At 62.8% G+C, this 48405-nt stretch carries 37 protein-coding genes; 18 read left to right on the forward strand and 19 right to left on the reverse strand.

The genetic code is table 11. The features are described from left to right. On the reverse strand, positions 1 to 1609 hold a 1609-nt coding region (locus tag VFV96_18700; protein ID HEU5072436.1), incomplete at its 3' end, for a glycosyl hydrolase. A 161-nt stretch (positions 1610 to 1770) separates the two neighbouring features. On the opposite strand from VFV96_18700, the gene VFV96_18705 reads away from it, so the two are divergent. Next, complete coding sequence (locus tag VFV96_18705) at positions 1771 to 2364, forward strand: TMEM175 family protein (GenBank protein HEU5072437.1); 594 nt, start codon at positions 1771 to 1773, stop codon at positions 2362 to 2364. Between the two features lie 173 nt (positions 2365 to 2537). Beyond that, positions 2538 to 4088 carry a choice-of-anchor Q domain-containing protein gene (locus VFV96_18710; protein ID HEU5072438.1) on the forward strand — a complete coding sequence of 517 codons (1551 nt, stop codon included), beginning with the start codon at positions 2538 to 2540 and terminating at the stop codon, positions 4086 to 4088. 100 nt (positions 4089 to 4188) lie between these two features. Here the strand turns inward: VFV96_18710 and VFV96_18715 are convergent, their stop codons facing one another. The 4 genes from VFV96_18715 to VFV96_18730 form a co-directional block, all read right to left on the reverse strand. Beyond that, positions 4189 to 5289: an LOG family protein gene (locus VFV96_18715; protein HEU5072439.1), complete on the reverse strand. Its 1101-nt coding sequence runs from the start codon at positions 5287 to 5289 to the stop codon at positions 4189 to 4191. A 170-nt stretch (positions 5290 to 5459) separates the two neighbouring features. Beyond that, complete coding sequence (locus VFV96_18720; protein ID HEU5072440.1) at positions 5460 to 6542, reverse strand: sugar kinase; 1083 nt, start codon at positions 6540 to 6542, stop codon at positions 5460 to 5462. Between the two features lie 172 nt (positions 6543 to 6714). After that, positions 6715 to 8955, reverse strand: a complete 2241-nt coding sequence (locus tag VFV96_18725) for a hypothetical protein (protein HEU5072441.1) — start codon at positions 8953 to 8955, stop codon at positions 6715 to 6717. Positions 8956 to 8971: 16 nt separating this feature from the next. Continuing rightward, on the reverse strand, positions 8972 to 10267 hold the full coding sequence (locus tag VFV96_18730) for a DUF3142 domain-containing protein (protein ID HEU5072442.1): 1296 nt from the start codon (positions 10265 to 10267) through the stop codon (positions 8972 to 8974). An 84-nt stretch (positions 10268 to 10351) separates the two neighbouring features. On the opposite strand from VFV96_18730, the gene VFV96_18735 reads away from it, so the two are divergent. Further along, positions 10352 to 10696, forward strand: a complete 345-nt coding sequence (locus VFV96_18735) for a DUF167 domain-containing protein (protein HEU5072443.1) — start codon at positions 10352 to 10354, stop codon at positions 10694 to 10696. Positions 10697 to 10769: 73 nt separating this feature from the next. After that, the gene (locus VFV96_18740; GenBank protein HEU5072444.1) at positions 10770 to 11786 is read left to right on the forward strand and encodes a sodium:calcium symporter; all 1017 of its coding nucleotides are present in this window, start codon (positions 10770 to 10772) and stop codon (positions 11784 to 11786) included. Between the two features lie 11 nt (positions 11787 to 11797). Here VFV96_18740 and VFV96_18745 read toward each other — a convergent pair whose 3' ends face one another. Beyond that, positions 11798 to 12919 carry an endo-1,4-beta-xylanase gene (locus VFV96_18745; protein HEU5072445.1) on the reverse strand — a complete coding sequence of 374 codons (1122 nt, stop codon included), beginning with the start codon at positions 12917 to 12919 and terminating at the stop codon, positions 11798 to 11800. Positions 12920 to 13089: 170 nt separating this feature from the next. Here VFV96_18745 and VFV96_18750 point away from each other — a divergent pair, with 170 nt between their 5' ends. Beyond that, on the forward strand, positions 13090 to 13815 hold the full coding sequence (locus VFV96_18750) for an exopolysaccharide biosynthesis protein (protein ID HEU5072446.1): 726 nt from the start codon (positions 13090 to 13092) through the stop codon (positions 13813 to 13815). Positions 13816 to 13829: 14 nt separating this feature from the next. Here VFV96_18750 and VFV96_18755 read toward each other — a convergent pair whose 3' ends face one another. Next, positions 13830 to 17267, reverse strand: coding sequence for a hypothetical protein (locus VFV96_18755; protein HEU5072447.1), 3438 nt, complete (start codon positions 17265 to 17267; stop codon positions 13830 to 13832). 341 nt (positions 17268 to 17608) lie between these two features. Here VFV96_18755 and VFV96_18760 point away from each other — a divergent pair, with 341 nt between their 5' ends. After that, positions 17609 to 17929: a hypothetical protein gene (locus tag VFV96_18760; protein HEU5072448.1), complete on the forward strand. Its 321-nt coding sequence runs from the start codon at positions 17609 to 17611 to the stop codon at positions 17927 to 17929. 37 nt (positions 17930 to 17966) lie between these two features. Then, positions 17967 to 19085, forward strand: coding sequence for a hypothetical protein (locus VFV96_18765; GenBank protein ID HEU5072449.1), 1119 nt, complete (start codon positions 17967 to 17969; stop codon positions 19083 to 19085). A 17-nt stretch (positions 19086 to 19102) separates the two neighbouring features. Here the strand turns inward: VFV96_18765 and VFV96_18770 are convergent, their stop codons facing one another. Both VFV96_18770 and VFV96_18775 read right to left on the reverse strand, forming a co-directional pair. Then, positions 19103 to 21721, reverse strand: a complete 2619-nt coding sequence (locus VFV96_18770) for a DUF2309 domain-containing protein (GenBank protein HEU5072450.1) — start codon at positions 21719 to 21721, stop codon at positions 19103 to 19105. Positions 21722 to 21725: 4 nt separating this feature from the next. Then, positions 21726 to 23342, reverse strand: a complete 1617-nt coding sequence (locus VFV96_18775) for a proton-conducting transporter membrane subunit (protein ID HEU5072451.1) — start codon at positions 23340 to 23342, stop codon at positions 21726 to 21728. Between the two features lie 98 nt (positions 23343 to 23440). Here VFV96_18775 and VFV96_18780 point away from each other — a divergent pair, with 98 nt between their 5' ends. Continuing rightward, positions 23441 to 24328, forward strand: a complete 888-nt coding sequence (locus VFV96_18780) for a LysR family transcriptional regulator (GenBank protein HEU5072452.1) — start codon at positions 23441 to 23443, stop codon at positions 24326 to 24328. Here the strand turns inward: VFV96_18780 and purE are convergent. From purE to VFV96_18800, 4 genes are all read right to left on the reverse strand, one after another. After that, complete coding sequence (purE, locus tag VFV96_18785) at positions 24325 to 24837, reverse strand: 5-(carboxyamino)imidazole ribonucleotide mutase (GenBank protein ID HEU5072453.1); 513 nt, start codon at positions 24835 to 24837, stop codon at positions 24325 to 24327. The genes VFV96_18780 and purE overlap by 4 nt on opposite strands. After that, entirely contained in the window at positions 24834 to 26027 is a 1194-nt protein-coding gene (locus tag VFV96_18790) for a 5-(carboxyamino)imidazole ribonucleotide synthase (GenBank protein ID HEU5072454.1), read from the reverse strand. Before VFV96_18790 ends, purE begins: the two co-directional genes overlap by 4 nt. A gap of 190 nt (positions 26028 to 26217) precedes the next feature. Next, positions 26218 to 26865, reverse strand: a complete 648-nt coding sequence (locus tag VFV96_18795; GenBank protein HEU5072455.1) for an acyloxyacyl hydrolase — start codon at positions 26863 to 26865, stop codon at positions 26218 to 26220. Between the two features lie 237 nt (positions 26866 to 27102). Further along, the gene (locus VFV96_18800) at positions 27103 to 27957 is read right to left on the reverse strand and encodes a serine/threonine-protein kinase (GenBank protein ID HEU5072456.1); all 855 of its coding nucleotides are present in this window, start codon (positions 27955 to 27957) and stop codon (positions 27103 to 27105) included. A gap of 106 nt (positions 27958 to 28063) precedes the next feature. On the opposite strand from VFV96_18800, the gene VFV96_18805 reads away from it, so the two are divergent. Further along, on the forward strand, positions 28064 to 28807 hold the full coding sequence (locus VFV96_18805; GenBank protein ID HEU5072457.1) for a ComF family protein: 744 nt from the start codon (positions 28064 to 28066) through the stop codon (positions 28805 to 28807). Positions 28808 to 28890: 83 nt separating this feature from the next. Further along, positions 28891 to 29841 (forward strand): acetyl-CoA carboxylase, carboxyltransferase subunit beta, encoded by a 951-nt coding sequence (gene accD / locus VFV96_18810; GenBank protein ID HEU5072458.1) that lies wholly within the window; start codon positions 28891 to 28893, stop codon positions 29839 to 29841. 54 nt (positions 29842 to 29895) lie between these two features. Here accD and VFV96_18815 read toward each other — a convergent pair whose 3' ends face one another. Next, a complete protein-coding gene (locus tag VFV96_18815; GenBank protein HEU5072459.1) occupies positions 29896 to 30825 on the reverse strand; it encodes a metalloregulator ArsR/SmtB family transcription factor in 930 nt (309 codons plus the stop codon). 218 nt (positions 30826 to 31043) lie between these two features. Here VFV96_18815 and metK point away from each other — a divergent pair, with 218 nt between their 5' ends. After that, positions 31044 to 32255, forward strand: a complete 1212-nt coding sequence (gene metK / locus VFV96_18820; GenBank protein ID HEU5072460.1) for a methionine adenosyltransferase — start codon at positions 31044 to 31046, stop codon at positions 32253 to 32255. A 45-nt stretch (positions 32256 to 32300) separates the two neighbouring features. Next, on the forward strand, positions 32301 to 33776 hold the full coding sequence (ahcY, locus tag VFV96_18825) for an adenosylhomocysteinase (protein ID HEU5072461.1): 1476 nt from the start codon (positions 32301 to 32303) through the stop codon (positions 33774 to 33776). Between the two features lie 6 nt (positions 33777 to 33782). Here the strand turns inward: ahcY and VFV96_18830 are convergent, their stop codons facing one another. Next, positions 33783 to 34295 carry a hypothetical protein gene (locus VFV96_18830; protein ID HEU5072462.1) on the reverse strand — a complete coding sequence of 171 codons (513 nt, stop codon included), beginning with the start codon at positions 34293 to 34295 and terminating at the stop codon, positions 33783 to 33785. 121 nt (positions 34296 to 34416) lie between these two features. Here VFV96_18830 and VFV96_18835 point away from each other — a divergent pair, with 121 nt between their 5' ends. Further along, positions 34417 to 34716 (forward strand): hypothetical protein, encoded by a 300-nt coding sequence (locus tag VFV96_18835; protein HEU5072463.1) that lies wholly within the window; start codon positions 34417 to 34419, stop codon positions 34714 to 34716. Positions 34717 to 34756: 40 nt separating this feature from the next. Here VFV96_18835 and hrpA read toward each other — a convergent pair whose 3' ends face one another. Next, complete coding sequence (hrpA, locus tag VFV96_18840; protein HEU5072464.1) at positions 34757 to 38920, reverse strand: ATP-dependent RNA helicase HrpA; 4164 nt, start codon at positions 38918 to 38920, stop codon at positions 34757 to 34759. 110 nt (positions 38921 to 39030) lie between these two features. Next, a complete protein-coding gene (locus VFV96_18845) occupies positions 39031 to 40047 on the reverse strand; it encodes a PAS domain S-box protein (GenBank protein ID HEU5072465.1) in 1017 nt (338 codons plus the stop codon). A gap of 228 nt (positions 40048 to 40275) precedes the next feature. Between VFV96_18845 and VFV96_18850 the strand changes: the two genes are divergently transcribed. From VFV96_18850 to VFV96_18870, 5 genes are all read left to right on the forward strand, one after another. Beyond that, positions 40276 to 41343 carry a glycoside hydrolase family 43 protein gene (locus VFV96_18850; GenBank protein ID HEU5072466.1) on the forward strand — a complete coding sequence of 356 codons (1068 nt, stop codon included), beginning with the start codon at positions 40276 to 40278 and terminating at the stop codon, positions 41341 to 41343. 61 nt (positions 41344 to 41404) lie between these two features. Next, a complete protein-coding gene (locus VFV96_18855; GenBank protein HEU5072467.1) occupies positions 41405 to 41875 on the forward strand; it encodes a hypothetical protein in 471 nt (156 codons plus the stop codon). 197 nt (positions 41876 to 42072) lie between these two features. Next, entirely contained in the window at positions 42073 to 43272 is a 1200-nt protein-coding gene (locus tag VFV96_18860) for an efflux RND transporter periplasmic adaptor subunit (GenBank protein HEU5072468.1), read from the forward strand. Positions 43273 to 43286: 14 nt separating this feature from the next. Continuing rightward, entirely contained in the window at positions 43287 to 44015 is a 729-nt protein-coding gene (locus VFV96_18865; GenBank protein HEU5072469.1) for an ABC transporter ATP-binding protein, read from the forward strand. Next, the gene (locus VFV96_18870; GenBank protein HEU5072470.1) at positions 44012 to 45358 is read left to right on the forward strand and encodes an ABC transporter permease; all 1347 of its coding nucleotides are present in this window, start codon (positions 44012 to 44014) and stop codon (positions 45356 to 45358) included. Before VFV96_18865 ends, VFV96_18870 begins: the two co-directional genes overlap by 4 nt. Before the next feature lie 94 nt (positions 45359 to 45452). On the opposite strand, the gene VFV96_18875 is transcribed toward VFV96_18870, so the two are convergent. Both VFV96_18875 and VFV96_18880 read right to left on the reverse strand, forming a co-directional pair. Beyond that, positions 45453 to 47765: a glycoside hydrolase family 2 TIM barrel-domain containing protein gene (locus VFV96_18875; protein ID HEU5072471.1), complete on the reverse strand. Its 2313-nt coding sequence runs from the start codon at positions 47763 to 47765 to the stop codon at positions 45453 to 45455. A gap of 10 nt (positions 47766 to 47775) precedes the next feature. Beyond that, positions 47776 to 48405, reverse strand: a 630-nt coding sequence (locus VFV96_18880) for a discoidin domain-containing protein (GenBank protein HEU5072472.1), incomplete at its 5' end; no start/stop codon positions are given.

The raw sequence follows: 48405 nt of genomic DNA on the forward strand, positions 1-48405 counted from the left end.
GCACCTGATGGGTTCCGTGACCGGACACCGGCATGCCGCTCAACTGCCGGTCGGAGATGTAATCGAATTGATACCCGGCGCCCCAGAGTTGCTGGGCGGTTTTTCCGATGGGCTGCTCCTCAAACCAGTCGCGCGCGTGGACGGTCAGGTTGCGCACCGTTCCCTGCGGATCACTCCAGAAATCATGAAGCGGCCAGTAGAGCAGAATGTCGTTGTCGGGCCGGCCGCGCTGGAGCACGGCCTGGCACCGCGCGGCGTAGGCGTTGAGCGCGGGCACATCGCGCCAGATCGAGTTGCGCGGATTCATTTCGAAGCTGGCGTAAAAATGCCAGCCCGGCCAGCCGGCCTCGTCCGGCGAATAACACGTGCCGTGGTAGAACACGTGGTTCACCCCGCTCAGAAACATGTCGTCCAACAGGAATTTCATTTCGCCGAGGGTCTCGGTGAAATGTTCGTCCAGCCACGTGCCCGTTTCCGCGCTGACCAGCGGCTTGCCGGCGACGTGCGCCGCGGACGAAGCGAACTTCGAGATGAGCCTGTTCCGGTCGCGGTAGAACATTTCCGTCTCGGGAATGTCCGCGTCCGCGTAGAGATCGAGCCAGTTGCCGGGCGAACCGTGCGCTTCATTGCGGGTGATGAAGCCGTGGGCATGCGACCATTCCACCCATTGAGGAATGGTTTCCTCCGCCATGATGTCGGAAACCGTCTCGCGATAATCGCACTTCACCCGGGCGGCACGGTCGGCCGGCCGGCCGGTCAAAAAAACGTCGAGCTCATCCTGCAAGCGATAGCCGCGGCGCTTTTCAAATTCGGCGAAAAACACCGGCGACCAGTCCATCTTGTATTCGTAGGAATCGTGGTATTGCGCCCGCGGCTTCGGCCCCTCGTAGTGCGCGAACGCCGCGTCAAACCAGCGCAGGTAATTGGTCATCGCCTCGGGATGGTCCAGGTTCAGCATCCACCCCTCTCCGCCGGGCGCCGCGCGCTTCACCTTTTGTCCGGACGGTTTTTGTGAGATGGCGTAAACGGTCCAGCTTCCCGTCGGCGCGCGCCAATTGACCGAGCCGTCGGCTTGCATCGCACCGGTCAAATCAACCTTCTGGCCGTCCGGTCCGAACGCCATCAACGCCTGGATCAGGGTTGGATCGAACGACGCCGGCAATTTGCCTCCCGCTGCCACGTTGAACTTGCGGCTGACCATGATCGCGTTGGCCTCTTCATCCGTGACGTGCGGTCCGCCAAAACACCAGCCTGTTCCCGTGGTCATGTCCACGTCCATCCCCAGCCGCCGCGCCTCGCTCACGGTGAAGCTGAGCATCGCCATCCATTTGGGGCTGAGGTATTCGATGTAATTCGACTCCCAGCCTTTCGCGCCGTAAATCGGAATGATGTGGACGCCGCCCAGCCCCGCGGCGTGGTAACGGGCGAGTTCGCGGGCGATGTTGTTCGTGTCCACCGCGCTGCCCATCCACCACCAATACGTGTGCGGCCGGGCTTGCGTTTTGATTTCCGGCCATGCGAAAGGGTTTTCCGCCGCGCCAGCCGGACAACCACCCGCCACCAATGCTGCCAGCAAAAGGACGGCCGCCGTCTTCACCCAGGAGTTCATGGCCGACATTCTGGAAGCAAACCCGCAGCCAGACAACCCTGCCCTGCGCATGGCCCTGTCGCCAAAAATGGGGACCGCTGCCGGCTGCCGTGCCGTCTTTCGCCGCCGGGCGTTGACCACAAGATTGCGGCGCGAACGTCGGCCGCGCTATCATGCGCGTCATGGAAAAGAACCGGCTCGAAGCCTTCAGCGACGGCGTGCTGGCCATCATCATCACCATCATGGTGCTGGAGTTGAAGATGCCGGAGGGAGCGGACTGGGCCGCACTGAAACCCCGGCTGCCGGTGTTCCTGACCTACGTGCTGAGTTTCATCTATGTCGGCATTTATTGGAACAACCACCATCACCTCATCAAGGCGGTGCGCAAGGTCAACGCGGCGATGATGTGGGCCAACCTGCATCTGCTCTTCTGGCTTTCGCTGTTTCCCTTCGTGACCGGCTGGATGGGGGCCAACCATCTGGCGCCCATCCCCACGGCGCTTTACGGCGCCGTCATGTTGCAGGCGGCCATCGCCTATTACATTCTGCAGAACACCATCGTGGCGGAACTGGGACGCGACTCGAAACTGGCTGTCGCAATGGGCCGCGACTTCAAAGGGAAATTGTCGCCCATCCTTTACGCCCTCGCTGTCGGGCTTGCCTTTGTTAACCCGATCCTTTCGGCGATCATCTACATCCTGGTTGCGCTGATATGGTTCATCCCGGATCGCCGCATCGAGCGGGTCGTTCACGAGGACGAACATTCGCAAGTTTGAACGTTGTGCCAGGCGTGGCGCGGCCGTCATTCATCGCCCACCGTTGAATCGTTGCTCAAATCCGGCCCCCGGCGGCCCGGTTTTGCATTTGTGCCGTGGCACGGTTCGCGCTTTCTCGAAACTTCGACAGCCCAAGCGATTGCATGTGGCCGTCAGTGGACAAATCAACTCGCATGAAAACAATCCGCCTGAACCATTCCCTGCTTGTGCTTGCCGTTTGCGCGGCCCAAACCGTCTCAGCCAGCAACCTCGTCGTCACCAGCCCCGCGGATGATGGCAGCCCCGGCACGCTGCGCGCCACCCTCGCGGCCGCGGCCGATGGCGACACCATCGATCTGACCGGCATCACCGGCACCATCGCCCTCGACGGTGAACAACTGGAGGTGGACAGCAGCGTGACCCTTCTGGGCCCGGGACCAGGCCAGTTGATTATCGACGCGCAACAGGCCAGCCGCGTGTTCTACATTGCCCCGGCCACCACCGTAACGATTTCCGGTCTGACCATCGCGAACGGATACGATTCCGTGTTCAGTGATGCGGCCGGCGGCGGAATCCTGAATGAGCTGGCCAGCTTGACGCTGACCAACTGTGTGTTGCTCGACAACTCGGCGGAACTGGGCGCTGGCATTTTCAACGATGCCGGCCTGTTGCTCTTCGGCCAGCCGGGCGCCGCAACCCTCACGCTGATCGACTGCACGTTGGACGGGAACATCTCCGAGAACGGCGCGGGCGGCGCGATTCTGAACGCCAGCCTCTATACCGCCCCCGCGTCACTCGTCGTCCAGCGTTGCACCTTGAGCGGCAACTCGGCCGCGCATGGCGGCGGCATTTTCAACATGGGCAACGCCACGGCGCAGATCGTGAACTCCACATTGAGCGGCAACCTTGCCACCAGCCAGGCCGGCGGCGGCATCGACAACAGTCAAGGTGGTGTCGTGCGCCTCGACGGTTGCACCTTGAGCGGCAACAACGCCGTCAACGGCCAGGGCGGCGGCATTGCCGTGCAACAGGCCACGCTGCAAATCCGGAACACCCTGTTGAGCGCCGGAACCGCCGGAGCCAATTTGTGGGTGGATCCCGCTGTCGCCAGCACCATTCAATCCTTCGGCTACAACCTCAGCAGCGATGACGGCTCCGGCTGGCTCGCGGCAACAGGTGACCGTGTCAACACCGATCCGCTGCTCGGCCCGTTGCAGGACAATGGCGGCCCGACGGCCACGCACGCCCTGCTGCCCGGCAGCCCGGCCATCGACACCGGTGCAGCCACGGACATCGCCGGCTCTCCAATTGCAACCGACCAGCGTGGCCTCGCGCGACCGCAGGGCATCGCCGTCGATGTGGGCGCGTTCGAAGTGGAACAGGCGCCCGCGCAACAGCACCAATATTCCTGGTCCGGCGTTCTGCAACCGCTCAACAGCGACGGCTCCTCGGTCGTCAAGGCGGGCAGCACCGTGCCGGTGAAGTTCATGCTCACCGGCGAGGATGCCGGCATCACGGATTTGACGGCCACCTTGAGCTTCGCCAACGTCAGCGGCAGCGGCGTGGGGGACCTCAATGCCGCAAACACCAAAGTTTACGGTGGCGGCAGTCAGTTCCGGTTCGACCCGGCCTCGGGGCAATACCTCTTCAACTGGAGCACGAAGGGCCTGGCCGCCGGAAGCTATCGGCTCTTCATCGACCTGGGCGACGGCGTGGAGCGCAGCGTTGACGTCACGTTGCGCTAGTTCGCAACCGGTCATCTTGCAACACGGGCGTGGCTCCGGCTGGCGGACCACGCCCGTGACGTTTTTTCGGAGGATTTGTCCGGCCCGCGCTGAGGCGAGGTCAATTGGCCGCCGCAACGGGCTGGTCACCGGAATTCCTGACCGTTCGCCGCTTCAATCCGCGCCGGATCGCCGGCAAGATGTCCTCAAGCTCATTCGCGACGGTGAACTCGTCAGGCGCACAAAACCCGCTAAGCAAATTAATCAAGGGATCCCAAAACCGCAGCCCCGCAGTATCCCGCCGGTTGAAGATGACGACCGGCTTGCCGTCCATCAGCGGATTTTTCTGCCGCTTGAAAATCATCAAGGCCAGCAATTCCTGCACGGTGCCGGCGCCGCCCGGAAAAATAACGAAGGCACCCGAGTTCTCGATCATCACCTCCATGCGGGTATAAATGTCAGGCCGGAGCCAGAAGTGCGCGAGACCGTCGGGCAGCCCTTCCAACTGGATGATGTGCGGCACGTTTGAACCGCCTGCCCAGCCGCCTGCTTCGACGGCGCCTTTCACCACCGCCCCCATGATGCCCGACCGGCCGGCTCCCGACACGCAGCCAATCCGGTTTTCGGCCAGCGTCCGCCCGATGGCTTCGCCGTCAGCAAGGTAATGCGGGTCTTCCAGGCTCGCGGAGCAAAACACACATGCGCTGCCATGGTAATCATCCGGCAAGGGGCGTTCCGCCACCGGCATTTCGGTTGTGCCCGCGTGGTGGCGCCCGGTTTCGGCCGGGCGCTGTGTTTTGGCCCGTTCCAGCGTGGTCAGCACTTCCTCCGGTGATTCCACCGTGAGAAGCACCTGTTCAAAGTCCTGCCGGATGGTGCCCAGCCGGCGCAGATGCGCGAGCACCGAAAAGAAAGGCGTCCATGAAGCGTCTTCGTTCAGGATGAGGGTCGGCTTGCCAATCAGGTGGCGGTCCAGGGTTTGAAAGCCTACGAAAATCGAAATGGCCTTGAACATGTCCTCCAACGTCGCGCCCGGAGTAAACACGAAGGCGTCCGACTCGACGATTTTGCGCTCGATGTTGGACAGCGTAATCCGCTGGTCACCGTTCGAATTGTAAATATCCCATCCGTTCGCGAAGAGCAGATAGAGCAACCGCGCCCGGGATGCGCGGTGCGGGTCGTGCGGTCCAACGACCGTTCCAGACAGTCTGATTTTTGCCATTGAAATCCTTGCCGTCCGCCCACCTTGCAACAGCCGGCGAGAAAAATCCAGCCCCACACCGGACGCCACCGACGCGGACAAGACCGGAACGCCGTCACCAAAGCGTTGCCGGCAAAAAAGGCGCCAGGGCATCAACCCTGGCGCCCGTGGGAAGGATTTCGACGTGGAGGCTAACGTTGGATGCGGGCCGACCCGCCTTTGGCAAACGCTTTCACCTGCTCCACCGTCGCCATCGTTGTGTCGCCCGGGAACGTGGTCAGCAACGCGCCGTGCGACCAGCCGAGGTTGACCGCTTCCTGTTCCGAAGCACCGGTCAACAGGCCGTAGAAAAACCCCGCCGCGTAACCGTCGCCGCCGCCGACGCGGTCCACCACGTCCAGCTCACAGGTGGGCGATTGAAAGGTGTTGCCGTTCACCCACGCCACCGCGCCCCAGGTGTGGCGGTTCGTCGAATGCACCTCGCGCAGCGTGGTCGCCACGGCCTTCACATTCGGGAATTTTTTCACGGCCTTCTCGATGACCGCGTAGAACGCCGAAGGATCGAGCTTGGACTTGGCTTCGACGTCCTGACCTTCGATGCCAAGGCCCTTCTGCAAATCCTCCTCGTTGCCGACGAGCACGTCCACGTGCTGCACGATGCGACCCAGCACGTCGAGCGCCTTGGCCTGGCCACCCCAGATGTCCCAGAGCTTCTGGCGGTAGTTGAGATCAAACGACGTCACGGCGCCATGCGCCTTGGCCGTTTTCATCGCTTCGACGATGAGTTCACCGGTCGTCTCCGACAACGCGGCAAAAATCCCGCCGCTGTGGAACCAGCGGACGCCCGCGCCAAAAATTTCCGGCCAGTTGAAATCCCCCGGCTTGAGCTGGCCGGCCGCTTCGTTGCTGCGGTTGTAAAACACCACCGGGGCGCGCACGCCCTGGCCGCGGTCGGAATACACCGTTGCCATGTTCGGGCCGCGCACGCCGTCGTGCTTGAACTTCCGATAAAACGGCTTCACGCCCATGGCCCGCACGCGTTCGGCGATGAGGTCGCCGATGGGATAATCCACCATCGCGGTCGTGATGCCGGTGTTCAGGCGGAAACAATCGGCCAGGTTCGCGGCCACGTTGAATTCGCCGCCGCTGACGTGGATGTCGCAGTGGTTCGCCTTGCGAAACGGGATGATGCCGGGATCCAGACGATGAACGAGCGCGCCGAGGGAGAGAAAATCCAGCGCGCCGTTCGAGGGAATGTTCAAGCCAATGCTCATTTGTATGACGATTATTTTGGTTGCCGCCGGCGGGCTGACGAATGGCACAAGCGCTTTGCCCGGGCCATCAACGCATCCGGCGAACGCAGGAATTGTTATCAGAACGGGCGGCTTTGTCTTTCCTAATTCGTGCACCACATCCCCGGTTTTGTGCACGCCAGCCGGCCGGGCTTCAGTTGGCCTTCGCAGCGGCCACAGGCGGACCGGCACGCGGCTTGAACGGCTCAATGTTTCCTGCCTCGTCCAGCCACGGGAACCAGCGCCGCTGGTCCGCGGCTGCACCCAGTGCCGTCTGCGGACAACGGCGCACCAAGGCCTTGTAGAAAACATCGGCGGCCGGCGGAGCGGCGTATTTTATCCACGTGCCCGCCTGCCACAACACCCGCGCCGTAGCGTCCGTGTTGTCGGGCATCAACTGCGCCGCCTCCCACGCAAGGCGCGTTGCGATGAAACGCCGATACCAGCTCCGGTCCGGATACGCCGCGGAAGCGGCGACGCGTTCCCGCTCGTCGGCGCTCGTGGGCAGAGTGACCTGTCCCGCCGGCTGCAACCGGGCCGGCGGCGTGTCCGCGTAGGTAAACAACCCGCTGCAAATGCTCCAATCGGTTTCCGCTGGCGCCGCAAAAAAGTCGCCCTCATTCGTGAAAGCGATTTGCGCGGCCGTCCACAATGCGGCCGCGCGTTGCGCTTTTGAATTCGCTGGATTGTGGCCGACCGCGAGGCTGGCCAGATAAGCATCCAAATTCGTCCGGGTGGCGGATGCGAAGTAGGCTCGCGCCGCCGCCAGTTGCCCGGCGCGCACCAGGCGCGTGGCGAGCACGTGCCGGATTTCCGCGCCGAGGGTGGCGGCATCGTCTTCGGTGAAACCGTGAGCAGCATCAGCCGCGGCGCCCGCCGACGGCTCGGGCCAGTTGGCATCCACGTAACGTTTGAGTTCGTCGAGCGTCAACACCCGGCCTGCAACATACAAGGCATCCTCCACGTAACTGGAACGCAGCAGTGCGTCGAGCGCTTCGGTGTATTCACGCCGCGCCAGATGCAGCGCCCCCCATTCGCCCAGCAACTGGGTGCTCGCCGGGATCAAGCGAAAGCTGGAATGTTCCACCATCAACCGCTCCGGAAGCGCGGCGGCATGCGTCAACGGAACCACTTCGGATTCGCCCGGCGGAAACTGCCGCACGAGGCCGGCCAGCAGCGCGGCCGCCGGTTCCACCTTGCCGTCACGCAGCAGCAACTTCGCCTTGAGCCACTGGGCCGTCGGTGATTCGGGGGCGCGATCGATCCACCGTTGCGCGACCGCCCACTCGCCCGATTGATAGGCCGCCAGGGCCAGTTTCTCCGCCGAAGCCACGTCCCGCACATTCGCGGCCTCAACCGCTTGCAGCCACAGGACCGCGGGCGATTCGACGTGATGCCATCCGCCCGCCGGTGCGACAAGGAAGCTCTGCCGCGCGAGTTGCCGGACCACCGGCTCCCAAAGCCGTCCGTCCACATCAACCGCCGGCTGCCGCCAGCCGCCGGACGTGAGGTAGGTGGTAATCACCCGCTGCGTGAGCGGATTCTTCGCGAGCGGCGTCAGCCGGGTTGCCTGCTGCCGCAACGCCAAGGACGCGGTATAGCGCAAGGATTCGAACGCCGAAGAGTCGCCCGTCGCGGCTTGTTGGAGATAGAGCTCGATGGCGCGGTTAAAATCCTCGCGCCGCACCGCGAGCTGCGCCTCCCAACCCAGACTCGCCGCCGCCAGACCAAATCCATCCGCGAAGCCCGCCGCCGCCAGGGTCCGAGTCTCCTGAAAATACGCCACCGCCCGATCCGGTTGTGATTCACGACAGGCTTTGCCGAGCATGAACGCGGCCCACGTGGAACGATAATGGCGCTCGGCCGGCGGACGTTTCAGCAGCGCCTGCCATGCGGCCATCGCGCCGTTGGTGTCGCCACCGGCCCAGGCCATCGCGCCGCGGAAGTAATCCGCAAATTCTCCGGGCAGACCGGCAGGAATCTGCACCTGGCCCGGCAAGAGTTGTGGCGGCGGATTGGTAAGGCTCGGCGCGTTCGTTGGCACCCAGGGAAGCTGCGTGCGTTCCCAGGCTCTACGTTGCTCGGCGAACTGCTGCAACGCGCGACGCTGGGTTTCATACTGGCGAAGCAATTGCAAGGCGCTTGCCAGCGGCAGGTCGCTCGCAGCCAGAGCCTGTTCCAACTCGGCCAAGTCAGCCCGCACCGTTGCGGCAGCCGGATCGTTGGTGGTGATCACCGCCCGGCCGATGGGCGCAGCCCGTTCCAGCGCGATGATTTCCCGTGTGAACATCGTTTCCGGCGCCACCAGCAGGCCGGCGCCGCCGCCGGGCAGGAGCCGGTTGGGAAAATCCGGCCCGCAGGCAAGCGCCCGCGCAACGCCGAGCAACAACGCCACGGCAGCGGCAAGCGGCCTAATTCCTTTGCAGTTCAAGTTGCACCTCGCCATCGTGCGCCAGACGCAGCCAGCCAATGGTTCGCGTCTCGCCGGCCCGCAACGGAGTCACGGGCAAATCTTGTTGGAAACGAATCTGGGAAGGCTCCTCGTCGAGGAGGGAAAAACCTTGAACGGCATCGCCGGCAATCAAGCGTCCCCCATCCGCGCGGGACCAATGCACTTCCACAGCGAGCCGGGAGGAAATGTCGAGGTCACCATCGTTGATCAGGCTGATTTCCACCAACCCGGCCTCGACCCGGCGCGATTCGGCCCGCACATGGTCACGGAACGAACGCGACGCCACTATGGCGGCGAGCGTGGGCCAGCGCCAGTTCAAGTTATCCACCACGACCGGCAAGCGATACCAAATCACGCCGCGCAAGGCCGCCGGACGGTCCGCCCTCCAACCCCGCACCAGGTCCGCCATCGCCACGGGATCGGCCCGCACTTCGCGCACTTGCGCCCCAGACGGCCACGTTCGGGCCGGACCGTCCGCCGCCAGGCCGATGAGTTTGCCAGCCGGATCGAAGGCGAGTTCATAACCATACGTGGGCAGCGCGACGCGAAAGGGAATGCCGATTCGGCCCGCCCGCTCCACCGCGCGCCGGGCCACCGGCGGATCGCACAAGGCAAATGGCGCATTCACCCCCCGCGGACGGGCGAGCGAATGCACTTGCAGCACGTAGTTCGTGGCGTGCGCGGCGAGGCGCCGGAAGGCCGCACGATCCAGCCAGCTGGGCAGCGCCGTAATGGTGACCGGCACCGGGGCGACGCGCTTTTGAATGGCCCCGAGCCACACGGCGTAGCCGTCCAGCCTGGCTTCGGCACAGTCGAAATCAATTTGCAGTTCAGCCGGTGCAACCGCATTCGTCCGGGCGGCGTCGAGCACGCTGCCGGCCAGATTGGAGAGGAACTGCGCGGTGACATCGTTTTCCGCGAAGGGGCCGGTGAAGGGTCCAATCCGCAGCACCAAGCCCAAGCGCACACCGGCTTGCCGGAGCGCAGTGTAATCGGGAACGACGCGGGCGACCGTTGGTTGGCCATTCTGCCATGCCACCTCGGCGGCCAGCACCGCCACTTCAGCGAAATTGGTTCCGTGCTCGCGGACGGCATCGACGACCGGCTCATTCCAGACGCGTTGCCACACGTAAACATCATGCGGGAGCGGCCCGGCAACCCGCGGCGCCCGGGGACGCAGCCACAGCGCGCCAGCCAGCGCCAACAGCCCGAGCAGGCCAGCCACAAAACCCGCCTTGGTGGGAAAACGCGGCATGCGATTTCAGGCTGAAGCGCGGCGCCCGTTTACGGAAAGAAAGAGATTCATTTTTGCGCGGCATTCTGGGCAAGCTCCCGGGAAATGCACGGCCAGAGTCATTCGTGCGACCGCCAGGCCTCCCAACCGGCCGGTTTGCCGCCCTTTCTCACGGCGCTGGCCGATGGCGTCCTGCTCGCGGTGAAAGTGCAGCCGCGCGCCGCCAGGAGCGAAATCGCCGGCGTGCTCGGTGCCGAGTTGCGCATCAAGGTGACGGCCCCGCCCGTGGATGCCGCCGCCAACGAGGCCCTGCTGCGTTTGCTTGGCGAAACCCTGGACTGCCCGCGCAACCGCATCGAACTGCTGCGCGGCCACACGTCACGGCACAAGGTGCTCAAATTGCATGGCGCCGACGCCCGCGTCGTCGCGGCCCGCCTGACGGCCGGCTGAACACGCGCCACGCTTCGCAAATTTTCCGCGGAAGCTTGGCGGCCGTCACCCGTCCTGCTTAACTCTGCGCCCATTGAAATCGTTGGTTGCACAATTCATTGCCGGCATTGAACGCACCGGAGCCTGGGCGCCGTGGTTGTTTTTGCTCATGTTCGTGGCCGCCTCGATCCTGATGATCTGGCGGCTGGAGGCCATGAGCGACGACGGCTTTGAGGGCACGGTGCTGGGCACGCTGGTGATGCCGTATTGCTCCGGCATCGGCAATCTCCTGTTCGCCGTTCTGCTCGGCCTCAATCACGGTTCGGGCTCGGGCGCCGCCGTCGTCGAGAACTGCTTCGTCAACAACGTCACAAACATGACGCTGCTCATCGGCCTGCCGGCCATCATCTGGAGCCTGAACGTGACGGGCAAACCCGCCGGGAAAAAAAGCGGCGGCAAATCCGCCGGCGGCCGGAAGGCACAGGAATTGAACCGGCTCTCCCTGTTGCTGACACTGACCGCGGGGCTCTTTTTCACCGGCGCCACCTGGGCGCTGGCGCGTGACGGCCGGCTGGATTTTGGCGACGGCCTGGTGCTGGTCGGGCTGTTCCTGTTCTGGCAATGTTTCCATGTCTTCGAAGTGTTGAAGACCAATGTCCGCCAAGGCCGCTCGTTCAGCTGGATGCTGCCCGTGGACCTCGCCCTGCTCGCGGTCGGCGCAGCGGGAATTTATGTGAGCACGGACTGGCTGGTGAAGTGGTCCGGCCACAGCCCGTTTGTGAGCCAGCACCTCGGCTGGTTGAGCGGCTGGTTGATGGTGCTGCCCAACGCGCTGCTGGCCTTTTACTACGGCTGGCGCGGCAAGCCGGAAGTCATTTACAGCTCCCAAGTCGGCGACGGCCACATCTGCATTCCGCTCTGCCTCGGTGTGTTTGCCCTTTGCCAAACGCTCCAGGTGCCGCCGATTTTTCAGATGGGGGTGCTGATTCTGACCGGCGCCACCGTGCTGCACCTGGTGTTTGTCGCCCTCTTCGGCACGCTGCCGCGCATGGTTGGCTTCGCCCTGGTCGGCGCTTACCTGGTCTTCCTGGTCAAGGGTTTCAAGGGGTAACCCCCAGATGCTCAGTGCTTCATTCCGACCCCGGTCACGCTGCGAATGTATTCCACTTCGCCCGGGACCAGCGGCGTTCCGTCCGGCCGGTAGATGTCGTGAAAGAGAACGGGCGGCTCGCCAGTATATTGTTTGCGCCAGGAATCCCACGGATAAATCGTCTGCGTTTTGCCCGCGACAAATCCCCAGTTGTAAGCGCCGACGCGCTCGTGTTTGAACCATCCGAGAATGGGATCGAACGTGCTGCCGGCCGGGCGGGCCATGTATTCGGTGCAAATCACCGGACGATGGTAGCGGCGCAGGTTCGCGACGCATTGCTGAACGTCCTCCAGCTTGCTGTAATTGTGGAAGGTGATGATGTCGGACTGGCCCAGTTGAACCCGCTCCATCGGCGACAGTTTGCCTTCGTCACCCCAGTTCCCCAGCCAGACGCCCGAGGACAGCGGCTGCGAGGGATTCATCTCTCGCGCCCAAGCGAACGTCTTCTCCAGCAGCAGCCGCGCGGAATCCCGCTTGTTGGCCGGCTCCTCACGGACATAGGCCGGGTCGTTCACATTGTCCGGTTCATTGTAAACGTCCCAGAAATGAATGCGCGCATCGTCCCGAAAATGCCCCACCACGCCTTGCACGTAAGGCTTCAATTCATCCAGCCGCTCCGGATGCGCGAGGTAGTCGTAACCCGGCGATTGCACCCAGCCGGAGTTGTGAACGTGCAGGCGCGGCGCCCGCTGCGGTCCCAGCTTCGGAAACGGATCCCAGCAGGAATCGAACAGGACAAACATCACGCCGAGGTGATGCTTTTGCGCCAGCGACAAAAACTGGTCCATCCGCTTCAGCAAGCCTGCGGAATCCTGCTGCCAAAGCAGGTTGTGCAGGAACACCCGCACGCTCGTGAAACCAAGGCCCTCGGCGAGCCCCAGTTCGCGATCAATCGTGGCCGGGTCCCAGGAGTCCGCCTGCCACATCTCCAACTGGTTGATGGCCGTGCTTGGTCCAAAATTACAGCCCGCCAGCCATGGCTGCCGGGCATACCAGGCATTGGCCTGTTGCGGCGTCCACTGGTCGCGCCCCGGCACGTTCAGCGCCGCAAGCGTGACGGAAAGAACCACGAGCAAAAATCCCTGGCGTATCATAAAGTAGTATGGGTTCGCCGCCGAACGACCGTCGCTTGGCGGAAATGTTCCCCGGTTTATCGGGTTTGCAGGAAACAGGCAATACACACGAACATGCGACAGCCCCGGCCATAATGTCGTTGACACCGAACGGCGTGCGGCTAAGCAGCAAGTGGCCGGGCGAATCACCCATGAACGCGGCTTCCAACAACGAACAAAACGTGGCGCAAACTCCGCCTGGAGAAGCGTGGAATGACCCGCCGCGCCCTGAACGGCAGCCGCGCCTCTCGGAGGAACTCGCCTTTCTCATCGGCGAGTTCAAGGGCGGCCCGGTGCGGTTGAGCGAGGTCATCGCCGTGTTGCATGGACGGGCGTGGATCATGTTGTTGTTGCTGCTGTCGCTCCCCTTTTGCACGCCCATTCCCCTGCCCGGCTTTTCCACGCCGTTCGGTTTTGTGATCGCCTTGGTGGGCTTCCGGCTCGCGCTGCGGCGAAAACCCTGGCTGCCGGACTGGTTGTTTCACCGGCCGTTGCCGGCGCAATTCTTCCCGCGCCTGCTGGCGGCGGCCCGGCGCGTGGTGAAGCTGCTGGAGTTCTTCCTCCGTCCGCGCCTGACGTGGCTGCTGGACGTGGGCGTGCTGCACCACCTTTACGGCGCGATGATTCTGGCCGCCGGGCTGTTTTTGCTGCTGCCGCTGCCGGTTCCCTTGTCCAACACCCTGCCGGCATTGACCGTCGTGTTGCTCGCAGGCGCGATGCTGGAACGGGATGGCTGGGCGGTTTTGGCGGGCACCGCGATGTTCCTCGTCACGCTCATTTTCTTCGCCACCCTCGCCTTCGGCGGCGCCGGCGCGCTTCACTGGCTGACGCATGGCATGGGCGATTTGTTTCCAGCTGATCCCGATCCGGCTCCGTAAGCCAGCGGTCGGCTTCAGGGCGAGGCCGGCGTGCGGGACGCCCCGCTTGAAGCAGTTGTTGCCAGGCGCTGCACGCCGATGGTGCCGACCAGTGTCCGGGCGTAGTCGGCGCCGGAAACGCGGGCGAGTGTCTGCCGCGCCTCCTGCAACCGGCCGGCAATGCCCAGACGCGCCGCCTCGTCAGCGTAGTTCGTCTTGCTCAGGAATGATTCGAGGTAATGCACGTGACGCCGCCAGAGCTGCACATCGCCTTCCTGCCGGGCTTTGAGCCGGTCGGCATACCAGTCGCTTTCCATCAAGGCCGCGCGGGTGAAGAGCCCGCGGATGCCCGGATGCTCCACGCCTTTGCCCTCGAATTGGCCGTCGCGCATGATGTGCAAGAGGGCGCGCAACGGCGGGCACGCCATGTCAATCGAGCCGTCGGCAAAATAGCTTTGTGCCACGCGACGATGCGTTTCGATGATGTTGTTCATGCCGTCAACGAACACGTCCATGCCCTGCAATTCCGGCTGGAGCATCTCCCTGGGGAAAACCAGATGTGGGCCGTTGAACAGGCGGCCAAAGTATTCGCCGGCAAACGCCGCCGTCATGCGGTAACCGAGACGGCTGGCCATGACGGTCTTGCCCTGATGCTCAAAATCGGCACAGCGCTCGAAGTAGCCGTTCTGGATGAGATAGGCCGGGTCGCGTTCGCTGGGCAGCAGCCGGCACCACAATTCGGGCACCAGCAGGCTGATGTCGTGATCCACCCGATACTTCGGCCCGACGTAGCCGGCGGCGGAAAGGAACACGGGATATTCCGTGAGCAGATACGAAACCAGCGCGGCGTTCAGGTCAATGATCGGCGGCAGCGCATTGAACGGCCCCTTGGTCAGGGCGCCTTCCGAGCCGGCGCCCGTCGTCGAGGGCGACTTGCCGGTCATGCTGGAGATGAACTCCATGAACGCCTCGGGCAGTTCGAGGTAGTGCAGCGGATTGAAGACTGCCAGCGAACGCACGCCGGCTTCCGGCGGATTGTTGCGACGGCCGGGCACCACGGCGTTCACCGGTGTGTAGAGCTTCTCGCTTGCTGGAATGCGCCGCACCAGCCGCGTGCACAGTTCGGCCAGATACACCTCCCGCGGCATTTTCAAATCCGGCCGCACCTGGAGATAACGCGGATTCTTGGTCGGTTTGCCGTCCACGATGCGCGGGTGCGCCGAGGAGACGAAATACGCCGGCCGGCCGCCCGCCGCGGCGGAGCGAATCAGCTTCTGCATCGGCTCCGTGAACTGCGAGAAGCCGATCGAGTCTTCCACCAGTTCCTGCGCCTCGAGCCAGGTCAGCGGCGCGAAGTTGGAGATGAAATTGTCCGGCCCGGCAAGGTCCGCCTCGGCCTGCTTGTCATAGCCGCGATGAATGGCGTCGTCGGGCCGTTGGAACAGCCGCGCCTCGGCGTTGCCGACGAACTTGACCGAGGGATGTGGATCCACGGGATTCAGATTCCGCAATTGATCTGCCGGCACCACCACGGAAGCCGAGATGTCGTCCTCCGTTTGAATCTTGAAGGAAGGATGGAAATCCTTGCGCAGGCCGAACACGCGCCAGGAGCCATCGCCCGGCTCAAAGCCGACCCGCAGGTAGTTGGACACCAGCACGCGCCCGTCCATTTTAAGTTCGTTGCCGGGCAGGCCGTCACGGATGTCCACGCTGAAATGGTCACGCCAGTTGCCGTTCCACGCCGGTTCGTAGAAGCGTTTCACCACGAAGACCAGCTCCTTGATGTGCTGCGGAATGGATTGCAGCCACGCATTGTATTCAGGCGTGTAGTTGGTGTCCGAAGGGGACAACAGTTTGATGACCGAGCCCAGTGAGCGCTCCGCGCACAGGATGGAGCGCTTGTCCTCGCCGCACCGGGCCGGGTCCTTGAACCGGTCGGAGTAATCGTGGTCGAGCAGTTCGGCCACGCGGTCAAAGTCCGCCTTGAAGTCCGCCACGAAGACCGGCCCCTGGATGATGGCATCCGCGATGGGCTTGGAGATTTCCGATTTGCCGCCGCCCGACACGGTGCAGGGTTTGTGGCAGAGCGTTCCTTCCGCGGCCGTGCCCACCAGCCGCCAGGCCCGCTTGCCCGGCGGCTTTTCCATCACCACGCGGTAACCCGAAGGCCGGATGTAAATCTTGTCCGGCAGCAGTTTCAGAAACTGCTCCCGGCCGTCGCGCTGCCATTGCACCCGCTGCACCCGCAGATCAAATTTCGCATCTTCCGGCACCAGGAAAATTTCCGGATACCGCCGGTCCACGGCATAGCCTTCGGGCTTCACATCGAAGTCGGCCCCGCACAGCGTCGCGGCCTCCTCAAACGTGTGTCCGCGCGCCCGCACGTGAGACGTGCCGTCGTAGGCCTCGCCCAGATCAAACCGCGGATACACCAGTGCGCCGCCGGCGTGTTCCTCCTCCGCCAGCCCAAACAGATTCGCCGCAAAGCTGATCTGCGTTTTGACCTCCTTTTTGCAATAGCCGAAATAGTTGTCGGCAATGAGCGTCACGATGACGCCCGCCGCGTCGCGCGCGGTCAGCTTGAAGGCCGAACCGTTGTTGTAACGCTCGTCCGGCGACTTCCAGCACATGCCGTCGCGGCGCTGCCGTTCGGTGGCCTGATCCCAATGCGGGAGGCCCAGGTCCTGCTTGGTGAGCTGCGTCAGGTGCGGCGCCAGCACCACGCAGCCGGTGTGCCCGCTCCAGCCCTCCACATCGAGCGCCGCATCGTTCTCGGGCAGGAACGGATCACCACCGTTGCCAAAAATGGTCTCCACGAAATCGAGGTTGGCCACCATGCTCGCCGGCGCGAAGAAGCGCACCTCCATGCGTTTCTCCTTGGTGAAACCGGGCACCGCCGGGCACACCAGCGGCCGCAACAACAGCGACACCCAGCAGTGCGCCGGCGCGGACTGTTTCGCCGTGTAAGGCAGCAGCAGCAAATCGTCGGGCGGCTGCATGGCGGCCCGCATCATCCGGCCGAACACGTCCACCGGCACGAGTTTCTTGTCATCCGGCACGGGCAAGCCACCATCCGCCACGTGAAACACACCCTGCGTCGTGCGCCGGTCGTGCGTCGGATTGTGCAGCACACCTTGGCGCAGCCGGTAGGATTTGATCAGCGACGACGAGAACTCATCGCCATCCATCGGCAATGACAGCAGGCGGGCCAGCCCGGGCCGGTCGAGCACCAGCGTCCAGGTCGGCAATCGCGGAGCTTCCACTTCCTGCATGTAGTCGAACAAGAAAGACTGGATGCGTTGATCCGCGGGATTGAGGTAGTTGGGCAGCAGCCGCGCCGTCTGCCGGGCGCGCGCCACCAGCGGGGCGGCCAGCTTGAGCCATTCGCCCGAACCGCTCTCCGCCGGAGCGTCAAAGCCCAGCAAGGCCAGCTTGATTTGTGCGTGCGCGCTCAAACTCTGTTCCGTTGCCATTTGCGAAGTCATGCCATTTTGCACGCGCGGAGGATAACGCCTGACACACCAAGGGCAATTTCGGACCGCAGGAAAAATGTGTCGTCACCGTCGTGAGTCGGGAAATTGTTTTCGCATTGAGAAGCAGGAATCGGGCGATTGAGACCGGTTAAATGGCTGCGAGTCGGAAATTTCTGCCCATCCGTCGCAACGGCCAACCGCAGGGTGCGCGGCTCGGACCGGCTGAAAAATGAAGGGCGCGGGGGCTGGGTTCCCCACCAACCAACCCCCGCGCCCGGAACGCCGCTGCAACGGTTATGGACCGGAGCGGCACAAACCCACCTCCCTGGCTGGTTTGCAAATTGACATTCTCAGCCGACTTTGCGCCGCAGATTCCACGCAGCGTTGCCCCGCATCAGCGTTTCAGCCGGAGGCGTGCGCTTGCCATCTCCGACGGCATGGCTGCAACTGAGCAAACTACATACCAGCGTAAACAGCCGGATGAAAAAAGCCTGCCCTTCACGGCTATTTCTCTTTTGCCCGCGGGTTGTGCCGGCAAATCGGAACCGGATGGCTGTCACTTTGTGACCGGTTTGCGAAAAGCCCGCCAGCGGCCGACAGCAAATGCAGGAAACGTCAGTGGTGCCGCCGCCGGTTTCGACAGGCCAGCCGCGCCGGTGTAGAGTGAGGCAGCCAGACTCAGCAACCACCGGAGGAAGCATGAGCGAATCAACCGGCGCCCGCTATCGCGGCGAAGTGGTTTACCTGTTTGCCTACGACGTGGCGGACGAATTGACCCGCGGACCGGTGCGTGAGCTGCTGGGCCAGCCGGTGGCGCAGTTTGCCGTGGACGCTTCCAAGCGCAGCCCCAAGCAGTTGTTTTTCTACCGTCCCCAAATGGTTCGCCTGCCGCCGCAGGAACGCATCGGGCCGCGCGGACCGGTCCGCATGGAACGCATCGTCAAGCTGCTCCCGGTCGGCGCCATCAGCATCACCATCCGCGTGCCCTTTGAGGCCGACCACATCGAGGATCTCGTCCACTTTCACGACCTCCAGTTCTCCAACGGTTCGCTCAGCGATGAAGTCCGGCGCCTCGCTGAAGAGGTCCACCACGAACTGGCGCCACACTACGTCCGGCCGGTCCAGCAACTGGCGGACGAGGAAGCCTACACCGTGTTCTGCCTGAAGGCGCCGCTGCACAACGCCGACGGCTCCCCGACCCGCGCGGAGGACTGGCTGAAGGCACACCGGCGCGCCGTGGCAGCGCTGCTCACGCAGGAAACGGACATCGACCGGCTCTCGCACCAGGAGTTCATCGAGTCCACCGACCGGTTCCTCAGCTATTACGAGAACGATCTGGTGGTCATCGACTGGGACGCGGCCCTGCTCGTGGACGAACCGAAGAACTTCGAGGAAACCCTCTACATTCTCGAACTGGCCAACCTCCAGCTCGCCGAACTGGAAGCCTACGACCGCGTCCTCGACGACGCACTCGAACGTGCCTATCGCGACGTCAGTTCCCGGCCCACGCGCGGCCAGAGCCGTGCCCTGCGCGAATTGCGCGCCATTCGCATCGACCTCGAACGCTTCAGTGATGAGCTTTCCAATATCACCAAATTTTTTGGCGACTGGCATCTGGCGCGAATCTACGAGAACGTCGCCGCGCGATTTCACCTCGCTGACTGGCATCGGACAATCGACGCCAAGCTGAAGACGCTCGCGGATCTCTATCAGCTTCTGAGCCAGGACCGCACCAACCGCTGGATGCTGATCCTTGAAGTCACCATAGTGCTGCTGTTTATCATTGACCTGATTGTGCTCGTGCTCGCGGCCAAATGAGCATGCCGCGGCGCGCCCTAGTTAACGGCTGCCACGACGGCAGCAGCGGATCGCGGGGACCGCGCGGCGGGATCTTGCGTTTGCAGCGGCCGCCCGGCCGGGGCCGTGGCCATCGGCACGGCAGCCCACATTTCCGCCGCAATGCACCGCCAGCACGAACCGTCACCCGGTTCACGGGCGAACAAATTGACCCAGCCATTTTCCACCAGTTCGCGCACGCCGCCGTGTTTCTGCAACACCCCGTCAATTGCCGCCCGGGACGCTTCAATGATTACGGTCAGCCGCAACGGCTCGTGCCGCCAGCGCACGCCATCATGCAACGATTGGAGCGGCAGACCGGTTTGCAAATCGCCACCGTTGCCTTCCCAGATGCCGAAGGTGCCAACCACGTTGTGCAGCACCTTGTTGCCGCTGCCAAACAACCGGTTGTTCACCGTGGACCCGTAATATTGCAGATTGATCCAGCTCGCCACGACCATCGGCGCCGTCAGAATCAATTCGAGCACGGAAGCGTCCGCATCGCGTCCGGCGTCGTAATTGTGCAGAAACACGCGGCCGCCAAGATTCACGCCCGAAGTGCGTGCGCGTGGCGCGGCAATGAAGGCCGCATTGCCCGCCAGTCCCCATTCCGGCCGGACCTGGGCCCAATCCCGGCTCCGCGAGAACACGGCCGCATCCACCTGGGCGTCGGGCACGTCGCCCAAGCCGAGCGAGGCGGCGCGCTCCCGCCGGGCCCGTTGCGAAGCGGCCGCCAGCCACGCCTGACACTGATGCAGCGCGGCCGCCTGATCTGCCGTCAATTTCTCCGCGTCATAAATCACGACCTCATCCGTTGTCGTGTTGTGCAACCCCGCGACGAAGACGGTTTCCGCTGGAATCGCAATGCCCCGGGTGCGCAGCGCGTCGCGCACAGCCGGCTCATTCAAAATCGCCGCCGCCACCCGCGCATTGGCATCGCCGGCGTGTCCGCCGCACGCGCCACAATCCAGTGCCGAGGCGTAGGGATTGTTGGTTGTGGCGCTGCCGTGACCGCAAAGGAGCACCACCTTGGCGAAGTTGGTGGTAAGGCCCGTGTTTTTCAGGGCGCCCGCCGCCAGTTCAACCCGCTCGGCCAGCGACCAGCCCGTTTGCCCGCTGTGCCCGCAGGAACTGGCGTCCTCCGTGACGCGGACGAAACGCGGCCCGAATCGGACCCGTCCGTGCGCGGGCGCCGAAGCCGTCTCCGGTTGGGACAGGCCCAGCCCATCTTGGGCCAGCTTCACGCCAAACCAGAGTCCGGCCGTCTCGACGAACGAAAAACAGGAAATCGCCGAGGTCTTGAATGCGTTCCAGGCGCTGCCGACGGACCGCCGGAAGTGCAGGCCGCGCCACAAGCGCGCTTTCTCAACCGGCGCTCCCGACTGCGGCGTTTCGCATACGGTGACTTTGGGATGGAGCAGCACCGGACAGCGTGCCGTCCCCTCTTCCTGACCAAACCGCCGATAGGCGAAGGCCACGCCAAAAAATCCCGCAAAGCCGAGCGTTTCAATGGCGGGCGACTGCGCTTCCAGCGCGCGGCGGAACACTTCCGAGCGCACGTCGATGCAAAAGATGGCCTGCAACATTTTCGGCTCGGTCAAAGCGGCGGTTCGCCCCGGGCTGGCCGGCAACGGGGCCAGCAGTAGGCGTTGGTAACTGGATTCCAGTGCCAGTTGGGCGACGAAGCGCGCCAGCAGGTCGGCTGAAAATCCCTCGGCCGTGGCCACGACTTCGTGCTGCTGCGCCCGCCAGAGCGAAAGCATTCCCGGCGCGCCGCCGAATTGCCGCCAAAGTGCAAGATCGTAGGCGAGCCGGACGGCCAGCAACTGCGTGAGCGAGTCATCGGTCGTTCCAGCCGCGCGTTGCTCGCGCACGCGAAACTGCACGTGCCCGCTCCAGCCGGCAATGCTCAGGAGCTGCCGGTGCAGAAAATCCGTTCGCGCTTGGGCAGGAATGCCAAGTTCATCCAGCGCGCGGGCAATCAAACCGGCCGGATCGTTAGACAGATTTCCCACCAGGGCCCGGAAGCCGCGCAGCCCGCTGAGTTCCGGATTGGCATCCAGTTGGGCGGCCGCCCGCCACGCGGACAGGAGCGGCCGGTCGCGCCACGGCATGCGCCAGGAAGACTGGCCCGCATCGTAATACGCCGAGCACCACTTGGAGACTTCCTCCCGCACGAACCCCGGCCAGTCCGGCATTTTGTGCGCCGCGAGAAAATCGGCGAACGTCAACACCCGCACCTGCCGTTCGGCCGCCGAACCGGATGCGAGCGCGTGATTCAACGAGCTGAGGCTGGTGAAATCGAGCTGCTCCTTCCACATCGGCGGCAGGGTTCGGCCCGCCAGTTCGATGGCCGCGCGGAAATCGTCCTCCTTGATCCGGCCGGCGGCGATTTGTTCGCGGTAATGCGCCGTGGGCATCAAAACGTCGCCATGCCCCACGCGCTGCAGCAGGCGCGCAGCCTCGATGAACGGCCGGTCTGTCAAACCCAGAAACGGGTTCACAGCGACGAACCGTTGCAGGGGCCAGAGCGGCGGCACACGGCGGCAGGCGTCTTCGATGGTCGCAAGCAAAACAGGATCGGCGGCATTCATGTCGTTTGACGGCGAGGGTTGCATGGTGTCATTCGGGAGTTGCGGAAGATTTGACCGGCCAGACGGCGGCGATGGCGCGGTTGGCCACGGTGTTGAGATAAAATCCATTGCGCGCATGCACGTAGAGCGTCTGGAAAAAGGGACGATTTGCCCATTGCGGTATTTCCGTTTGAACCAACAAGACGGCGAGAAACAAGCCCAGCACGAGGGCGACAAGCACGGCGCCCGCCCAGGTGTTCAACTGGGTGTTTTGCCATGCCCCCTCACCCAACAATTCGTTGAAGCCGAGGTGCAACGTGAAAAGCCCGACCACGATGCCCGCCCCCAGCAACGTGCCGAACACAGCAAGGCGCGGCGTCAGTCCGTGGCCCCAGAACATCCACAACAGGTAGGCCAGCGCCATGGCAAAGACGGTCGCCAGCACGAACTGGCCCGCATCGTGCCGCCAGCCCAGATGAAAGATCCAGGCGCCCCCCAGCACCAGCAATCCGGCCAACCCCAGCGCGGCCCCCAGAATGAAGGGGTGCGCCCCCGGCTTGTCAGTAGGTGTCCAGGCGGATTTGGCGAGCCGCACCACGCTGCCGGACGAGAGAAAGGCATGCGCCTTGTAGAGGGAATGCGCCACCAGGTGCAACGTCGCGAGGGCAAACGCGCCCAGGCCGCATTCCAGCATCATGAAGCCCATTTGCGCCACGGTGGAAAAGGCCAGCGAGCGCTTCACACTGGCATGCGTCAACATCACCAGCGAAGCAAACAACGCGGTGAACGCACCGAAGAAGGCCAGCACCGACATGGCCCCCGGCGACAGGGTGACGAGCGGATGCAGCCGGAGAATCAGATAGCCCCCGGCGTTGATGATGCCCGCATGCATGAGCGCCGAAACGGGCGTCGGTGTTTCCATGGTATCGGGCAGCCAGCTGTGAAACGGGAACTGGGCCGATTTCAACATGGCGCCGACAACGAGCAAAAACGCGATGGCCTGAATGCCCGCCCGGCCGCCTTCCACAGCCCCGCCCGGCCACTGCCGCGCGGCCGCGAACAAGGCCGCGAAATCCCAGGTCCGAAATTGGTGATACACCAGGACCATCACGGCCAACAGGCACAGGTCGCCCAGCCGGCTGATGACGAATTTTTTCCGGGCTGCCAGTTGCGCCGCCGGACGCGCGGGATAAAAGACCAGCAGCCGGTGCAAGCCGAGGCTGGTTGCGCTCCAGGCCAGCGCGAATTGCAGCAGGTTGCCGGAGACCACGACCGTCAGCACCGCGCCGCCCGTGAAGCAGATCCATTTTGTGAATTCCCCCTGCCGCGGTTCGCCCGCGAGATAGTTCACCGTAAACCGCGTGACCACGGCCAGCAGGAAGGACACCAGCACCAGCACGATGACTGCAAGATTGTCAATCTGGAAGCCCAGTTCCAGCGGACCGGCGACGGTCCACGTCATTCGCGCCGGACCAAAGAGCGCGCGGCTGAGAACAGCCCCCACGGTTAGCCCGAGGCCCAGCAGCGCCAGAAGAGCGCCGGCGCGCGCGGCCCGGCGGGAATGACGGTTCAACCAGGCGCCGGGCAGCAGGCCGAACAGCAACAGCAACAAGGGGCCGGCAGCGGCCAGCCCCACGGTGATTTTCGAGAGTGATGCGTCGTTCATGACAGTTTCGTCCCAACGCGGTCACGCTAGCGCCAGAATCCCAGTTCCATCCAATAGATTGTTTTTACAAAATCGTTCTATTCTGTAAAACTATGGGCATGGCCTTTTTGAACTATCATCACCTGCGTTATTTCCGCGCCGTGGCCAACGACGGGAATCTCACCCAGGCGGCGGCCCGGCTGCACCTTTCCCAATCGGCCTTGAGCATCCAGTTGCGGCGGCTCGAGGAGAGCCTAGGCCACGAGTTGTTCCGGCGTGAAAACAAACGGCTCAAACTGACCGAATCCGGACGGCTGGTGCTGGATTATGCGGAAACCATCTTTCGCACCGGCGAGGAGATGATGGCGGTGCTCCAGCGACATTCCCCCGCGCGCCGGAAGGTCTTGTCCATCGGCGCCGTGGCGACGCTGTCGCGGAACTTCCAGATTGATTTGCTCAAGCCGCTGTTGAACCAGCCGGATCTGGAACTCGTGATCCGTTCCGGCAGTTTGCGCGAATTGCTCACCCAATTGGAGGCCCACACCATCGACGTCGTGTTGTCCAACCTGCCGGTGAAACGCGAAGCCCACACCGGCTGGCACAGTCATTTGCTGGCCGAAGAGCCGGTAAGCCTCGTGGGCAGACCGCAGAAGGGGCGACGCACCAAGTTCAAGTTCCCCGACGATCTGAAACACATGCCGGTTATTTTGCCGAGCTTGGAAAGCAACGTGCGCGTGGCGTTCGATCTGCTGATGGAACAGGCCGGCATCCGGCCGGTCATCGCAGCGGAGGTGGATGACATGGCCATGCTCCGCCTCGTCGCCCGCGAGTCCATGGCCCTGACTCTCGTGCCGCCGGTGGTGGTGCAGGACGAACTGCGCGAGGGCGTGCTGGTGGAACGCCACCGGATACCGCAGATCAAGAAAAGCTTTTATGCCATCACTCCCAGCCGCCGGTTCCCGAACGAATTCGTCCGCCAGCTGATCCAGCAACGGAAACCGTTCTAAGCCGGCCGCAAACCCGCGGCCAGCTTGGCGCCGCGCCGCCGGGATTCAGCGGCCAGCGATTTCATGTAGTGCTTCAGGCGTGTCCGCAGGGTGGCGTCGCCCGCCGCCAGAATTTTCACCGCCATCAGGCCCGCATTCTTGCCGCCCCCGATGGCCATCGTGGCCACGGGCACGCCGCCGGGCATTTGCACGATGGACAACAGCGAGTCGAGCCCCTTGAGGCTTTTGCTTTCGACGGGCACGCCAATGACCGGGAGCGGCGTGAGACTCGCCACCATGCCGGGCAGATGCGCCGCGCCGCCCGCACCGGCGATGATCACCCGCAGACCGCGGCCTTCGGCGGCTTTCGCGTAACGCACCATGTCTTCGGGCGTCCGATGCGCCGAGACCACGCGCGCCTCAAATGCCACGCCAAATTCCCGGCAGACGTCCGCCGCCGCGGAAAGCGTTGGCCAGTCCGAATCGCTGCCCATGATGATGCCGACCAACGGCGCATTTTTGGTTTTCATGCTTTGGCTCCAAATTGAATGCATTCAGCCGCCCGCCGCGCGGTCGCTTCGGCGGCGTCAAGAGTTTGCCCGAGCGCGGTGACGTGACCCATTTTGCGACCTACGCCGCTCATCGCCTTGCCATAAACGTGAACGTGCGCGCCGGGAACGGCGAGGGCCTCGTTCATGCCGTGCGGGGCGCCAGATCCCTTCGCCGCGCCCAGCAAATTGATCATCACAGCGGCCGGCGCGACCATGGCGGTGGACCCCAGCGGCCAGCCCAGCACCGCCCGCACATGGTTCTCAAACTGCGAACACACGCATCCTTCGATCGTGTAATGCCCGGAATTGTGCACGCGCGGTGCCAGTTCGTTGATCAGCACCTCGCCCTCACGCGTCAAAAACATCTCCACGCCAAAACTGCCGACGCCGTCCACGGCCTCGATGGCGCGGTGGGCCAGCCGGGCGGCCTTTTGGGCGATTTCGGCCGGCACCGGTGCGGGCGCGCGCACGATGTGGCAAATGTGATTGCGTTGCACGGTTTCCACCACCGGATACTCGGCCACCGAGCCATCAAGTCCGCGCGTGATGATGGTGGCCAACTCGCTGACGTAGGGACAAAACGCCTCGACGTAAAGCGCGTTCCGGTCGCCGCCGAGCGTCTTCCAGGCTTCGGCAATTTCACCTTCGGCGCGGACGGTGAAGTTTCCCTTGCCGTCATAACCATTGCGACGGGTTTTCAAAACCACCGGCCAGCCGGCGCCCCGGGCGAAGTCGGCCAGTTCCTGCATGGCGCCGACCGCTGCAAACGCCGGCAACGCCAGTCCCGCCGCGGCAAGCGTTTGCTTTTGAATGAACTTGTCCTGCACGCGGCGCAAGGTGCCCGTGCCGGGATGCAGCGGGTGACCGGCCTTTTCGAGGACGGCCAAAGCGTCGGCATTGAGAAACTCGTTTTCGATGGACACCACGTCCACGTGCGCCGCCAGCTTCAGCAGGGCCTCGGGATCGTCCCAGTTGCCCACGAGCGAATGGGTGGCCAGTTGAGCGGCGGGGCTGTAATTGTTGCGTTCCAGCACGACCACCTCGCAGCCCAGCTCCAACGCGGCGAGCGCGGACATTTTGGCGAGCTGACCGCCGCCGATGATGCCGAGACGCGGATGGGCCGGGCGCGGACGCGCGGCGCGGATTTCACGATCGTAGGTTTCGTGCATGCTTAACAAGGGCCCCGGTTGACGAACCGGGGCAGGCGAAAATGGCCGGGTGAAATTGCCCGATGAGTTGTCCATGGTGCTGCGTGTGAATCTGGCTCATGCGCCGCGTCCGGGTAGTTTAAGCGGCGGCGGCGTGCAAGCAACTCCGGAGGCGCGGATAAATCTGCCGGGGCATCGGTCGCACGCCGGCTCAAAAGAAAAACGTCACGCCGGCCATCCCCGCGATGGTGTTCAGACCGAGATTCGGCCGGTAGATGCGGGCGCTGGAAAGATGCAGGTAACGCGCTTCCAGGGTGAGGGCCACATTGTTGCGCACAAACCATTGCACGCCGGCCGCCGCCTGGAGGTTGAATTCAAAAACGCCGCCCAGATCCGGTTCCCGGATGCTCGTGGCGGTGACACCCGCGCCACAATCCACGAACGGCACCCAGCGTGTTCCGGTGGCGAAATGATAACGCAGGTGCGGCGTCAACCCCACCAGCCATGCGTGACTGGGTGAAAATTGGGAGCCGCCGAACAGTTCAAAACGCAGTTCCGTGTTTCCTTGAAACCAATGCCCGGCGCCGCGGAGCGGGCCAAAGACCTCGCCATAACTCAGTCCCACCAACGCCAGATCATGGACTTCCCTTCCGCCCAACAGGGCGATGCCGCACGTGGCCCCGGCATTGACGCTGAAGGATTGTGCGGCGACATCGAAACCACCGCCCACCGCGCCCGTCCAAATTTGTGGCGACCGGGATTCGAAGGCGAGGTTCGCCTGGATGCCGAGATCGGCCGTCGGCGTGGTGGTTTGCGCCAACGCCATCACCGGCGCAACAGTCGCACTGCCAAGCAGCATGAAAAAAAACCGCCGCCGCGCCCGACGTTTTTTCCGGACCGATTTCGCATCGTCCATACCTCTAAGCAGGATTCCGATTTAACCGTGCGCCAGCGGGCATTCGAAGGAACCCCCCGCCGCACAGCGTCGCCTCCGTGTCGCCCAACTCGTGAACGTTGTCAATGCTCGCACCCCGAAATTTTTCCCATGCGGCAGAAATCCGGTCCGCCCGAGCGGCCGCCCCCGGACGAAAATCCGCTAAACATACAGCGCCGCCTTCAGGTCGTGCACGAGCACACTCATGAACAGATAGCGCCGGTTGGCATCGGTCTCGATGCATTTCACGATGGCCTTTTCCAGGGCCGCCGGAATGTCGGGATTCAACTGGCGCGGTGGAATAAACCGGGAACGGTCCAGTTGCGCGCGCAGGATTTCGTTGATGTCGTCGCCCGGAAACGGCTTCTGGTTCGTCAAAAGCTCATAGGCCGCCACTCCAAAGGCAAAAATGTCCACCCGCTGATCAATGGGTTTGCCCTGCAACTGCTCCGGCGCCATGTAAGCGGGCGTTCCCGGATTCTTGGTCAGTTTGAGCGGCGCCTCGACGAGCGGCTGTGCCAGGTCGAAATCCACCAACCGCACGCCGGCATTGCGCGAAACGAGCACATTCTCCGGCTTGAAATCCAGGTGCAGATAGCCGCTCTCGTGGACATGCTCCAGCCCTTCGGCCATGTCGAGGATGATCTGGGCCACATTTTCCGTCAGCACGGGATCGTGCTGGGCGTAAAGCTCCTTCAAGTTCGCGCCTTCGACGTATTCCATGAGGCAATACAACTGCCCCTCGATTTTGCCGTGCTCGAAATAGCCGATGACGTTGGGATGGCTCTGCACGCTGGCGAGAATTTCACAGCCGCGCTCGAAGCGTTTGCGCGCCGCCCGGTCGCCGCTGAATTCGGGCAGCATCAGGCGCAGGGCATGCGCCCGGTTGTGGGCGTCGGTGGCCAGCCAGATGTCCGCCATGCCGCCGCTGGCGACCAGTTCCTGCAAAATGAAACGACCGAACGGACCGGGACCGATCCGTTCGCTGACATCCCTTGTTTGAAACAGCCCAAACACGGAGACAGTTTACTGGCAGACGCGGATGGCCGCCACTGTGGAGTTTGCGCAAGAACTTTGCACGACGGCTTGGCGCCCGCCGCTCCGGCAGCTATGCTCCCGTCCCGTGGCCGAACGCACCGCGAACGCCCGTGACTGGATGGATGCCCTGCTGGGCTTCGTTTATCCATCAGTGTGCCAACTCTGCAACACGGGCCGGGCAACCGCGGCCGAAGGATACGTGTGCGTCAGTTGCTTCCAACGGGTGCGCTTCATCAAGCCGCCGTTCTGTGAGCGCTGCGGGCTGCCCTTTGAAGGCGACCTCACCACGTCTTTCGAATGCAGCAACTGCCGTGACATGGAACTGCATTTCACCTCGGCCCGTTCCGCCGTAATTGCCAAGGACGTGGTGCTCGAAGCCATTCACCGATACAAATACAGCCGCGCGCTGTGGTTCGAGCCGTTTCTGGGGGGATTGCTCATCAGTGCCGCTGCCGTGGAACTGAAACAATCCGGATGGCAGCGGATCGTGCCCGTGCCGCTGCATCCCACCAAGGCACGCGAACGGGAATTCAACCAGTCGCAACGGCTCGCCCGCCAACTGAGCCGCGCCACCGGAATTCCTTTGAACGACCGGTGCCTCCAGCGCGTCCAACCCACCCGCACCCAGACCTTGCTGTCGCGCCACGAGCGCGCGGCGAACGTGCGCAGCGCTTTTGCCGTCAGCCGTCGGGCGCAGTTTGCCGGCGAACGTATCGTGTTGATCGACGACGTATTTACAACCGGCGCCACCACCAATGCCTGCGCCCGCGCCTTGCGGGCCGCCGGAGCCGGGGAAGTTTGCGTCTGGACAGTCGCGCGGGGAATTTGAATACTGCGAGCCGTCACACGATGCGCAAGCATGCGTGGCGCACGGCTGGCCAACAACCGCCGGAGCGAAGTATAATGAACTCAATGGGAACAACCTCGTTCACCAAAAAACTGCCAGGCACCGAAGGCCCGGAACCTGCCCTCACCCCGCCCAACTTGGAAGCCGCCGCCACGGCGTTCCCCAAGAAGAACAAGGTCAGCAGCGGCAAATCGCGCAAACGGGACATCCCGGAGGGGCTGTGGACCAAATGCCCCAAATGCGCTGAACTGGTTTTCGACAAGGAACTGGACGAGAACCTCAAAGTCTGCCCCAAGTGCCAGCACCATTTTCCCATCGGCGCCCGCGAACGCATTCACTCGCTCGTGGAAACCTGCACGTTCGAGGAAACCGACGCGGACATGATCAGCGTCGACGTGCTCAAGTTCACCGGCGCCGCCTCCTACATCGCCAAGCTCGAAACCTATCGCAAGAAATCCACCCAGTTGAAGGACGCCGTCGTCACCGGCATCGGCAAGATCGGCCCGCACCGCACCGCCCTGGGCGTGATGGACTTCAGTTTTCTTGGCGGGTCGATGGGCTCGGTTGTCGGCGAAAAGCTGACCCGCCTCATCGAAAAGGCGACCGAAGGTGGCCTGCCCCTCGTCATCATTTCCACCAGCGGCGGCGCCCGCATGTATGAAGGCATGTTCAGCCTGATGCAGATGGCAAAAACCTGCGCCGCCCTCGCCTATCACGCCAAGGAAAAACTGCCCTACATCAGCGTGCTCACGCATCCCACCACGGCCGGCGTGATGGCGAGCTACGCCAGCGTGGGCGACCTCATCATCGCGGAACCACGCGCCATGATCGGCTTCGCCGGGCCTCGCGTCATCAAAGACACAACGCAGGCCGAGTTGCCGCCGGGATTCCAGACGGCCGAATTCCTCATGGACCGGGGTTTGATCGACGCCATTGTGCAGCGCCTGGAGATGAAGGAAACCCTCACCGAATACATTTCCTTCCTGATGAACGGCAAGGCCGCGCAGCAGAAATAAAAACCGCCCGCAGTCACGCGCGCCAACCGGCAGGTGAGCCCACAACCCAGTGGTTTACTGCGTGGCGCTGGCCAGGATGGTCTGAAAGTGCGGTGGCTCCTCTTCACGCGCCACCACGCTGATCTCAATCTGTTTGAAGTCCGCCTCCTCCAGCCAGCGGTGCAGGTCACTTTCGACAAAGCCGAGCCAGCGGTCGCCGTAAAGTTCGCGCGCCTTCTCGAAGTTGTGCTTGAGCAGGTCGAGAATCATGATCTGCCCGCCGGGCTTCAAAATCTTGTGCGCGCTGCGCAGCGCGGCGGCAGGTTCCTCCGCGTGATGCAGGGCCTGACTCAAAATCACCAGGTCCACGCAGCTGGCATCAATCGGCGGGTTCTGCAAATCGCCCAAACGAAATTCCAGATTCTTCAATCCGTTCTTCTTCGCCTTGGCGGCGGCGAACGCGACGATCTTTTCCGAGTTGTCCACGGCAATGACCTTTTTGCAGCGGCGCGCAAGCAGTTCACTCAACAACCCTTCGCCCGCGCCCAAATCGGCCACCACCAGCGGCGGCAAAACGCGCAGCAGCAAATGTCCAAACGCCTGCCACGAACGACCCGGTCCATACACGCGGTCAAAACGGCCGGCTATCTGGTTAAAATAGACCTGCGCCTGCTCTTTGCGGCGCGTGAGCACACGCTTGAGGTTGATCTGGTCGTGGGAATGTTCCGGCAGTTCATGCGCGCCACGAATCGCGAGTTGGATGAATTCGCTGGCGACCTTGTCGGCCTGCGGATTGAGCTTGTAAAACGTCCGCTTGCCATCGCGTCGCGCGCACACGAGTTCGCAGTCGGCCAGCAGACCAAGATGTGTGGAGATGCGCGATTGGCCAAGCCGCGTGATTTCCTGGAGTTCGGCCACGGACAGTTCATCGCGTTCCAGCAACGCGACAATACGCAGACGCGTCGGGTCCGACAGCGCCCGCAAGGATTTAAGCGTGGAAGACATTCATTTGTTGTGCCCGCTCGAAGCGCGGTTTTGGCGCCGCTCAGCACGCACGTTTATGGAACCGTTGTTTAGCACGGATGGACCCAACACTGCACAAGCCTGGGCCCGCATCCTGCCGGCCCGAAATTTTTTCGTAAAAGCGTTTGACGCGTTTGCCTGCTTTTATATCATCAAATCTTGATGCGTCAATATGTTGTTGACACAAAACTAAAGAACACATGAGCAACCGTTACATTTTCTCATCCGAGTCTGTTGGTGAAGGCCATCCGGACAAGGTCGCCGACACCATTTCCGATTCCATTTTGGACGCCTGTCTGGCGGTCGATAATACCAGCCGCGTCGCGTGCGAAACGTTTGTCAAAAGCAACCAGGTTGTTGTTGGCGGCGAAATTACGATTCCCAAATTGCAGGATCACGCCAAGGGCACCACGAAGCCGATCGACACGGTGATCAACGTCGGCCACGTCGTGCGCCATGCCATTCGCGACATCGGTTATGTGAATGACGACGACGTGTTTCACGCGGACAGAGTGTTCATCAACAATTTCCTCACCGCGCAATCACCCGACATCAAGCAAGGCGTGGACGCCAAAAAGGCCAAGGGCAAAAAGACCGCCGAACAAGGCGCCGGCGACCAAGGCATCATGTTCGGTTACGCGTGTAATGAAACGCCTGAACTCATGCCGGCGCCGATCATGTATGCGCACCGCCTCGGTCGCGAGCTGACCAAGATTCGCAAGAGCGGCAAGGTGCCGTGGTTGCGGCCCGACGCCAAATCGCAGGTGTCCGTGGAATACGTGGACGGCAAGCCGACCCGCGTGACCAACGTGGTCATCTCCACCCAGCACGCCGCGAGCGTGGAACATCGCGAGATTGAAAAGTTTTGCATTGAGAAAATCATCAAGCAGGTGCTGCCGGCGAAGATGCTCACCGCGAAACCGGAATTTCTCATCAATCCCACCGGCCGGTTCGTCGTCGGCGGACCGCAGGGCGACAGTGGTTTGACCGGCCGCAAGATCATTGTGGACACCTACGGCGGCATGGGCCGTCACGGCGGCGGCGCGTTCTCCGGCAAAGATCCGAGCAAGGTGGATCGCAGTGCCGCCTACATGGGCCGCTGGGTCGCCAAGAACATTGTCGCCGCGAAACTTGCCGCGAGGTGCGAAGTGCAATTCGCCTACGCCATTGGCCATCCGCGTCCGGTGAGCGTGCACATTGACACCTTTGGCACCGGCACCGTGAGCGACGACCGGATTTTGAAGGCCGTGCTGAAAGTGTTCAGCTTCAAACCGGCGGACATCGTGCAGCAATTGAATTTGCTCCGTCCAATTTATCGCAAGACCACCAACTATGGTCACTTCGGCAAGAACGACAAGGATTTGACCTGGGAAGCAACAGACAAGGTTCAGGCACTACGCAAGAGCATCTGACGCGATGTCGATTCAACCAGTTGACGAATCAACCAATTAACAAGCATGAGCAAAATCCAACTTTCACCCTCGCGCCGCGCCGTTTTGAAATCGCGCGGCAATGGCAACGGCAAATCCAAGCGCGACTTCGCGGTCCGCGATCTTTCGCTGGCCGAGTTCGGGCGCAAGGCCATCACGATTTCCGAGCACGAAATGCCCGGCCTCATGGCCATCCGCAAGAAATATGGTCCGAGCAAGCCGCTCAAAGGCGTGCGCATCACCGGCTCGCTGCACATGACCATTGAAACGGCGATTCTCATCGAAACGCTGGTGGAACTCGGCGCGTCCGTGCGCTGGGCGAGCTGCAACATTTTCTCGACGCAAGATCACGCCGCCGCCGCCATTGCCGCCGCCGGCGTGCCCGTGTTCGCGCACAAGGGCGAAACGCTTGAAGAATATTGGGACTTCACGCTGCGCGCGTTGACGCATCCCGGCAACCAAGGCCCGCAGCTCATCGTGGACGACGGTGGTGATGCCACGCTGCTCATTCACAAAGGCTACGAACTCGAGAACGGCAGCGACTGGGTCAACACGCCCAGCGACAACCACGAAGTCGCCGTCATCAAGGCGCTGCTCAAGCGCGTTGCGAAGGAACGTCCCGGTTTCTGGCACGAAGTCGTGAAGGATTGGAAGGGCGTTTCCGAAGAAACGACCACCGGCGTGCACCGCCTTTACCAGATGTTGGAGCAAGGCAAGTTGCTCGTTCCGGCGATCAATGTGAACGACTCGGTCACCAAGTCCAAGTTCGACAACCTCTACGGCTGCCGCGAATCGCTCGCCGACGGCATCAAGCGCGCCACCGACGTGATGATTGCGGGCAAGGTCGCGGTCGTCTGCGGTTACGGCGACGTCGGCAAAGGCAGCGCGCATTCGCTCCGCGGCTTCGGCGCGCGCGTCATTGTCACCGAGATTGATCCCATCAACGCGCTCCAGGCCGCGATGGAAGGTTTCGAAGTCACCACGCTCGAAGACACGCTCGGCACGGGCGACATTTACGTGACGACCACCGGCAATCGCGACGTCATCACCCTCGATCACATCCTCAAGCTGAAGGACCAGGCGATCGTGTGTAACATCGGCCACTTCGACAATGAAATTCAGGTGGACCGCCTGAACAACCTCAAGGGCGTGAAGCGCATCAACGTAAAGCCGCAGTATGATAAATACGTGCTGCCCAATGGCCGCACGATTTACCTGCTCGCCGAAGGCCGCCTCGTGAACCTCGGCTGCGCCACCGGCCATCCGAGTTTCGTGATGAGCAACAGCTTCACCAACCAGGTGCTTGCCCAGTTGGACCTGTGGAAGAACCGCGAGACGAACAAGGTGGGCGTCTATCGTCTGCCCAAGCACCTCGATGAAGAAGTCGCCCGCCTGCACCTCGAACGCATCGGCGTGAAGCTGACCAAGCTTACGAAGAAGCAGGCCGAATACCTCGGCGTGCCGGTCGAAGGCCCCTACAAGGCGGAGCATTACCGGTATTGAACAAATTCAAATCTGAAACACGCCAGGCGAACGGGCAACCGTTCGCCTTTTTGTTTTCAAGGCGGCGCGTTTTGTCATCATGCGCCCATGGAACACACGCCATCCAAGGGAAACGTCCTGCTGCGCGCGCTGCGCAAAGTGGTGTGGCTCGTCGGAATTCTCTACCTGGCGTTGTGCGCATTCATGGCACTGTTTCAACGCGCGTTGATTTATCATCCGACGGTCGTTCCGGCCGCGCGAGTGGATCAAATGGCTCAGGCCGCCCGGCTGGTGCGCTGGCATGATGCGGCTCACCGGATCATTGGCTTCCAACTTGCGGCCTCCACCGCGCCACCGCGCGGCAGCGTTTTGATTCTCCACGGCAACGCCGGCTCCGCCACCGGCAGTTCCTTTTACGCAGAAACCCTCCGGCGCGTCGCCCCGTTTGACGCGTATCTGCTCGAGTATCCCGCCTTTCAAGATCGCCCTGGCTCGCCCAGTGAACAAAGCCTGTTTAAGGCCGCTGCCGAGGCGCTGCAAGCGTTGCCGACAAATGCACCGGTGTATGTGGTGGGTGAATCGCTTGGCTCGGGCGTGGCCGCCTATCTGGCCGGCACATTCCCCGACCGGATCGCCGGACTCCTCCTGCTGTCGCCGTTCAATGACCTGGCCAGCGTCGGCCAGTATCAATACCCCATGCTGCCGGTCCGCCTGCTGCTGCGCCGACCGCTTCCCTTCCGCGACGCTCCTCCGGAATTATCACGGCCCCGTCGCCGTCGTGGTGGATGGACGGGACACCGTGGTGCCGGAGCAATTCGGCCTCCGGCTTTACGAAGGCTATGCGGGCCCGAAATGGCTGTGGCGTTTTCCCAACGGTGTGCACACGCAGATCATGGCGCCTCCGGAAGTCTTCTGGAGCGAAGTCGTCGCCTTCTGGCAAAATCCCGGCGCGCCCCACTGATGCCGGCCGCAGACTCGGCGACGCCGTTCCGCCCGCATCGCTACAACTCCATCTTCAAACTTTCCCAGCGTTGCTCCAGGCGCTTGGCCGAGACCGGCACAGCCGTGCCGAGTTCCTGCGCGAACAGCGAGACTTTGAATTCCTCAACCAGCCAGCGGAACTCCTCCGCGAGCCGGCGGCCCGCCGGCGATTTGGGCGGCGCGGCCTGCAATTGCTGCACCGCCACCTGAAACGGCGCCAACTGCCTGGCGCGTTCCTGATCTTTGGGTGGATTCACCGCCGCGCGTTCGATGCGCGTCAGCAATGCCTTCAAATAGCGCGGCAGCTCGACGAGGCGAACAAAGGAAATGGATTCCAAAAATCGGGCGGGCAACAACTGTTCCAGTTCCACCGCCAGGGGATGCCGCCGACTCTGCGCGGTTGGCTGGCCAAGCTGGCTCAGCTCATTCAACGTGCGCGGACGGGCCGGCGCCGGTGCGGCCGGACCCAGCTTAGCCGCGATTTGCTGCCGCAGTTGCAGAACTGTGGTGAGACGCGCGGCGAGTTGTCCCGGCAACCCGCGCAGCCGTTCGCGCGCCTCCTCGACCGTCGCTTCAAAGGCCGCCAGCGTGAGTGCCGGCAAACCCGCTTCCGGCAGCACGTGGCGTTTCAAGTGCGCAAACGCCGAGGCCTGCAATTCGTCGCCGGTGCCGATGGGCGCGTAGATCGCGTTCAATTGCTGGAGACTGCGCAAATCCTTTTGCAGCCAGGCGAAGTCCTTTTGGAGCGCCAGTTCGAGCAGCCGCCCCACGCCGGCCACGCTTGCCTCACGCGCCAGATCCGGGCTTCGGAACAGCCGCAGGCTGACATGCTGCTCCTCCAGCACCAGTCCGGGCCAGGCGTGCAACGCGGCCGGGCCGGCCGGCCGGCCGGGCTCGGACTCCACCACAATGCGCTCCGGCAAATCACCGAATGACCAGCTCGTGATGGCCGTGCGTTCCCATTGCGCGACGACCCGGCGCCACGCCTCGCTGCCGCCCGCGGGTGCTGCCGGCGCATCCTTCAATTGCTGCCGCAACTGCGCCAGGTTGCGTCCCGCCGCGAGCGGCCGGCGATTCCCGTCCACCACTTCCACGCGCGGGCGCAAATGTGCGGGCACTGTCTCCGTGCGCCATGCATCCGCCGGGATGGTGACGCCATAACGCTGCCGGATGAAGCGTCCCAAATCGGCCGTAAGCGAATCGTCGCGGGGTTGCAGGTCGCGGACGATTTCGGCGATCTTGGGTTCCAGCGGCTGCAATTCGCGCCGCAGCGACTTCGGCAACGAACGCAACAGCTCGTCCACCTGTTCGGCGCGCAGCCCCGGCACCGCCCAATCCACCTGCGCCGGCGAGAGTGATCGCGCGAGATCCACCGGCAGTTGCACGGTGACGCCATCCCATTCTTCACCCGGCGCGTAGGCGTAGCGCAACGGCAGCGGTTGTTGCGCGAGGGTCACCGCGTCGGGAAACGCCGTTGCGTCGTAGTCCAACTGCACTTCACCCAGCAGGTCCGCGTCCGCAGCGCAGAGAAATTTCTGGTCGGGGTGTTCGCGCAACAGGCGGTTCAACTCGTCGAGCGAGGAAACGTTTGCGAGGCGCCCCGCATAGAAATCACACAGCGCCTGATCCAAATCGAGCAGCCCGTGGTGGCGAGCCCGGGTTTGCAGGTTTTCAATCTTGGCGCGCACGCCGCGGTTGTGGGCCAGGAAACGGTATTGCGCCGGCAATTCTGGCCGGCCGGCCGGGTCGCCCGCGGATCTCCGGGCGCCGAGATTTTCCCGAATGTCCGCGCGCCAATTCCCCTGCTCTGCCGGACCCCCGCCAGTTTCCTCACGCCGCCGCCGGCCGCCGGGCACCACGTCCTCCTCCACCAGGGCGGAGCGGATGAAAATGGCCGTGGCCTCCTTGGGGTTCAGATTTCCGTAGGCCACTTTGCGGCGCTGCACTTCGAGTCCGTGCAAGGTGATGATTTCCTCGATCAACACGCGTCCGTGGCTGGCGCTCCAGTGCGGATTCTGATGCGTGACCTTGCAGCAATGCGGCGCAAGCTGGTGAATCCACTCCGGCTCGATGCCGGCCACGGTCCGGGCAAACAATTGTGACGTTTCCACGATTTCGCCGGCCACAATCCACTCCGGTTGGCCCGCCTTGGCCGCTGGCGATGGCATGGGTGGCTTGGGGCCGCGGCCTTTGACGGATTTCTCGGCGCGCTCGTAAAGCGCCGACCCGGGAAACATTGTCACCAACCGGTTCCCGGCGGCTTTGTAGGCATTGCGGTCCTCACGGCGCGCGACGTGGCCGATGAGCCCGGCCAGAATTGAACGATGAATCGCCTCGTAGGCGGCATTGCTCTCATTCAGCTTGAGCGTGCCCAGGTCGGCGAGCGCATCGTGCAGTTGCGCGTGCAAGTCCTGCCACTCGCGCAGCCGGACATAGGAAAGAAAGTGCTGCCGGCAGAATTTTCGCCGCTGAGTTTGCGTCCGCAACTGCTTCCACTGGTCGTGCACGGCGTTCCAAATGTTGAGCAGCGTCAGAAAATCCGAACGCGGATCTGCAAATTGCTTGTGGGCGGCGGCCGCGGCTTCCTTCTGATCGAGCGGCCGCTCGCGCGGGTCCTGGATGCTCAGGCCGGCGGCGATGATGAGCAGTTCCCGGGTCGCGTGCTCGCGTTGCGATTGCCACAACATGCGTCCCAGCGTCGGGTCGATCGGCAACCGCGCCAGATCGCGTCCCAGCAGCGTAAGTTCGCGCTGTTCATCCAAGGCGCCCAGCTCCTGCAACAAGGCGTAACCGCCCGCCACGGCCGCGGGCGTCGGCGGCTGGATGAAGGGAAACGTCTCGATGTTCCCGAGCCGGAACGCCTTCATGCGCAGGATGACTTCCGCCAGGTTGGCGCGCTGAATCTCCGGCGGCGTGAAGGCCGGACGCGTGTAAAAATCCTCCTCGGCGTAAAGCCGGATGCACGTGCCGTCCTGCACCCGGCCCGCGCGTCCTTTGCGCTGATTTGCGCTGCTTTGCGAAACGGGCTCGATCGGCAGACGCCGGGTGCGCGTGCGCGGGTTGTAGCGGCTAAGGCGCGCCAGCCCGGCATCAATGATGAACCGAATGCCGGGAATCGTCAGCGAAGTTTCGGCGATGTTGGTGGCGACCACGATCTTGCGCCGTTCACTCGGGGCGAAGACACGCTGCTGCTCGCCAGCACTGAGCCGGCCAAAGAGCGGAATGATTTCCGCCTCGCGCGCCAGGCGTCCGGCCAGCTGATCGCTCGTTTCGCGAATGTCCCGCTCGCCCGGCATGAAGATGAGCGCGTCGCCAAAATTCGTCTCGTAAAACACCTGTTCGGTGGCCGCCACCGCCGCGTCCACGTAGTTCGTTTCGCCGCGCTCCTCGGCGGCCGCATCGAGCGGCCGGTAAAGCACGTCCACCGGATACAGCCGCCCGGATACCTCAATAACGGGAGCGTCATTGAAGTGCCGCGCAAATGCCTGCGTGTCGATGGTGGCGGAGGTGACGATGAGTTTGAGGTCCCCGCGGCGCGCCAGCAGGCCCTTGAGGTGGCCCAGGAGAAAATCGATGTTCAAGCTGCGTTCGTGGGCTTCATCAATGATGATGGCTTCGTAATCGGAAAGTTCCGGATCGCCCTGCGCTTCGGCGAGGAGAATCCCGTCCGTCATCAGCTTGATATACGTCTCCGGGCTGGAACGGTCGTCGAAGCGGATCTTGCAGCCGACCTGCCGGCCCCAGGTCACGTTCAACTCCTCCGCCAGGCGCCGGGAAATGGACAATGCCGCCACGCGGCGGGGCTGGGTGCAGCCAATCTTCGCCGCCACGCCCAGCCCGGCTTCCAGACACATCTTGGGCAGCTGCGTCGTCTTGCCGGAGCCGGTCTCGCCGGCGACGACCACCACCTGGCTTGAACGGATGGCCGCCACGATTTCATCTTTCCGGGCCATGATGGGCAGCTCCGGCGGATACGTGACGGGCGGCCGCAGCTGCCCGCGTTGTTCCCGCAGTGCCACCGAAGCCCGGGCCTGTTCCAGCAACCTTTCGAGGACGGCGTCATGCTTGTCGGGGTGCAACCGGTCGCGCACCAGCCGATTGGCCCGCAAGCCCAGGCGCACCCAGTCGGAGAGCATCGCCTGCGGGAGCAGCTGCCGGAGTTCGTTGAGCCGCGGATCGTTCATGCCGAAAGGCCGTATGAAGCCAAATCCAGGCGGCGGGGGAAATGCGCAAATTGAGGAGCCGCGCCGGCGAAGAACCATTTTTGGCCGCGGGGAAACCGGACGGTGAAAGCCTATTTGCCGAGGTGCAAGTCAATGCCCGGATACAACACCTTCGCACAGTCCGGACAAATACCGTGTGTGAAGTCGGCTTGGGAATGTTCGTGCACGTAAACTTCCACCGCTTCCCAGTGGCCATGTTCGTCACGGATTTTTTTGCAGTTGGCGCAAATCGGCAGCAGGCCGCTCAGCAGCTTCACTTTGGAAACCGCCTCCTGCAGGTTCTCAATCAGCTTCTGCCGTTCCCGTTCCAACCGCCGCCGTTCCGTAATGTTCCGGGCAATGGCCGAGGCACCGATGACGGTGCGCTGCGCATCGCGAATCGGCGAAATGGTGAGCGAAACGTCAATCAGCGTGCCGTCCTTGCATTGGCGGACGGTTTCCAGGCGTTTAATTGGCTCGCCGCGCCGCAGTTGTTCCATGATCTTTGCCAGTTCACCGCGCCGGTCTGCCGGGATGATGCAGGCGATGTTTTTGCCGATCATTTCCTCCGCCGCGTAACCGTAAATCCGCGCCGCCGCGGGATTCCAGCTCAGCACGGTGCCGTGCAAATCCTTGCTGAAGATGGCGTCGTCCGAGCTTTCCACAATGGCCGCCAGGTGCGCCGCCAGTTGGGCGGCCCGCCGCGCCTGTTTGCGTCCGTCGGCCGCGATGAGTTCGCGCTCCACCACGCCGGTCAGCCGTTCCAGATTGGATTTTGAAACAAACGCCTGCGCGCCGGACCGGATGAGTTCCGCCGCCTTTTCGTCGCCAATTTCGCCCGAGATGCAGACGAACGGAACCTCCGGGCGGCAGCGTTGGCAAATCTCCAGCGCGTCCTGGCCGGTGAAATCCGGCATCACGTAATCGCTGAGCACGATGTCCCACGTCCGCGTGGCGAGCGCCTTTTCGAGAGCCCCCGGAGCATCCACGACCAGACTCTCCAATTGGTAGCCGGCACCCGCGAGGAAGCGCTGCACCGCCGCCGCTGCAATGGGCGAATCTTCGATCAAGAGCACTCGCAACACCTTGCCCATAATCCAATCCTCCATGGTTGTTTCACTTGTTTTGGAATGCCCCGTGCGGAGGCTCATCAAGACTCCACCAGGCTTGCTCCCGGCAGCGCAGCCCAGCCCACTTACCCTAACGGTTTCCGGCGGATTTTCAATCACCGGCCCGCACCGCACCGGGGCGCCACCAAATCCGACGCGCCACCACCGACGCAGCTTCAATAGAGCATGGACGTGGCCATCACGGGTCCTTAGATTTTCCCCGTTGTCATGAATTACCGTGCGCCGGCTTTGGTCCGTGTTTCGATGTTTTTGCGTTGCTGCATCAGACTGCTGTTCACGCTGGTCGTGGTGACGGCGGGCGCAGCGACAAATCACGTTTTCCGTCCGGGCGAGGTCTGGCTGGATATGGACGGAAAGCCTATCCAAGCCCACGGCGGGGGCATTCTGGTCCACCAAGACGGGTATTTCTGGTATGGCGAGGACCGCACGCCGGGCGGCAGCGGCGCGGTGGCGTGCTATTCGTCCACCAACCTTTTCGACTGGCATCGGGCGGGCGTGGCATTGTCGCGCTTTGACCTGCCCCGCGTCAACGGCCGCCGCACATTCGTTGAGCGCCCCAAGGTGATTTACAATGCGCCGACCAAAAAATTTGTGATGTGGATGCATCTGGAAGCGGGGCGTTACACCTACGCGCGCGCCGGCATCGCCACCAGTGACACCCCGACAGGGCCGTTCACCTTCCTCCAGGCCATTCGCCCAATCACGAACGATTTCAATTTTGCCGACGCACCCACCGAACAAAAGCAATTCGGCGGCACTTTCCGTGACATGAACGTCTTCGTTGATGACGACGGCGCGGCCTATGTGTTTTATGCCTCCGAAGACAACTGGACCATGTATGTCGTCCGGCTGAACGCCAGTTTTACAGGACCGGCGGAACCGATCGTGGAGGGCAAAACCTGGGCGCGCATTCTGGTGCGCCAGATGCGCGAGGCGCCGGCCCCGTTCAAACACAACGGCCGCTACTACCTTATCACCTCGGCCTGCACCGGATGGCGACCCAACCGGGCCGCGTGGGCCGTGGCCGATCATCTGCTGGGCCCGTGGCAGACCAACGGTAATCCCTGCACCGGCCCCGACGCGGAAACGACTTACGGCAGCCAAAGCACCTTCGTGCTGCCCCTGCCCGGCCAGCCAAACCGGTTCATCTTCATGGCCGACCGCTGGAAGCCCGAAGACCTGAGCGACTCACGTTACGTCTGGCTGCCGCTGACCATTGACACCGCCGGCGCTCCGGTCGTGACCTGGCAAGATCAGTGGAACATTGCCCGCTAAAAGGTCGCAAATGCGCCGTTAGCAACTGTGAGACGGCTTTCCTTCCGGTGGAAATTGGCACGTGAGGCTCTTCCACGGCGCCGGTCGAAACCTGCACCCGAATGGCACAAGGCGCATTGCGCGCCGCCACCCGTGCAGTTACAAGGCCCGACTTTTTATAAAAACTCAGCTGGCATCCCTCGGTCTGATTGCGGTCCTCGCCTGCGCAAGTTGCCGACGCGCTGACCGCGACGCCGATTTGCCGGGATCTTGGCGGGTGTCCGTGGACGGAGTGACGCAGACCTACCAGTTTGCGACCGACCACGCGTTTACCGCCACGCTCGCAAGTTCGAAAGACCTGCGCTATTTCGGGAATTGGGCGATAAACCGCGATGAACTCATCATCAACGTCCGATCCAATTCGTTTTCCCCCACCATCGTGAACCATCGTGAGACGGCCCACATTGCCAGGCTGAGCGCCACCACCCTGGTTCTGAAGGACCGGAATCGGAATGACCAACCGCGGGAGCGCGTCTTCAGAAAGCTGAACTGAAACAAGCGCAGCAACGCCACCCTCACGAGGATGGCGTATCGACCAGGAACGCACGGCGTCATGGCATGTCTTTAGGTAACCCGCCAGTCAGAACCACGCATAACAGTCCCGTAAAAAAATTGAATACGCGCCCCGGGCAAAATGTCATTTTCTAAATGGCCTCAGAGTGTTAACCTGCATGACTTTCGAAATTGCGAATGAAGAAATGGACTTTTCTAATTCTGGTCGTGGCGGTCGGCGCCGGCATTTACGCCTACTCGCACTGGCACAAGCGCAGCGAGCAAGGCGTTGACCAGGCCGTTCTGACAACCGCCACCGCCGGCCCGCGCACCATTACCCTCTCCGTCAAGGCGGCCGGTGACATTGGCCCCGATGACATGGTTTCCGTGCGGCCCGAGATCAACGGTCGCATCTCCCAACTGCCCGTGGACGTCGGGGACGCCGTCAAGAAAGGCGATTTGCTGTGCGCGCTGGACGATCGCGATCTTCAAACGGAGCGCTCCTCACGTTTAACGGACATTGAGGGCGCCAAGCTTCAGCTCGACCAGGCGCAACGGAACTACGAGCGCAACCAGCGCCTTTACGACAGCGGGCTCATTCCGCAGGAGACGTATCAGGATGCCGAAACGACCTACGAACTGGCCAAAAACGCGCTCGAGCGGGCGCAAAAATCCCTGAGCCAGGTCGAGGATCAATTGTCCAAGACGCGTATCGTGGCACCGTTTGACTGCACAGTGCTAACGCGTCCGGTGTCCGTTGGCCAGGCCGTTTCCGGTTCCGGCGGTGTGGGTGGCGGCACGGAGGTCATGACGGTGGCCAATCTCAAGCAGATGGTCATCAAGGCACACCTGAATCAGGCCGACGTCGTGGAGGTGAAGGTGGGCCAGGTGACCGACGTGCAAATCGAGGCTGTGCCGGGCCTGAAATTGAAGGGCACCGTTGAACGTGTCGCCCCGCAGGCCACCATCAAGAACAACATCAAGGGTTTTGAAACCCAGGTGCGCTTGACGGAATTGGATCCGCGGGTGCGTCCAGGCATGACGGCGAACATGACCATTCCCGTGTTGTCGGCGGAAAACGTGCTAACGATTCCGCTGGCAGCCGTGTTCACCGAGGACGGCAACCGCTACGCCTACATCAAGCAGAGCGAGAACCAGTTCATTATGATGCCCATCGACGTTGGCGTTTCGGATTATCAATACGCGCAGGTGTTGAAGGGCGTGGATAATGGCCAGGTCGTTTCGCTGGTGCGCCCCCCACTGGCGAACGTCGTGCGCCCGCCCGAACCCCCTTCGGCGAATGCCACGATCACGCCGCCGCAAAAGGTCGCGGAAGTGGCCGCGGCGGAAACGCCCGCCACCACCAACAACACCAAGGCCGCCACGGCAAACCCCTAGCCCCGTTCGCAGCCATGGCGCTCATTGAGCTTCGCAACGTCAGCAAGATCTATGTTCTCGGCGGGGAGGAAATCCGCGCCCTGGACGGCGTGACGATGGATATCGACGGCGGCGAATTCGCCTCCATCATCGGCCCGTCGGGGAGCGGCAAGTCCACGTTGATGCACATCATCGGCTGTCTAGACTCGCCCACGCACGGCACGCTGAAATTGGACGGAACGGAAATCCAGGCGGCCACCGCGAAAGAGCTCGCCCGCATTCGCAATCAAAAAATTGGCTTCGTGTTCCAGTTCTTCAATCTGCTGCCCAAGCTGAACGTGCTGCAAAATATCGAGCTGCCGATGGTTTACAGCGGCCTTTCGACGGCCGAACGCCGCGAGCGCGCCATGAATGCCCTCGCGTTGGTCGGGCTGGAGAACCGCGCCAAGCATCGCCCCATGCAGATTTCCGGCGGCCAGCAACAACGCGTCGCCATTGCGCGGGCGTTGGTGAACAATCCCAGGATCATCTTTGCGGACGAGCCCACGGGCAATCTTGACACGCACACCGGCGAGGCGATTCTGGAATTGTTCCGCAAACTCAGCCAGGAAGGCCGCACCATCGTGCTCGTCACGCACGACCCTGAAATCGCGGCGTTGACCCCGCGCCGGATTGAAATTCGCGACGGCAAGATCGCCCCCCAGGTCAATGCCCGGCTCGCCGGCCTCGATCGTCTTTCGCCCGCCCCCGTTGCCGCGTCATGAATCTGCTCAACGCCATTCTGGTCGGTTTCAAGGAAATCTGGGCGCACAAGTTTCGCTCCGTGCTCACGATGCTCGGCATCATTCTGGGCGTCTCCAGCCTCATTGGCATGGCCGCACTGGTCAAGGGCATGGAAAACGGCATGCGCGAGGCGCTCATCGCCGTGGGCGGCGTCGAACGCGTGCGGCTGGAGGACGCGGACATTCCGCCGGATCAACAATACCGCGCCGACCAGGCCGTGGGCATCACGATGAACGACGTCTATGCCCTGCAGAACAACGCCCCGTTGATGCGGCTGATTTCGCCCGAAATGCGCGAACGCAACCTGCTCATGACCCACGCCGGCAAGAGCTACCGGCCCTTCATCTTCATGGGCACGTGGCCCAACGCCCTGGAGATGAATGACCACGAAATCGGCTACGGCCGCATGTTCAACGAGATTGACGACGAAGGGGCGCGGCCCGTGTGCGTGATCGGCACCGGCGCGCGCGATGAATTGTTCGGCTCCCCCGAGGAGGTCGGCCGGGAGATCATTCCGATCGGCCAGACCGTGAACATTCAGGGCCAGGTGTTCACCATCGTGGGCATGTTCAAGCACTACGAAAGCGAACAAGAACGCCGTGCGCGCGAGTATGTGGCCGACCATCCGCAGGCCACGAACATGCTGGCGCGTTTCCGCAACGGCCGTTCGGGCTGGGTGTTTCGCATGAAGAACAACACGGTTTACATTCCGCTCAACACCATGTGGCTGCGCTTTCGCGCCTCGGGCGGCTCAAACAACATTCCCGACCCGCGACTTTCCGGCCTGGCCGCCAAGGTGGCCAACGTCAACGAACTGAGTCAGGCCATCGAGCAGGCCAGCAAGGCCCTCCTGCGCGTGCACAACGGGATTGAAGATTTCTCCTTCGACACCCGCGAAGACTGGGCCGAAAACATCACCGCGGCGATCAAGAACGCCCGGCTCAGCGGCGGCATCATTGCGGCCATCAGCCTGATCGTCGGCGGCATCGGCATCATGAACATCATGCTGGCAAGCATCACCGAACGCATCCGCGAGATCGGCATCCGCAAGGCCATCGGCGCCACGTCGGTGGACATTTTCATCCAGATTCTCGTGGAAAGCATCGTCATCGCCATCATCGGCGGAGCCGCCGGGTTGCTGACCTCCCTGGCGCTGGTGAATTTGCTGGGCTACATTTCCCCCACGGATAACACGCCCCAGATCACCGTTTTTGCCTGCATTGTGGCCTTCAGCTTCAGCGTCTGCGTGGGCGTTCTGGCCGGCCTGGTGCCCGCCTTCAAAGCCGCCCGCCTCGATCCGATTCAGGCGCTGCGCTACGAGTAGAACGCGGGCACCGATCAATCAAGGTGGCAATCAAGCCGATCATGAACCGACCGGGCGCGCCTTCGGCAAAGGGGAATTTTCTCTCTGGCGGAATTTAACGAAGGCCGATGATGGTCTTCGTGTCGCCTTGCGGTTCCACGAGCAGCGCCAGGTCTATGAACTGACCTCCGCCCGTCTGATGCGTGTGCACGGCGAGGGTGTTTTGCCCGGGCCGCAACGCCTGCTTCAGCGCGGCGGTCACCTCAAACGCCTCGTAGGCCGTGTTGAACCCGCCGCGTTGCCAGACCCGCTTTCCATTCACGTAAATCTCCGTGGTTTCGTCATGGAAAATCACGAGTGCCGCCGCGTTGATCACCTTGCCTTCCCAATTGAAATGCCGCCGCAACCAGATGTCCGGCGTGCGCCACTCGGTGCGGAACTGACTGATGGTTCCAAACGGTGCCCGGGCTTCGCTCCACCCGCTGTCATCAAACCCGGCATTCTCCCAGCCGGCCCCGGGCGTTGCCGTGGTGAAACGATACGGCCGGCACAGATCACCATCGGGCGCCGCCCCGACGAGCACCTGCCAGTCGTGCGCCCCCGCCGGATTCGGGATGGGTGCCGTCGGCCCGGTGCGTTCATAGGCCGCCTCGCGGGCGGTGATGGCGTGGAGCCGCTTCAAGTCGAACTTCGGCCGCCGATCGTAGTAATACAAACCGTTCCGCTCCTGTTCCACGTCGGTCAGTTGCGTGTAGCAAAAGCCGAACAAATTCGGATTGTCGAGCTGCGCATCGACCAATCCCTGGTAGCGTGTGTAAAACTCTTCCTCGGACTTGGGGCCGCTGCCGTAACTCCAGCCGCCCTCCGTGCTCCAGCCAATACCGCCAAATTCGCTGACCATGAACGGCACACCCAAGTCGCGCGCGGGCGCGCCCACGCCATAGCGGGCAGGCACTGACACGCCACCCGCACCGCCAAAGAAATCCATCCAGCGCTTTTTGAAGCTGGCCGGATCCTGGTTGTAATCGTGATTGTCACGCACTTCCGGATTCCCCAGCGTGTGCCCCCATCCGCTCGTTTCGAGCACCGGCCGCGTCGGGTCGATGGCGCGCGTTTCGTGCCAGACGATGCGCTGGATTTCGCCCGCACTGTCGGGTGTTTCGTTGAAGGGACACCAGCCGACAATCGAGGGATGATTGCCGTCCCGCAGCAGAACCTCGGTCCACTCGTTGAGGTAGTTGGCGTAGTTTTCCGGTTGATAATTGAAACCCCAGTTGGGGAATTCGCCCCAGACCAGGTAACCGAGCTTGTCCGCCCAGTAAAGGTAGCGCGGCTCGAACACCTTCTGGTGCAGGCGCGCGCCGTTGAAGCCGGCGGCAAGCGAACGCTCGATGTCCGCCTTCAATTCATCGTCCGACGGCGCCGTCCAGACGCCGTCGGGATAAAAGCCCTGATCCAAAATCAGCCGCTGGAACACACGCTTGCCGTTGATGAGGATGGCGCGGCCGTCAATGGTCACTTTGCGCAGACCAAAGTAGCTGGCCACCTCGTCCACCTTTTTCCGGCCGTGCGTGAGCGTGAATTTGAGATCATACAGGAAAGGCGCGCCCGGCTCCCAGAGCTTCTTCTGCTTCAGATTCACCACGAGACGATTATCGCGCCACTGGGCCGGACAGGAATCCCGGCCGACGCTCCGGCCGTTGGCAAAGGCCTCCACGTTCAAGGTCAAATCCGGATCGGTGCCGTTGATGTTGGCGGTGACCAGCACACGCGACTTGTCCGGATCGGGGACGACGGAGAAATTTTCGACGTAGGACGAACCCACGCCTTCCAGCCACACGGGCTGCCAGATGCCGGTGGTGCGGGTGTAAACGCAACCTTCGCTGACAGTGTGCGTCTGCTTGCCCGTGGGTTGCCGGCCGCTCGCCGTGTCGTCAAACGCGCGCACGACCACCTCGTTGCGGCCGGGATGCACCAGACCGGTGATTTCAAACGCAAACGACACGTTGCCGCCCACGTGGGTTCCCGCCAGCACGCCGTTCACCCAAACCCACGTCTGGTAATCCACGCCGCCGAAATGCAGCAGCAGGCGCCTGCCCTGCAACGCCGCGGGCACCTCGAAGTCCCGCCGATACCACACATTCTTCATCAAACCGTAGTGCTCCACGCCGCTGAGCTTGCTTTCAGGACAGAACGGAACGGTGATTTTGCCGGCCAGATCCCGGCCCGACGTCAAACCGCGCGCCACGCCATCGCCGGCTTCGTCGATTTCAAACTGCCATTCGCCGTTCAGAGTCATCCAGTCCGGCCGAAACGCATCGGGCCGCGGATGCTCCGGCCGCGGCACCGCCGCCCGGCAGGAGCTGTTCGCGCCGGTTGTCAGTGCCGCCGCGACGGCGACACACGTGATCAAAGTTTGGATTCGCATGCTGATTTCCTCATTTCAAACGCCATTCGAGAATGCCGCCGGAATAACCGGATTGCAGTTCCACCTCCAGCCGGAGGGCCGGGGTCTTGACCGGAGCAAACGAAAGCGTGTTCCAACGATCCTTCGTCAACGGCCCACTCACGGCCTCGGCCACCGGTTTCCAGCCGCCACGGTCCGCGTAATAAACCCGCCATGACTTCGGAACGCGGCACTCGCCCTTGCCGGTGTCGTCAAACCAATACACGTCCACCGCGCTGACCTCCTTGGGCGACGTAAAGTCATACTGCACCCACTCGCGCGTGCCGCGGTGATCCCACCAGGTGAAACGCGGAATGGATTCGTCGCCCGAACGCGCCGGCACCAGGCCGTCCGCCAGCGCCGTCACCGTGTCGCCCGCGTAACAATGCGAGGCGGTGATGTGGTAAGGCGACGGTTTGGGGACCTGGGGCGCCACCCATTGATGCACTTCCGGACCGGTGCCAATGACGGGAAACGCTGAAATCCTCAAGCGCGCGGCGCCCATGGGAATCAACGATACGGTCTCCACGGGCTGCGCCGATGCGACGGGACTGTCTTGCAGCACCGCGCACAACCCGAAGCGATCCACCGTCCATTCCGGGATGCGTTTCGCTTTCACCGT

The organism is Verrucomicrobiia bacterium (genome assembly GCA_035765895.1).
GTDB lineage: Bacteria > Verrucomicrobiota > Verrucomicrobiia > Limisphaerales > DSYF01 > DSYF01.

Bases quoted from the DNA above. Each gene is read 5' to 3' on its own strand.
- VFV96_18875 (HEU5072471.1), bottom strand. From the start codon at position 47,765: ATGCGAATCCAAACTTTGATCACGTGTGTCGCCGTCGCGGCGGCACTG.
- VFV96_18790 (HEU5072454.1), bottom strand. From the start codon at position 26,027: ATGCACGAAACCTACGATCGTGAAATCCGCGCCGCGCGTCCGCGCCCG.
- VFV96_18710 (HEU5072438.1), top strand. From the start codon at position 2,538: ATGAAAACAATCCGCCTGAACCATTCCCTGCTTGTGCTTGCCGTTTGC.
- VFV96_18705 (HEU5072437.1), top strand. From the start codon at position 1,771: ATGGAAAAGAACCGGCTCGAAGCCTTCAGCGACGGCGTGCTGGCCATC.
- metK (HEU5072460.1), top strand. From the start codon at position 31,044: ATGAGCAACCGTTACATTTTCTCATCCGAGTCTGTTGGTGAAGGCCAT.
- VFV96_18835 (HEU5072463.1), top strand. From the start codon at position 34,417: ATGACCTGGCCAGCGTCGGCCAGTATCAATACCCCATGCTGCCGGTCC.
- VFV96_18850 (HEU5072466.1), top strand. From the start codon at position 40,276: ATGAATTACCGTGCGCCGGCTTTGGTCCGTGTTTCGATGTTTTTGCGT.
- accD (HEU5072458.1), top strand. From the start codon at position 28,891: ATGGGAACAACCTCGTTCACCAAAAAACTGCCAGGCACCGAAGGCCCG.
- VFV96_18720 (HEU5072440.1), bottom strand. From the start codon at position 6,542: ATGAGCATTGGCTTGAACATTCCCTCGAACGGCGCGCTGGATTTTCTC.
- VFV96_18735 (HEU5072443.1), top strand. From the start codon at position 10,352: ATGCACGGCCAGAGTCATTCGTGCGACCGCCAGGCCTCCCAACCGGCC.
- hrpA (HEU5072464.1), bottom strand. From the start codon at position 38,920: ATGAACGATCCGCGGCTCAACGAACTCCGGCAGCTGCTCCCGCAGGCG.
- VFV96_18750 (HEU5072446.1), top strand. From the start codon at position 13,090: ATGAACGCGGCTTCCAACAACGAACAAAACGTGGCGCAAACTCCGCCT.
- VFV96_18860 (HEU5072468.1), top strand. From the start codon at position 42,073: ATGAAGAAATGGACTTTTCTAATTCTGGTCGTGGCGGTCGGCGCCGGC.
- purE (HEU5072453.1), bottom strand. From the start codon at position 24,837: ATGAAAACCAAAAATGCGCCGTTGGTCGGCATCATCATGGGCAGCGAT.
- VFV96_18845 (HEU5072465.1), bottom strand. From the start codon at position 40,047: ATGGAGGATTGGATTATGGGCAAGGTGTTGCGAGTGCTCTTGATCGAA.
- VFV96_18730 (HEU5072442.1), bottom strand. From the start codon at position 10,267: ATGCCGCGTTTTCCCACCAAGGCGGGTTTTGTGGCTGGCCTGCTCGGG.
- VFV96_18815 (HEU5072459.1), bottom strand. From the start codon at position 30,825: ATGTCTTCCACGCTTAAATCCTTGCGGGCGCTGTCGGACCCGACGCGT.
- VFV96_18870 (HEU5072470.1), top strand. From the start codon at position 44,012: ATGAATCTGCTCAACGCCATTCTGGTCGGTTTCAAGGAAATCTGGGCG.
- VFV96_18795 (HEU5072455.1), bottom strand. From the start codon at position 26,865: ATGCTGCTTGGCAGTGCGACTGTTGCGCCGGTGATGGCGTTGGCGCAA.
- VFV96_18755 (HEU5072447.1), bottom strand. From the start codon at position 17,267: ATGGCAACGGAACAGAGTTTGAGCGCGCACGCACAAATCAAGCTGGCC.
- VFV96_18780 (HEU5072452.1), top strand. From the start codon at position 23,441: ATGGCCTTTTTGAACTATCATCACCTGCGTTATTTCCGCGCCGTGGCC.
- VFV96_18775 (HEU5072451.1), bottom strand. From the start codon at position 23,342: ATGAACGACGCATCACTCTCGAAAATCACCGTGGGGCTGGCCGCTGCC.
- VFV96_18745 (HEU5072445.1), bottom strand. From the start codon at position 12,919: ATGATACGCCAGGGATTTTTGCTCGTGGTTCTTTCCGTCACGCTTGCG.
- ahcY (HEU5072461.1), top strand. From the start codon at position 32,301: ATGAGCAAAATCCAACTTTCACCCTCGCGCCGCGCCGTTTTGAAATCG.
- VFV96_18865 (HEU5072469.1), top strand. From the start codon at position 43,287: ATGGCGCTCATTGAGCTTCGCAACGTCAGCAAGATCTATGTTCTCGGC.
- VFV96_18765 (HEU5072449.1), top strand. From the start codon at position 17,967: ATGAGCGAATCAACCGGCGCCCGCTATCGCGGCGAAGTGGTTTACCTG.
- VFV96_18770 (HEU5072450.1), bottom strand. From the start codon at position 21,721: ATGCAACCCTCGCCGTCAAACGACATGAATGCCGCCGATCCTGTTTTG.
- VFV96_18715 (HEU5072439.1), bottom strand. From the start codon at position 5,289: ATGGCAAAAATCAGACTGTCTGGAACGGTCGTTGGACCGCACGACCCG.